The sequence below is a fragment of the Mesorhizobium sp. WSM4817 genome (assembly GCF_055811135.1).
This window is the reverse complement of sequence record NZ_JBVVQQ010000005.1, coordinates 1-56,668: the sequence shown is the minus strand read 5'-3', so window position 1 is coordinate 56,668 and position 56,668 is coordinate 1. Positions and strand designations below refer to the sequence as shown.

The 56,668-nt window shown below is 63.3% G+C and carries 53 protein-coding genes, 1 tRNA gene and 2 riboswitches (1 of these 56 cut by a window edge); of the genes, 40 read left to right on the top strand and 14 right to left on the bottom strand.

The features are described 5' to 3' along the window. The 4 genes from AC0L2K_RS09005 to AC0L2K_RS08990 all read right to left on the bottom strand — a co-directional run. Positions 1-3,662, bottom strand: partial view of a cobaltochelatase subunit CobN gene (locus AC0L2K_RS09005; protein WP_473531154.1) — the 5' portion only. Its footprint begins 67 nt before the window's first position; only the first 3,662 of its 3,729 coding nucleotides appear in the window; the start codon lies at positions 3,660-3,662; its stop codon lies beyond the left edge, outside the window. 18 nt (positions 3,663-3,680) lie between these two features. Then, entirely contained in the window at positions 3,681-4,718 is a 1,038-nt protein-coding gene (gene cobW, locus AC0L2K_RS09000) for a cobalamin biosynthesis protein CobW (RefSeq protein ID WP_128167001.1), read from the bottom strand. Then, the gene (locus AC0L2K_RS08995; RefSeq protein ID WP_287056179.1) at positions 4,715-5,149 is read right to left on the bottom strand and encodes a DUF1636 family protein; all 435 of its coding nucleotides are present in this window, start codon (positions 5,147-5,149) and stop codon (positions 4,715-4,717) included. Before AC0L2K_RS08995 ends, cobW begins: the two co-directional genes overlap by 4 nt. 38 nt (positions 5,150-5,187) lie before the next feature. After that, positions 5,188-5,390: riboswitch (cobalamin riboswitch) on the bottom strand. Between the two features lie 29 nt (positions 5,391-5,419). Beyond that, positions 5,420-6,619: a winged helix-turn-helix domain-containing protein gene (locus AC0L2K_RS08990; RefSeq protein ID WP_473531153.1), complete on the bottom strand. Its 1,200-nt coding sequence runs from the start codon at positions 6,617-6,619 to the stop codon at positions 5,420-5,422. A 336-nt stretch (positions 6,620-6,955) separates the two neighbouring features. Between AC0L2K_RS08990 and AC0L2K_RS08985 the strand changes: the two genes are divergently transcribed. The 23 genes from AC0L2K_RS08985 to AC0L2K_RS08875 all read left to right on the top strand — a co-directional run bounded on the left by AC0L2K_RS08985 (position 6,956) and on the right by AC0L2K_RS08875 (position 30,397). After that, the gene (locus AC0L2K_RS08985) at positions 6,956-7,321 is read left to right on the top strand and encodes an NADH-quinone oxidoreductase subunit A (RefSeq protein WP_128166995.1); all 366 of its coding nucleotides are present in this window, start codon (positions 6,956-6,958) and stop codon (positions 7,319-7,321) included. Continuing rightward, positions 7,312-7,893, top strand: coding sequence for a NuoB/complex I 20 kDa subunit family protein (locus AC0L2K_RS08980; RefSeq protein WP_027156092.1), 582 nt, complete (start codon positions 7,312-7,314; stop codon positions 7,891-7,893). The genes AC0L2K_RS08985 and AC0L2K_RS08980 overlap by 10 nt, the downstream gene beginning before the upstream one ends. A gap of 8 nt (positions 7,894-7,901) precedes the next feature. Further along, positions 7,902-8,501, top strand: coding sequence for an NADH-quinone oxidoreductase subunit C (locus AC0L2K_RS08975; protein ID WP_287174710.1), 600 nt, complete (start codon positions 7,902-7,904; stop codon positions 8,499-8,501). 9 nt (positions 8,502-8,510) lie between these two features. Continuing rightward, a complete protein-coding gene (locus tag AC0L2K_RS08970) occupies positions 8,511-9,701 on the top strand; it encodes an NADH-quinone oxidoreductase subunit D (protein WP_128166991.1) in 1,191 nt (396 codons plus the stop codon). Further along, the gene (locus tag AC0L2K_RS08965) at positions 9,702-11,033 is read left to right on the top strand and encodes an NADH-quinone oxidoreductase subunit E (RefSeq protein ID WP_023798855.1); all 1,332 of its coding nucleotides are present in this window, start codon (positions 9,702-9,704) and stop codon (positions 11,031-11,033) included. It abuts the gene before it with no gap. Between the two features lie 10 nt (positions 11,034-11,043). Next, positions 11,044-12,348, top strand: a complete 1,305-nt coding sequence (gene nuoF, locus AC0L2K_RS08960; protein ID WP_023798856.1) for an NADH-quinone oxidoreductase subunit NuoF — start codon at positions 11,044-11,046, stop codon at positions 12,346-12,348. 152 nt (positions 12,349-12,500) lie between these two features. After that, the gene (locus tag AC0L2K_RS08955) at positions 12,501-13,193 is read left to right on the top strand and encodes an NADH-ubiquinone dehydrogenase (RefSeq protein WP_473531152.1); all 693 of its coding nucleotides are present in this window, start codon (positions 12,501-12,503) and stop codon (positions 13,191-13,193) included. Between the two features lie 8 nt (positions 13,194-13,201). Next, complete coding sequence (locus tag AC0L2K_RS08950; protein ID WP_473531151.1) at positions 13,202-13,513, top strand: pentapeptide repeat-containing protein; 312 nt, start codon at positions 13,202-13,204, stop codon at positions 13,511-13,513. Beyond that, a complete protein-coding gene (gene nuoG, locus AC0L2K_RS08945; protein WP_473531150.1) occupies positions 13,513-15,594 on the top strand; it encodes an NADH-quinone oxidoreductase subunit NuoG in 2,082 nt (693 codons plus the stop codon). The genes AC0L2K_RS08950 and nuoG overlap by 1 nt, the downstream gene beginning before the upstream one ends. A 1-nt stretch (position 15,595) precedes the next feature. Then, positions 15,596-16,639 carry an NADH-quinone oxidoreductase subunit NuoH gene (nuoH, locus tag AC0L2K_RS08940; protein WP_023798860.1) on the top strand — a complete coding sequence of 348 codons (1,044 nt, stop codon included), beginning with the start codon at positions 15,596-15,598 and terminating at the stop codon, positions 16,637-16,639. Then, the gene (gene nuoI / locus AC0L2K_RS08935) at positions 16,639-17,130 is read left to right on the top strand and encodes an NADH-quinone oxidoreductase subunit NuoI (RefSeq protein WP_023798861.1); all 492 of its coding nucleotides are present in this window, start codon (positions 16,639-16,641) and stop codon (positions 17,128-17,130) included. The genes nuoH and nuoI overlap by 1 nt, the downstream gene beginning before the upstream one ends. Positions 17,131-17,255: 125 nt before the next feature. Beyond that, positions 17,256-17,876: an NADH-quinone oxidoreductase subunit J gene (locus AC0L2K_RS08930; protein ID WP_091594336.1), complete on the top strand. Its 621-nt coding sequence runs from the start codon at positions 17,256-17,258 to the stop codon at positions 17,874-17,876. 1 nt (position 17,877) lies between these two features. Next, a complete protein-coding gene (gene nuoK, locus AC0L2K_RS08925) occupies positions 17,878-18,186 on the top strand; it encodes an NADH-quinone oxidoreductase subunit NuoK (RefSeq protein WP_023798863.1) in 309 nt (102 codons plus the stop codon). Positions 18,187-18,197: 11 nt separating this feature from the next. Continuing rightward, complete coding sequence (nuoL, locus tag AC0L2K_RS08920) at positions 18,198-20,171, top strand: NADH-quinone oxidoreductase subunit L (RefSeq protein WP_023798864.1); 1,974 nt, start codon at positions 18,198-18,200, stop codon at positions 20,169-20,171. Continuing rightward, complete coding sequence (locus tag AC0L2K_RS08915) at positions 20,171-21,676, top strand: NADH-quinone oxidoreductase subunit M (protein ID WP_023798865.1); 1,506 nt, start codon at positions 20,171-20,173, stop codon at positions 21,674-21,676. The genes nuoL and AC0L2K_RS08915 overlap by 1 nt, the downstream gene beginning before the upstream one ends. A 19-nt stretch (positions 21,677-21,695) precedes the next feature. Then, on the top strand, positions 21,696-23,132 hold the full coding sequence (gene nuoN, locus AC0L2K_RS08910) for an NADH-quinone oxidoreductase subunit NuoN (protein WP_023798866.1): 1,437 nt from the start codon (positions 21,696-21,698) through the stop codon (positions 23,130-23,132). A gap of 4 nt (positions 23,133-23,136) precedes the next feature. After that, complete coding sequence (locus tag AC0L2K_RS08905) at positions 23,137-23,958, top strand: biotin--[acetyl-CoA-carboxylase] ligase (RefSeq protein ID WP_128173882.1); 822 nt, start codon at positions 23,137-23,139, stop codon at positions 23,956-23,958. 117 nt (positions 23,959-24,075) lie between these two features. Beyond that, complete coding sequence (locus AC0L2K_RS08900) at positions 24,076-25,746, top strand: ribonuclease J (RefSeq protein WP_473531149.1); 1,671 nt, start codon at positions 24,076-24,078, stop codon at positions 25,744-25,746. A gap of 97 nt (positions 25,747-25,843) precedes the next feature. After that, positions 25,844-26,248: a methylmalonyl-CoA epimerase gene (gene mce, locus AC0L2K_RS08895; RefSeq protein WP_023798869.1), complete on the top strand. Its 405-nt coding sequence runs from the start codon at positions 25,844-25,846 to the stop codon at positions 26,246-26,248. After that, positions 26,245-26,529, top strand: coding sequence for a DUF1467 family protein (locus AC0L2K_RS08890; protein ID WP_023798870.1), 285 nt, complete (start codon positions 26,245-26,247; stop codon positions 26,527-26,529). The genes mce and AC0L2K_RS08890 overlap by 4 nt, the downstream gene beginning before the upstream one ends. Before the next feature lie 576 nt (positions 26,530-27,105). Further along, positions 27,106-28,434, top strand: a complete 1,329-nt coding sequence (proS, locus tag AC0L2K_RS08885) for a proline--tRNA ligase (protein WP_128173880.1) — start codon at positions 27,106-27,108, stop codon at positions 28,432-28,434. Then, entirely contained in the window at positions 28,431-29,717 is a 1,287-nt protein-coding gene (locus AC0L2K_RS08880; protein WP_023798872.1) for a lipoprotein-releasing ABC transporter permease subunit, read from the top strand. Before proS ends, AC0L2K_RS08880 begins: the two co-directional genes overlap by 4 nt. Then, on the top strand, positions 29,717-30,397 hold the full coding sequence (locus AC0L2K_RS08875) for an ABC transporter ATP-binding protein (RefSeq protein ID WP_036269595.1): 681 nt from the start codon (positions 29,717-29,719) through the stop codon (positions 30,395-30,397). The genes AC0L2K_RS08880 and AC0L2K_RS08875 overlap by 1 nt, the downstream gene beginning before the upstream one ends. A gap of 569 nt (positions 30,398-30,966) precedes the next feature. Here AC0L2K_RS08875 and lipB read toward each other — a convergent pair. Beyond that, positions 30,967-31,710, bottom strand: a complete 744-nt coding sequence (gene lipB, locus AC0L2K_RS08870) for a lipoyl(octanoyl) transferase LipB (protein WP_287174678.1) — start codon at positions 31,708-31,710, stop codon at positions 30,967-30,969. 180 nt (positions 31,711-31,890) lie between these two features. On the opposite strand from lipB, the gene AC0L2K_RS08865 reads away from it, so the two are divergent. After that, a tRNA-Leu gene (locus tag AC0L2K_RS08865) sits at positions 31,891-31,975 on the top strand. Between the two features lie 280 nt (positions 31,976-32,255). Here AC0L2K_RS08865 and AC0L2K_RS08860 read toward each other — a convergent pair. Continuing rightward, positions 32,256-33,185: a dihydrodipicolinate synthase family protein gene (locus AC0L2K_RS08860; protein ID WP_287174676.1), complete on the bottom strand. Its 930-nt coding sequence runs from the start codon at positions 33,183-33,185 to the stop codon at positions 32,256-32,258. A gap of 410 nt (positions 33,186-33,595) precedes the next feature. Here AC0L2K_RS08860 and AC0L2K_RS08855 point away from each other — a divergent pair, with 410 nt between their 5' ends. Next, positions 33,596-35,308 (top strand): GH32 C-terminal domain-containing protein, encoded by a 1,713-nt coding sequence (locus AC0L2K_RS08855; protein ID WP_287237321.1) that lies wholly within the window; start codon positions 33,596-33,598, stop codon positions 35,306-35,308. Positions 35,309-35,330: 22 nt separating this feature from the next. On the opposite strand, the gene AC0L2K_RS08850 is transcribed toward AC0L2K_RS08855, so the two are convergent. Then, complete coding sequence (locus tag AC0L2K_RS08850) at positions 35,331-36,104, bottom strand: HAD-IIB family hydrolase (protein ID WP_287174672.1); 774 nt, start codon at positions 36,102-36,104, stop codon at positions 35,331-35,333. Next, positions 36,101-37,432 (bottom strand): glycosyltransferase family 4 protein, encoded by a 1,332-nt coding sequence (locus AC0L2K_RS08845; RefSeq protein ID WP_287174669.1) that lies wholly within the window; start codon positions 37,430-37,432, stop codon positions 36,101-36,103. Before AC0L2K_RS08845 ends, AC0L2K_RS08850 begins: the two co-directional genes overlap by 4 nt. 397 nt (positions 37,433-37,829) lie before the next feature. On the opposite strand from AC0L2K_RS08845, the gene mgtE reads away from it, so the two are divergent. Together mgtE and AC0L2K_RS08835 are read left to right on the top strand one after the other, a co-directional pair. After that, positions 37,830-39,242, top strand: a complete 1,413-nt coding sequence (gene mgtE, locus AC0L2K_RS08840; protein WP_473531148.1) for a magnesium transporter — start codon at positions 37,830-37,832, stop codon at positions 39,240-39,242. Positions 39,243-39,378: 136 nt separating this feature from the next. Continuing rightward, positions 39,379-39,765 carry a MerR family transcriptional regulator gene (locus AC0L2K_RS08835; RefSeq protein ID WP_023685221.1) on the top strand — a complete coding sequence of 129 codons (387 nt, stop codon included), beginning with the start codon at positions 39,379-39,381 and terminating at the stop codon, positions 39,763-39,765. Between the two features lie 98 nt (positions 39,766-39,863). On the opposite strand, the gene AC0L2K_RS08830 is transcribed toward AC0L2K_RS08835, so the two are convergent. Together AC0L2K_RS08830 and AC0L2K_RS08825 are read right to left on the bottom strand one after the other, a co-directional pair. Beyond that, positions 39,864-40,370, bottom strand: coding sequence for a methyltransferase family protein (locus tag AC0L2K_RS08830; protein ID WP_051407790.1), 507 nt, complete (start codon positions 40,368-40,370; stop codon positions 39,864-39,866). Next, a complete protein-coding gene (locus tag AC0L2K_RS08825; protein WP_473531147.1) occupies positions 40,367-41,359 on the bottom strand; it encodes a heparan-alpha-glucosaminide N-acetyltransferase in 993 nt (330 codons plus the stop codon). Before AC0L2K_RS08825 ends, AC0L2K_RS08830 begins: the two co-directional genes overlap by 4 nt. Positions 41,360-41,676: 317 nt before the next feature. Further along, positions 41,677-41,886, top strand: a riboswitch (cobalamin riboswitch). Positions 41,887-41,923: 37 nt separating this feature from the next. On the opposite strand from AC0L2K_RS08825, the gene AC0L2K_RS08820 reads away from it, so the two are divergent. From AC0L2K_RS08820 to cobO, 4 genes are read left to right on the top strand one after another with little or no spacing between them, the layout of a single operon-like run. Beyond that, entirely contained in the window at positions 41,924-42,103 is a 180-nt protein-coding gene (locus tag AC0L2K_RS08820) for a CbtB domain-containing protein (RefSeq protein WP_023798882.1), read from the top strand. Between the two features lie 15 nt (positions 42,104-42,118). Beyond that, entirely contained in the window at positions 42,119-42,883 is a 765-nt protein-coding gene (locus tag AC0L2K_RS08815) for a CbtA family protein (protein ID WP_473531146.1), read from the top strand. Between the two features lie 22 nt (positions 42,884-42,905). After that, entirely contained in the window at positions 42,906-43,403 is a 498-nt protein-coding gene (gene cobU / locus AC0L2K_RS08810; RefSeq protein ID WP_156942580.1) for a bifunctional adenosylcobinamide kinase/adenosylcobinamide-phosphate guanylyltransferase, read from the top strand. Position 43,404: 1 nt separating this feature from the next. Further along, positions 43,405-44,019, top strand: a complete 615-nt coding sequence (gene cobO, locus AC0L2K_RS08805) for a cob(I)yrinic acid a,c-diamide adenosyltransferase (RefSeq protein ID WP_023798885.1) — start codon at positions 43,405-43,407, stop codon at positions 44,017-44,019. A 191-nt stretch (positions 44,020-44,210) separates the two neighbouring features. On the opposite strand, the gene cbiB is transcribed toward cobO, so the two are convergent. Next, positions 44,211-45,179 carry an adenosylcobinamide-phosphate synthase CbiB gene (gene cbiB / locus AC0L2K_RS08800; protein WP_473531145.1) on the bottom strand — a complete coding sequence of 323 codons (969 nt, stop codon included), beginning with the start codon at positions 45,177-45,179 and terminating at the stop codon, positions 44,211-44,213. Here cbiB and cobD point away from each other — a divergent pair. Both cobD and AC0L2K_RS08790 read left to right on the top strand, forming a co-directional pair. After that, positions 45,178-46,236, top strand: a complete 1,059-nt coding sequence (gene cobD / locus AC0L2K_RS08795) for a threonine-phosphate decarboxylase CobD (protein ID WP_473531144.1) — start codon at positions 45,178-45,180, stop codon at positions 46,234-46,236. The genes cbiB and cobD overlap by 2 nt on opposite strands. Next, positions 46,233-46,742, top strand: coding sequence for a tyrosine phosphatase family protein (locus AC0L2K_RS08790; RefSeq protein ID WP_473531143.1), 510 nt, complete (start codon positions 46,233-46,235; stop codon positions 46,740-46,742). Before cobD ends, AC0L2K_RS08790 begins: the two co-directional genes overlap by 4 nt. Before the next feature lie 282 nt (positions 46,743-47,024). Here the strand turns inward: AC0L2K_RS08790 and AC0L2K_RS08785 are convergent, their stop codons facing one another. Together AC0L2K_RS08785 and AC0L2K_RS08780 are read right to left on the bottom strand one after the other, a co-directional pair. Further along, positions 47,025-47,828 carry a creatininase family protein gene (locus AC0L2K_RS08785; RefSeq protein ID WP_473531142.1) on the bottom strand — a complete coding sequence of 268 codons (804 nt, stop codon included), beginning with the start codon at positions 47,826-47,828 and terminating at the stop codon, positions 47,025-47,027. Positions 47,829-48,040: 212 nt separating this feature from the next. After that, on the bottom strand, positions 48,041-48,424 hold the full coding sequence (locus tag AC0L2K_RS08780; RefSeq protein ID WP_023798891.1) for a RidA family protein: 384 nt from the start codon (positions 48,422-48,424) through the stop codon (positions 48,041-48,043). Positions 48,425-48,679: 255 nt separating this feature from the next. On the opposite strand from AC0L2K_RS08780, the gene AC0L2K_RS08775 reads away from it, so the two are divergent. The 7 genes from AC0L2K_RS08775 to AC0L2K_RS08745 all read left to right on the top strand — a co-directional run bounded on the left by AC0L2K_RS08775 (position 48,680) and on the right by AC0L2K_RS08745 (position 55,515). Continuing rightward, positions 48,680-49,684: an ABC transporter substrate-binding protein gene (locus tag AC0L2K_RS08775; RefSeq protein ID WP_473531141.1), complete on the top strand. Its 1,005-nt coding sequence runs from the start codon at positions 48,680-48,682 to the stop codon at positions 49,682-49,684. Between the two features lie 9 nt (positions 49,685-49,693). Further along, positions 49,694-50,524 (top strand): ABC transporter ATP-binding protein, encoded by an 831-nt coding sequence (locus AC0L2K_RS08770; RefSeq protein WP_128166950.1) that lies wholly within the window; start codon positions 49,694-49,696, stop codon positions 50,522-50,524. Continuing rightward, positions 50,511-51,362 carry an ABC transporter permease gene (locus tag AC0L2K_RS08765; protein ID WP_023798894.1) on the top strand — a complete coding sequence of 284 codons (852 nt, stop codon included), beginning with the start codon at positions 50,511-50,513 and terminating at the stop codon, positions 51,360-51,362. Before AC0L2K_RS08770 ends, AC0L2K_RS08765 begins: the two co-directional genes overlap by 14 nt. A 226-nt stretch (positions 51,363-51,588) precedes the next feature. Beyond that, positions 51,589-52,902, top strand: a complete 1,314-nt coding sequence (locus tag AC0L2K_RS08760; RefSeq protein ID WP_473531140.1) for a cytosine deaminase — start codon at positions 51,589-51,591, stop codon at positions 52,900-52,902. After that, complete coding sequence (locus tag AC0L2K_RS08755) at positions 52,899-54,299, top strand: FAD-binding oxidoreductase (RefSeq protein ID WP_473478088.1); 1,401 nt, start codon at positions 52,899-52,901, stop codon at positions 54,297-54,299. Before AC0L2K_RS08760 ends, AC0L2K_RS08755 begins: the two co-directional genes overlap by 4 nt. Before the next feature lie 47 nt (positions 54,300-54,346). Then, on the top strand, positions 54,347-54,928 hold the full coding sequence (locus AC0L2K_RS08750; protein ID WP_128173865.1) for an NAD(P)H-dependent oxidoreductase: 582 nt from the start codon (positions 54,347-54,349) through the stop codon (positions 54,926-54,928). Further along, entirely contained in the window at positions 54,928-55,515 is a 588-nt protein-coding gene (locus AC0L2K_RS08745) for an NAD(P)H-dependent oxidoreductase (protein WP_023798898.1), read from the top strand. The genes AC0L2K_RS08750 and AC0L2K_RS08745 overlap by 1 nt, the downstream gene beginning before the upstream one ends. 169 nt (positions 55,516-55,684) lie before the next feature. On the opposite strand, the gene AC0L2K_RS08740 is transcribed toward AC0L2K_RS08745, so the two are convergent. Further along, a partial coding sequence (locus AC0L2K_RS08740; protein WP_473531139.1) for an aminomethyl transferase family protein occupies positions 55,685-56,668 on the bottom strand: 984 nt, incomplete at its 5' end.

Below are 56,668 nucleotides of genomic sequence, written 5' to 3'. Positions count from 1 at the left end.
CGCAGCGGATGCCAGAGACCGCGCCGCCGCGCCGACAAAAAATGCTCGGCGATGATTTTCGCGGCCGCCGCGTTTTCGCGCAGGATGAAGGCGCGCACCTCGGGATCGCCGAGATAGGCGTCGTGCACGGCCTCGATCAGCGTGCCCGGTATGGCATGGGTGGTCTCGGCGAAACCGACGAGACGGTCGACCGTCTCGGCGAATTCCGAAGCGCCGCGCGGTCCGTGCCGCATCTGGCCGGCAATGAAGCGCGGGTTGACGGCGCGGGCGCGAACCACCCGAGATACGGCTTCTCCAAGCGAGCGCGGCTTCGGCTTTTGCGGATCCGTGGTGTCGAGGACGATGACGTCGGCGTTCTTGCCAAGCGCTGCAAGCGCTGCCGAAAAACCGCCGATGAAGGCGACATCGGCGGAGCCTTCCAAAATGTCGCGGCCGGGGTCGTCTCCGGTATGGACGAGGAGGTCGGCCTCGGCGACGCGACCCTCGAACGCGCCGGGCGACGAAATCCCTTCGCCGTCAGCGCCGCCATAGGCATGCGAGGTGGCGTCGAGATAGGCGCGACCGATTTCTTCGCGCGCCGCCCAGTCGCCGCTCGACAGCAACGCCTCGATACCGGCGCCGTAGGTGCCGGGCGAGGTGCCGAAAATGCGCGGGCTGACCTTGCCATCGGCGCGGGTTTTTGCGGCGAGCGGGTTTTCCGTCGCGTCCTCGTCGCGGGCGGCGACGGCGTTGGCGGCCGCATCGATCAGGGCGATCTGGGTCGGGAACATGTCGCGGAACAGGCCTGAAATGCGCCAGGTGACATCGACGCGCGGCCGGCCAAGGGTGGCCGGCGGCAGCACCTCGATGCCGGTGACGCGGCCGGTGGCGCAATCCCATTGCGGCCGGCAGCCCATCAGCGCCAGGCCTTGCGCGATCTCTTCGCCACCGGTGCGCAGCGAGGCCGAGCCCCAGAGGTCGATGACCAGCGAGCGCGGCCAGTCGCCATGCGCCTGCATGTAGCTGCGCAAGACCTCGTCGGACGCCGCCCTGCCGAGATCGAAGGATGTCGGCGTCGGCATGGTGCGTGGATCCGATGTGAACAGGTTGCGGCCGGTCGGCAGCACATCGCGCCGGCCACGCGCCGGTGCGCCGGCAGGACCGGCAGCGACATGGCGGCCGTCGAGGGCCGCGATCAATGCTGACTTCTCGGCTGCTGCACTTTGCTGGCGCAGCGGATCGGCCTCGCCCTCGGGCGAGCGGCCGTAGATGTGCAGCCCGTCCTTGATGGCGAAGTCCTTGAGGTCGCAGAGCCAGGCGTCGATGCGGCGCAGCGCTTCGTCGGGCGCGTCGGTTCCGGCGACGCCGGCCTCGGAGGCGAGATCGGTCTTTTCAGCGGTTTCGACGATCAGCCTCGCCAGGCGGTCGCGGCGGCGGCGGTCGAGCCCGTCAGCCTGGGCATATTCGTCGACCAGCCGTTCAAGCTGGTGCTGGTTCTCGTCCAGCCCGGCGCCGGTCAGAGGCGGCGGCAGATGGCCGAGGGTGACGGCGGCAATGCGCCGCTTGGCCTGCGCTGCCTCTCCCGGGTTGGAGACGATGAAGGGATAGATGACGGGCAGGGGCCCGGTGACGATCTCGGGAAAACAGGTTTCGCTGAGCGCCACTGTCTTGCCGGGCAGCCATTCCAGCGTGCCATGGGCGCCGACATGGACGAGGGCATGGACATCGAGCGCCTTGCGCAGCCACAGGCCAAAGGCGATCAGCGCATGGCGCGGCGGCAGCGTCGGGTCGTGATAGTCGGCGCGACGGTCGACTGAACGCCCGCGGTCAGGGGCGAGCGCAACGGTGATGTTGCCGAAGGTGGCGGCGCGGAAGGGGAAATTTGCAGAAGCGGGCGCTTGAACACCCCCCTCTGTCCTGCCGGACATCTCCCCCTCAAGGGGAGAGATTGCGCTGTCGTCGCTGCTTTCGCCAATTACCGAGGATGTTAAGAAAGAGCGGTCGGCGGAACTGCCGATCTCCCCCCTTGAGGGGGAGATGTCCGGCAGGACAGAGGGGGGCGCCTCGCACCAACCTGTCTCATCTGCCGCATTCCCCCACGCGGCCTCTACCGCAGCGATGGCCGCCGGCGGCAATTCCTTCGACAAGGTCAGATAATCCTCCAACCTCAACCCTCCGCCACCACGCTCCAGCATCTCCAGCAACGCACGCGGCGTTTGCGGAATCCCTTCAACGACGTAGCCCTGTTCGCTCAGGTCGTGCAGCATCGCCAGCACGCTGGACGGCACGTCGAGGCCGACGGCGTAGCCGGTGCGGCCGGGGGCGCTCGGATAGTCGGGGATCAGGATGGCGAGCTTGCGTTTTTCGCGCGGCGTGCGCTGCAGGCGCACGAACGCCTCGACACGGTTCGCCACCTGCGCGACCCGGTCCGGCTCCGGCCGGTTGGCGAAGGCGCGGAAGGCCAATGCGGGATCGACCTCGCTTTCGCCCTTGAAGGAAACGGCGCCGGCAAGGATGCGGCCGTCGAGTTCCGGCAGGACGACATGCATGGCGAGGTCGGCGGGCGCCAGGCCGCGCTGGTTGTCTTGCCAGATGTCACGGCGTGTCGTCGCGACGATGACCTGGAAGACAGGAACGCCGGCGCGGTCAAACAGGGTTTCGACGCCGGGCTCGGCACCCGAGGCGAAGGCGGTCGCGGTGATGATGGCGGCCGGCTTCAGCGTGGCAAGCGCGGTTTCGACAAAGGCGAGCGAGGCCGGGTCCTTGAGGCTGGAGACGAAGATCGGCACGGGGGCCATGCCGCGCTGCCGCAGCGCTTCAAACAATGCGTCGATCGGCGCGACGTCGGCGGCGAGCAGCATCGAGCGGTAGAAGAGAATGGGGATGATGGGGGCGGATTCTATGGCTGCAAGGCCGCGTTCCTTCGCGCCCCCCTCTGTCCTGCCGGACATCTCCCCCCCAAGGGGGGAGATCGCCCCGTCATCGACGCTGTTGTCAACGTTAGACGTTACAGAATTCGCGATGCGGTCAGTGACGGCTAATCTCCCCCCAAGTGGGGGAGATGTCCGGCAGGACAGAGGGGGGCGCGAAGGAACGCCGGCATTTGAAAAGTCCGGTCTTTCTACGACCCCCAATCCCGGCTCATAAAATCCCGCCTTCGGCACGACAACCGGCTCCGCGACCGCCACGTCTGATCCGGCGAGACTTGCCAGCCTCTGCACCAGCGCCGTCATATTCTCCGGGCCGCCTTCGCGAAAATAGCCGAGCAGGCCGTCGAGCTCCTGGCGCGGCAGCGTCGAGCCTTCGATCAGACGCAAATCCTCGTCGCGGCATTCGCCGGGCAGCAGCGCCAGTTTTATGCCGTGCGCGCGGGCGGTCGAGGCGAGCTGATCGCAGCCGTAGCGCCACCAGTCGTAACCGCCGAGGATGCGAACCAGAACAACCCTGGCGTGCCGGGCGACGCTGTCGATCCACAGATCGACAGACATCGGATGGCGCAGATCGCCCAAGGCGGCCAACCGCATCGACGGCAGGCGATCCGCGTCCGCCTGCCACGCCGCCGCCAGCCCGGCCAGATCGCTGTCGGTGAAGGACAGCGCCACGACATCCGCAGGCGTCTGCCTGAGATCGACAGGCTCGGCAAGATCGTCGAGCGAGGCGGATGTGGTGGTGAGGATGTGCATCGCGGCTCGTGCCTGAGGTCAGCCGGCGAGGATACGCTCGATGGCCGGGCGGTTCAGCCCTTTCAGGCCGATGACGACGAGGCGGGAGCGGCGATCGTCGGCGGCGGTCCAGGCGCGGTCGTAATAGTGGTTGACGCGCGGCCCGACTGCCTGCAGCAACAGCCGCATCGGCTTGCCGCCGACCTCGACGAAGCCTTTTACGCGCAGCACGTTTTCTTCTTCCGCCGCCGTGGCGACACGCAAAGCCAGCTCTTCGGGATTGGCGATCGACGGAATGTCGATGACGAACGAGTCGAAATCGTCATGCTCGTGATCGAGCTCGTCATCGTGGTGGGTCTTGCGGTTCTCGATGTCGTCCTCGACGGCAAGGCCGAGGCCGAGCAGCACGGAGGGATCGACCTTGCCCTGCGAGGCCGGCACGATCTTCACCGCGCGGGCGGCGTGCTTGCCGATGACGGCATTGGCGCGGGCCGAGCCGGCGGCGTCCATCAGGTCGCTCTTCGACAATATGATCAGGTCGGCGCAGGCGAGCTGGTCCTCGAACACCTCCTCGACCGGATCGTCGTGGTCGAGCGTCTCGTCCTGCGCGCGCTGCGCCTGCAGGGCGTCCATGTCGTTGGCAACGCGGCCTTCGGCCAGCGCCGGTCCGTCGACCACGGCAATGACGCCGTCGACCGTCACCCGGCTCTTCACCGTCGGCCACTGGAAGGCCTGGACCAGCGGCTTGGGCAGCGCCAGCCCGGAGGTTTCGATCAGGATATGGTCGACCCTGGGCGTCAGCGACAGGATCTGGTCGAGCGCCGGGACGAAATCGTCGGCGACGGTGCAGCAGATGCAGCCATTGGCCAGCTCGACGATGTTTTCCTCAGGGCAGGTGTCGATGCCGCATCCCTTAAGAATCTCGCCATCGATGCCGATGTCGCCGAACTCGTTGACTATGATGGCCAGCCGCTTGCCGCCAGCGTTTTCGAGCAGATGGCGGATCAGCGTCGTCTTGCCGGCGCCAAGGAAGCCGGTGACGACGGTGCAGGGCACGCGCGAGACGGAAGTGGTCATATCTGGTCCTTCAAAAGGTCGAGGGGAGGGATGCGGGCAACGAGGCCGCGCTTCAGGCAATCGGGGCGGCCGCGCCATGGGATGAGGCCGTCGGTCGAGGTGGCGAAGAGTTTTGCGCCGGTGATGAGATCGGCGCCGCTGGTCGCGGTCAGGTCGCCGAAGACATAGCTCCAGCAGCCGTCGCGCAGGATAGCGGCGCTGAGGCGGCGCTTGCAGTTGCCGAGGCATTCGACGCTGCGGATACGGATGTTTTCGCCAGAGGCGGCGCGGCGCGTGTCTTCGGCCAACAATTCGCCGGCGCGAGGATGGCCGTCGGAGCCGGTCTCGTCACGGCAGGAGGCGCAGACGATCACGGTGACGTCGGCCAGAGCATCATCATCGCCGGACAATACGCCCGCTGTCTCAGCCGAAAAACTGCTGTCGCGTTCCAAATCAGGCTCCTTGCCCGGAAAACCCGCCAGGCGATCGGATTTTTATGTCCTAGACGGCAGGTCTCCTGGCTCGCGGGTCATCGCCTTGGTGCCGCCTTCCCGGGATTTTCCCAGTGGTTATCGGCCTTGGCTCGTCGCTTACAGTTGCGGGGACAGCCGCGGATTTGAAATCGGATTTCGCACCGCATTCCCTCTTGGCTCCTCCCTTTGCCGAGAGGAGACCGTCTGAACCGGATTTAGGCTTGTGGAGGCAGTCGTGTCAACGCACGTCTACGACGCCGCAATGTCGGCGAGAGCCGAACCCAGATCCCCCGCAGGCGTCACCTCGATGCATTCGAGCCCGAGCCAGCCCTGCATCAGCTTCAATTCCTCAAAAAGTTCGGCGGCGGTTTGCGGCGGCGCGCCGGGTTCGGCATAGGCGGCATGGACGCGCAGCACGCCGGCCGGGCGGTCGGCCTTAAGGTCGATGCGCGCCACGATCCTTTCGCCGAGCAGGAACGGCAGCACATAATAGCCGTATTGGCGCTTTTCGGCAGGGGTGTAGATCTCGATGCGATAGCGGAACTCGAACAGTCTTTCCGTACGTGCTCGCTCGAAGACAACCGGATCGAACGGAGCGAGCAAGGCGCGCGCCTCGATCTTGCGCGGAAAACGGGCATCCCTGTGAAGATAGGCTGGCTTGCTCCAGCCTTCGACGGTCACCGGCAAGAGGTCGCCGGCGTCGACCAGTTCCTCGATGCGGCCTTTGATGTCAGCGGGAGAGAGGCGAAAATAGTCGCGCAGGTCGCCTGCTGTCGCGACGCCGTGGGCGCGGGCGGAGATGCGCAGCAATTCGCGGTGCGCATCCTCAGGCGAGGGCACCGGCAGGGCAAGTATTTCCGGCGGCAGCACGCGCTGCGGCAGATCATAAAGCCGCTCGAAGCCACGACGTGACGCCGTGGTGATGCGGCCGGCCCAGAACAGCCATTCGAAAGCGTGCTTGGCGTCGCTCCAGCCCCACCAGCCGCCGGAGCCTTTCTGGCCTTCCAGGGCGGAAGCGGCGATCGGGCCGCGTTCGACGACCTCGCGATAAATGTCTTCAATGTAGGCGGCGCGCTCGCGGCCCCACTTGGCCAGCCCGTTATACATTTCCTCGCCACGTTCGGCCCGTTCCATGCGCCAGCGCATCAGCGGATAGGTCTCGACCGGCAGAAAGGAGGCTTCGTGCGCCCAATATTCGAAGACTTTGCGCTTGCGCGTCACGGCGGCGTTGTCGAGCAGGGCGAGCGGGTAGGGGCCAAGCCGCGAATAGAGCGGCATATAATGGGCACGCACCACCGCGCTGACGGAATCGATCTGCAGCAGACCGGTCCGGCCAAGCACACGGGCCAGATGGCGGCGATCCGGCGTGCCGTTAGGGCGAGGATCGGCAAACCCCTGTGCGGCAAGCGCGATGCGCCGGGCCATGGCGAGCGAGATTTTTTGCTTCATGCAGACGGCACTCTGTCGGCGTTCGACCAAAGGTGGGAGCGATGATTCCGCGCCATGCTAGCAGGGTTTTGGCGGCATCCATGTCAGGAGAGAAAAGTGGAGTAAACAGTGAAGGAAACTCAAACAGGAGCGGATCGGACCAGTTTTTCCGGATATGCCGTCGAGCACCGCGTTTTGAACAAGGTTTGACTTGCTTCACCGAAAGCCCTGCGCTAACCCTCGCCGCGTTGCAGCATAGAGCCCCCTAAAACGGTTCAGTGGTTAAACTGTCACGCTTCCGCAAGTGGGTCCGGTGCTGTAATCAGAGTGGATTGGCCGCCAACGGAAAGCTGCAGCATGAACGCATTGTTGAGTTCGTACCTGCCCATCGTCCTGTTCATCGGCGTGGCGCTGGTCGTCGGCCTGGCGCTGCTTGCAGCACCCTTCCTGGTGGCCTACCGCAATCCCGATCCGGAAAAGCTTTCCGCCTATGAATGCGGCTTCAACTCGTTTGACGATGCCCGCATGAAGTTCGACATCCGCTTCTACCTGGTGTCGATCCTGTTCATCATCTTCGATCTGGAAGTGGCCTTCCTGTTTCCGTGGGCAGTGTCTTTCGGCCAGATCGGCATGCTCGGCTTCTGGTCGATGATGGTGTTTCTGGCGGTGCTGACCATCGGCTTTGCCTATGAATGGAAGAAAGGAGCGCTGGAATGGGATTGAGCGACAATTCCGGCACGCTCGTCGCGCCGAAGCCAAAAGGCATTCTCGACCCCAGCACCGGAAAGCCGGTGGGGGCGAATGATCCCTTCTTCCTCGAGATCAACAACGAGCTTGCCGACAAGGGCTTTCTCGTCACCTCGACCGAGGCGCTGATCACCTGGGCGCGCAGCGGCTCGCTGATGTTCATGACTTTCGGTCTTGCCTGCTGCGCGGTCGAGATGATCCATACCTCGATGCCGCGCTATGACTCGGAGAGGTTCGGCGTTGCGCCGCGCGCTTCGCCGCGCCAGTCCGATATCATGATCGTCGCCGGCACGCTGACCAACAAGATGGCGCCGGCGCTGCGCAAGGTCTACGACCAGATGCCGGAGCCGCGCTACGTCATCTCGATGGGCTCCTGCGCCAATGGCGGCGGCTACTACCACTATTCCTATTCGGTGGTGCGCGGCTGCGATCGCGTCGTGCCGGTCGACATCTATGTGCCCGGCTGTCCGCCGAGCGCGGAAGCGCTGCTCTACGGCATCCTTCTGTTGCAAAAGAAGATCCGCCGCACCGGCACGATCGAGCGGTGAGCGGGATGATGAGCCTGAATGAACTCTCGACCTATCTCGGCGAGAAGCTGAGCGGCCGGATCGGCGATGCGGTGCTTGCCTATGGCGAACTCACCATCTCGGTCGAGCCGCAGGATCTGATCGAGGTTGTGAGCTTCCTGCGCGACGATCCAAAATGCCAGTTCATCTCGATCATCGACGTCTGCGGCGCCGATTATCCATCGCGGGCCAAGCGCTTCGATGTCGTCTATCACCTGCTGTCGCCGAAGCAGAATATTCGCATCCGCATCAAGGTCCAGGCCGACGAGGAGACGGTGGTGCCGTCGATCACCGGTGTGTTTCCGGGCGCTGACTGGTTCGAGCGCGAAACCTACGATCTCTATGGCGTGCTGTTCTCGGGCCATCCCGATCTCAGGCGAATCCTGACCGATTACGGCTTCGAAGGCCATCCGCTGCGCAAGGATTTCCCGCTGACCGGTTTCGTCGAGGTGCGCTACGACGACGAGGCCAAGCGGGTCATCTACGAGCCGGTGGAATTGAAACAGGAATTCCGCAATTTCGATTTTCTCAGCCCTTGGGAGGGGACGGATTACGTCCTTCCAGGCGACGAAAAAGCCAAGACGAATTGAGACGCCAGAATGGCTGAAACCTCCGTCCGCAATTTTAACATCAACTTTGGACCTCAACACCCTGCAGCGCATGGTGTTTTGAGGCTGGTTCTTGAGTTGGACGGCGAAGTCGTCGATCGCGTCGATCCGCATATCGGGCTGTTGCATCGCGGCACCGAGAAGCTGATCGAAGCCAAGACCTATTTGCAGGCCGTGCCCTATCTCGACCGGCTCGACTATTGCGCGCCGATGAACCAGGAGCATGCCTTTGCGCTGGCCGCCGAGCGGTTGCTCGGCATCGAGGTGCCGAAGCGCGGCCAGCTGATCCGCGTGCTCTATTGCGAGATCGGCCGCATCATGTCGCACATCCTCAATGTGACGACACAGGCAATGGATGTCGGCGCGCTGACGCCGCCGCTATGGGGTTTTGTCGAGCGCGAAAAGCTGATGGTGTTTTATGAGCGGGCCAGCGGCTCGCGCATGCATGCCGCCTATTTCCGGCCCGGCGGCGTCCACCAGGACCTGCCGCAGCAGCTGGTCGAGGATATCGGCACGTGGATCGACCCGTTCCTGAAATCGCTCGACGACCTCGACGCGTTGCTCACCGGCAACCGCATCTTCAAGCAGCGCAATGTCGACATCGGCACCGTCTCGCTGGCCGACGCCTGGGCCTGGGGCTTTTCCGGCGTCATGGTGCGCGGCTCCGGTGTCGCTTGGGATCTGCGCAAGTCGCAGCCTTACGAATGCTATGCCGAGATGGATTTCGACATTCCGATCGGCAAGAACGGCGACTGCTACGACCGTTATCTCGTGCGCATGGAAGAGATGCGCCAGTCGGCGAAAATCATGCGCCAGTGCGTCGACCTGCTGCTCGGCAAGGAGGGCACGGGACCGGTGTCGAACCTCGACGGCAAGGTGGTGCCGCCGAAGCGCGCGGCGATGAAGCGCTCGATGGAAGCGCTGATCCATCACTTCAAGCTCTACACCGAGGGCTATCGCGTGCCGGCCGGCGAGGTCTATGCGGCGGTGGAAGCGCCGAAAGGCGAGTTTGGCGTCTACCTGGTCTCGGACGGCACCAACAAGCCCTATCGCTGCAAGCTGCGCGCGCCCGGCTTCGCGCATCTGCAAGCCATGGACTTTTTGTGCCGCGGCCACATGCTGGCCGACGTCACCGCCGTTCTCGGCTCCCTCGACATCGTGTTTGGTGAGGTCGATCGATAAATGTCAGTCCGCCGTCTCGCAGAAGCCAGCCTCCAGCCAGCCTCCTTCGCCTTCAACCGGGCGAATGCGGCGGCGGCGAAGCAATGGATCAACAAATATCCGAAGGGCCGCGAGCAGTCGGCGATCATCCCGTTGCTGATGCTTGCGCAGGAGCAGGAAGGCTGGGTGACCAAGGCTGCGATCGAGACGATCTCCGACATGCTCGGCATGCCCTACATCAGAGGGCTCGAAGTCGCGACCTTCTACACGCAGTACCAGCTCAATCCGGTCGGCACCCGCGCGCATATCCAGGTCTGTGGCACCACGCCCTGCATGCTGCGCGGCTCGGAAGCGCTGATGGACGTGTGCCGTTCGAAAATCCATCACGACCAGTTCCACACCAACGACAAGGGCACGCTGTCGTGGGAAGAGGTCGAATGCCTTGGCGCCTGCGTCAACGCGCCGATGGTGATGATTTTCAAGGACACTTTCGAGGATCTGACGCCGGAGCGGCTTGCCGAGATCATCGACCTCTATGATGCCGGCAAGGGCGCCTCGGTGAAGCCGGGGCCGCAGAACGGCCGCATCACCTCCGAGCCGATCACCGGCCTGACGACGCTGAAGAGCGAAAAGGCAATCCTGAAGACCACCCGCGACAGGGAAGCCAAGGCGGCTGCCAAGGCCGCCAGGGCGGCTGCACCAGCGGCAATTGTCGCGACGCCAGCGGCTCCGGCCGTACAGGCACCGGCGGCCCCCGTTGCGCCGTCGAAAGCCAGCAAGCCGAAGACCGATGCGCCCGAAACCAGCCCGGCGCTGGAGACGCCTTCCCCGGCAAAGGTCGCACCAGAGACGGAAAAGGCGGCGAGCGTCAGAGCACCGCGGCATTCGGCGGCCAATGCCAACAAGGCCGCGCCGCAAGTCGAAAAAGTTTTGAAACAGCGCAGCGGTCCCAAGACCAAGGCTGAGCCGACGGCTGCTTTCAAGGCGCCGGAGTTGAAGGAAGCGCCGATCGGCGCTGCCGGCAAAAAACCCGTCAAGACGACCAGTGCCAAGACGGGCAATCCTTCGCTCGAGGACAAGAACCGTCCGGCCGGCATCGCCAGGCCGGCACTGGTCGACGATCTCAAGCTGATCTCGGGCGTCGGCCCGAACATCGAAGGCACCCTGCATTCACTTGGTATCTTCACCTATGTGCAAGTCGCGTCATGGACCAAGGCCGAGCGCGCGTGGGTCGACGGCTATCTCAGCCTGCGGGGCCGCATCGAGCGCGATGACTGGGTCAAGCAGGCCAAGGCGCTGGCCAAGGGCGGGGTCGCCGAATATATCCGCGTCTTCGGCAAGAAACCGGTCTGAGGGACGAACAATGCTTCAGGACAGAGACCGCATCTTCAACAACATCTACGGCCGCTTCGACAAGTCGCTGGCCGGTGCGATGGCGCGCGGCGCCTGGGACAACACGCCCGGCATCATCGCCAAGGGGCGCGACTGGATCGTCAACGAGATGAAGGCGTCAGGCCTGCGCGGCCGCGGCGGCGCCGGCTTCCCGACCGGGCTGAAATGGTCGTTCATGCCCAAGCAGAGCGACGGCCGGCCGAGCTATCTCGTCGTCAACGCCGATGAATCCGAGCCCGGCACCTGCAAGGACCGCGACATTTTGCGCCATGACCCGCACACGCTGGTCGAAGGCTGCCTGATCGCCGGCTTCGCCATGGGCGCGATCGCCGCCTACATCTATGTGCGCGGCGAGTTCGTCCGCGAGCGCGAGGCGCTGCAGCGCGCTATCGACGAGGCCTATGCGGCCAGGCTGATCGGCAAGAACAATACCTCCGGATACGATTTCGACATCTACATGCATCATGGCGCCGGCGCCTATATCTGCGGCGAGGAAACGGCGCTGCTCGAAAGCCTCGAAGGCAAGAAGGGCCAGCCGCGGCTGAAGCCGCCGTTTCCGGCCAATGTCGGCCTCTATGGCTGCCCGACGACGGTCAACAATGTCGAGTCGATCGCGGTGGCGCCGACCATTTTGCGCCGCGGCGCGGCGTGGTTCTCGTCGTTCGGCCGGCCCAACAACGTCGGCACCAAGCTGTTCTGCGTTTCGGGCCACGTCAATACGCCGTGCACCGTCGAAGAGGCGATGTCGATCCCGTTCCGCGAGCTGATCGAGACGCATTGCGGCGGCATTCGCGGCGGCTGGGACAATCTGCTGGCGGTCATTCCGGGCGGCGCTTCGGTGCCGCTGGTGCCGGCGGAGCAGATCATCGATGCACCGATGGATTTCGATGCGTTGCGCGACCTGAAATCGGGTCTCGGCACGGCGGCTGTCATCGTCATGGACAAATCGACAGATATCGTGAAGGCGATCGCCCGGCTTTCCTACTTCTACAAGCACGAGAGCTGCGGCCAGTGCACACCGTGCCGCGAAGGCACCGGCTGGATGTGGCGGGTGATGGAGCGGCTGGTGCGCGGCGAGGCGCAGAAGCGCGAGATCGACATGCTGCTCGACGTGACCAAACAGGTCGAAGGCCACACGATCTGCGCGCTGGGCGATGCGGCGGCGTGGCCGATCCAGGGCCTGATGCGGCATTTCCGCGGCGAGGTGGAGCGGCGTATCGACGAGTTTTCGCGCAATGCGCACCGGGCAGAGCCGGTGATGGTGGCGGCGGAATAGACGAGAGTTGAAAGACGGGCGAATGCCCGATTTGAGATACGGGCAAGAGCCCGATCTGAAATACGGGCGAATGCCCGATCTGAAATACGGGCAAGTGCCCGATTTGAGGAAACAGGCCGGGGCATACGGAAGAAACGACCAGGAGACTACCTATGTCGCTGAATTCGAGACCCGAACATTTGATGCCAGATTTGGACCCGGTCGAGAAGATGAACCAGGACCTGACCAGGATGATGCCGAAGGAGATGGCCAGCGCCGTCAATCTCCTGGCGCACCCTGTCGCGGGTGCGGCAGCGATGTCGGCGCTCTGCATCGGGCTTGCCAATCATGCCTTTGGGTTGTGGATGGGCGTGCTCTCGGGAGCCGCCGAGGCCTCGCAGCGGCTCTTCCAGCCGATCGTCGACGATTTCGATGCCAGGGTAGAACGCTTTTCGCAGACAGGGACAAGCTCCTCGACCAAGGCGCGCGCGGCGACGAAAACCTTGATCGCCGAGGCGCAGTCCTTCGCCAGGAACGTGAATGACATAGCCGCGAACAGCATGGATGATGCACGCAGCGTGGTGGATGCGGCTGCCGCACCGGCCGGGTTGATGCCGGAGGATTTCAAGCAGCCCAAGGCAATGGATCGTCCGGAAAACCCGGCAGACCTCAAGGCAATATCGGGCATCGGGCCGAAGCTGGAACAGGTGCTGAACGGCTTGGGCATCTGGACCTACGGCCAGATCGCGACATGGACGCCGGAAGAGATCGCCTGGGTCGACGATTATCTGTCGTTCAAGGGCCGCATCGGTCGCGACAACTGGCTTGGCCAGGCGGCGGCGCTGGCCGCCAAGGCCGAGAGGTAGACGACGCGATGGAGGTCCACGACAGGCGCGATGTTCTCGACGTGCGCAACGCCATCGTCAGCAATTCCAGTTTCGATGACGTCAACATGTCGAACACCGGGTTTCACGACGTCAACCTGTCGGCGGCCAGGATCCACCGCACCAACCTGAGCAACACCAAGGTGGAAGACGCCAATCTTTCGAACGCGTATTTCACCAACGTGAACATGAGCAACGTGAAGATAGAAAACGCGCAGGTTGCGGGCATGATGATCAACAGCATCAGCCTTGAAGACCTGTTCCAGGCATATGAGACGGCGAAGACCGCCGGGGGCAATTGATGGCAAAGCTCAAGGTCGACGGGAAAGAGATTACTGTACCCGACCACTACACGCTGCTGCAGGCAGCCGAGGACGCCGGCGCCGAAGTGCCGCGCTTCTGCTTCCATGAGCGGCTGTCGATCGCCGGCAATTGCCGCATGTGCCTGATCGAGGTGAAGGGCGGGCCGCCCAAGCCGCAGGCGTCCTGCGCCATGGGCGTGCGCGATCTGCGTCCGGGACCAAATGGCGAAACGCCGGAAATTTTCACCAACACGCCGATGGTCAAGAAGGCCCGGGAAGGCGTGATGGAATTCCTGCTGATCAACCATCCGCTCGATTGCCCGATCTGCGACCAGGGCGGCGAGTGCGACCTGCAGGACCAGGCGATGGCGTTCGGCGTCGATTCCTCGCGCTATCACGAGAACAAGCGGGCGGTCGAAGACAAATATATCGGGCCGCTGGTCAAGACGATCATGAACCGCTGCATCCATTGCACGCGCTGCGTCCGCTTCACCACCGAAATTGCCGGCATTTCCGAACTCGGCCTGATCGGCCGCGGTGAGGACGCCGAAATTACCACCTATCTCGAAAGCGCGATGACATCGGAACTGCAGGGCAACGTCATCGATCTTTGCCCGGTCGGCGCGCTAACCTCCAAGCCCTACGCCTTCCAGGCGCGGCCGTGGGAACTGACCAAGACCGAATCCATCGATGTGATGGACGCCGTCGGCTCGGCGATCCGCGTCGATTCCAGAGGCCGCGAGGTGATGCGCATCCTGCCGCGCACCAACGAGGCGGTGAACGAGGAGTGGATTTCCGACAAGACCCGCTTCATCTGGGACGGTCTGCGCACCCAGCGCCTCGACCGGCCATATGTCCGCAAGAACGGCAAGCTGGCTCCGGCAAGCTGGGCCGAGGCTTTTTCCGCGATCAAGGAAGCGGTGTCGCGAACCGCGCCCGACAAGATCGGCGCCATATCAGGCGATCTCGCCGCCGTCGAGGAGATCTATGCGCTGAAGCTGCTGATGGCCTCGCTCGGCTCGAAGAACACCGACTGCCGCCAGGATGGCGCCGCGCTCGATCCGTCGCTCGGCCGGGCAAGCTATCTCTTCAACCCGACCATCGAGGGCATCGAGCAGGCCGACGCGGTGCTGATCATCGGCGCCAATCCGCGCTTCGAGGCGTCCTTGCTCAACGCCCGCATCCGCAAGCGCTGGCGGGTCGGCAACCTGCCGGTCGCCGTCATCGGCGATGTCGGCGATACGCGCTACGACTATGAGCAGCTCGGCGCCGGACCGGAATCGCTGAAGGATCTGGCCGACGGCAACGACAAATTCTTCCAGGTGCTGAAGCAGGCGACGCATCCGCTTGTTATCGTCGGTCAGGGCGCACTGTCGCGCTCGGACGGCGCGGCCGTGCTCGGCCAGGCGGCGAAGCTCAGCCTGGCCGTCAATGCCGCGAGAGCCGACTGGAACGGCTTTGCCGTGCTGCACACTGCGGCGGCGCGTGTCGGCGGTCTCGATGTCGGCTTCGTGCCGGGCGAGGGCGGCAAGAACGTCGCCGGTATGCTGGGCGAGATGGACGTTTTGTTCCTGCTCGGCGCCGACGAGATCGACATGGCCAGCACCGGCGGCGCCTTCGTCGTCTATATCGGCACGCATGGCGACCACGGCGCGCACCGCGCCGACGTCATCCTGCCGGGCGCCGCCTATACCGAAAAATCGGGCACCTACGTCAACACCGAGGGCCGGGTGCAACAGACCAACCGCGCCGGCTTCGCGCCGGGCGATGCGCGCGAGGACTGGGCGATCCTGCGGGCGCTGTCGGATGTGCTGGGCAAGAGATTGTCGTTCGATTCGCTGCCGCAGCTGCGCGCAAAACTCTATGGCGAATACCCGAATCTTGCCCGCATCGACCAGGTCGCGGCCGGCAATGCTGACGATATCGCCAAGGTGGCGAAGCTTGGCGGGCGGCTTGGCAAGGGCGCCTTCACCTCGCCGGTCAAGGATTTCTACCTGACCAACCCGATCGCGCGGGCTTCCGCAGTGATGGCGGAGTGCTCGGCGCTGGCGAAAAACGGTTTTAGGCAGGCGGCGGAATAGCATGGACACCTTCTTCTCCTTCTACGTGCTGCCGGCGCTTCTCATCCTGCTGAAGTCGGTCGTGCTGATCGTCGTGCTGTTGATCTTCGTCGCCTACATCCTGTACGCGGACCGCAAGATCTGGGCGGCGGTGCAGCTGCGCCGCGGCCCGAACGTCGTCGGCCCATGGGGCACGCTGCAGGCTTTCGCCGACCTTCTGAAGTTCGTGTTCAAGGAGCCGGTGATTCCGTCCGGCGCCAACAAGGGCGTTTTTCTGCTGGCGCCCTTGGTTTCGGCGGTGCTGGCGATCTCGGCCTGGGCGGTGATCCCGGTCAATGAGGGCTGGGCGATCGCCAACGTCAATGTCGGCATCCTCTATGTCTTCGCCATCTCCTCGCTCGAGGTCTATGGCGTGATCATGGGCGGCTGGGCGTCCAACTCGAAATATCCGTTCCTCGGCGCGCTGCGCTCGGCCGCGCAGATGGTGTCCTACGAGGTCTCGATCGGTTTCGTCATAGTCACGGTGCTGCTTTGCGTCGGCTCGCTCAACCTGTCCGACATCGTGCTGTCGCAGCAGGACGGCCTTGGCACAAGGGTTGGCCTGCCCAACACCTTCCTCGACTGGCATTGGCTGTCGCTGTTCCCGATGTTCGTCATCTTCTTCATCTCTGCGCTGGCCGAGACCAACCGCCCGCCCTTCGACCTGGTGGAAGCCGAATCGGAACTCGTCGCCGGCCATATGGTCGAATATTCGTCGACGCCGTTCCTGCTGTTCTTCCTCGGCGAGTATGTCGCCATCGTCTTGATGTGCGCGCTGGCCACCATCCTGTTCCTCGGCGGCTGGCTGCCGCCCTTCGATTTCGCTCCCTTCACCTGGGTGCCGGGGCTGATCTGGTTCGTGCTCAAGGTCTGCCTGGTGTTCTTCATGATCTCGATGGTGAAGGCCTTCGTGCCGCGCTACCGCTACGACCAGCTGATGCGGCTCGGCTGGAAGGTCTTCCTGCCGATCTCGCTGGCGATGGTGGTGATTGTCGCCGCGTTCCTCAAGATCACGGGGTTTGCGTGATGTCTGCTCTAGCCCAAGCCGCAAAATCCCTGCTGCTGCAGGATTTCGTCAGCGCTTTCTTCCTGTCGATGCGCCAGTTCTTCGCGCCGAAGGAGACGATCAACTATCCGCACGAGAAGGGGCCGACCAGCCCGCGCTTCCGCGGCGAGCATGCGCTGCGCCGCTATCCGAACGGCGAGGAACGCTGCATCGCCTGCAAATTGTGCGAGGCGATCTGTCCGGCGCAAGCGATCACCATCGAGGCCGGCCCGCGCCGCAACGACGGCACCCGCCGCACCGTGCGCTACGACATCGATATGGTGAAGTGCATCTATTGCGGCTTCTGCCAGGAGGCCTGCCCGGTCGACGCCATCGTCGAAGGGCCGAATTTCGAATTCGCGACCGAGACGCGCGAGGAACTTTATTACGACAAGGACAAGCTCCTGGCCAATGGCGACCGCTGGGAGCGCGAACTGGCGCGCAACATCTCGCTGGACGCGCCGTACCGCTGACATTTGACGCATGGACGGGGCGAGAGGCCTCGTCTAAGGAACACGCGGCTTCGGCACCGGAGGCGGAACGAAGCACACATCGAACAGGACGAACGTCCTGTTCGGACAGGAACCCGGGGGAACCCATGCTGAATGGACTAGAGGCGGCCTTTTTCTACCTCTTCGCCTTTGTCGCGGTGGCATCGGCGTTCATGGTCATTTCGGCGCGCAATCCCGTGCATTCGGTGCTGTTCCTGATCCTGACCTTCTTCAATGCCGCGGGCCTCTTCATGCTGACCGGCGCCGAGTTCCTGGCGATGATCCTGCTCGTCGTCTATGTCGGCGCGGTCATGGTGCTGTTCCTGTTCGTCGTCATGATGCTCGACGTCGATTTCGCCGAGATGAAAGAAGGCGCCCTGCAATACGCGCCGATCGGCGCGCTGGTCGGGCTGATCCTGGCGGCTGAGCTGATCGTCGTGCTCGGCGGCTATACATTCGCGCCGCAACTGGCGGCGACGGTTGCAAAACCCATTCCGGACCTTGCCGCGCGCTCGAACACGGCAGCGCTCGGCGACATCCTCTACACCGACTACCTCTACTACTTCCAGATTGCCGGCCTTGTGCTGCTGGTCGCCATGATCGGCGCCATCGTGCTGACGCTGCGCCACAAGCCGGGCATCAAGCGGCAGTCGATCGCCGCCCAGGTCGGCCGCACGCCGGCAACGGGAATGGAAATCCGCAAGGTCAAGACGGGCGAAGGAATCTGAGATGGTCGTCGGCATCGCACATTATCTGACCGTATCGGCGATCCTGTTCACGCTCGGCGTGTTCGGCATTTTTCTCAACCGCAGGAACATCATCGTCATCCTGATGTCGATCGAGCTGATCCTGCTTGCGGTCAACATCAATTTCGTCGCCTTCTCGGCAGCGCTAGGCGATCTCGTCGGACAGGTGTTCGCGCTGTTCGTGCTGACGGTCGCAGCGGCTGAAGCGGCGATCGGCCTCGCCATTCTCGTCGTCTTCTTCCGCAACCGCGGCTCGATCGCGGTCGAAGACGTGAACATGATGAAGGGTTGACGGAAACCACCATGTATCAGGCCATCGTCTTCCTTCCTCTGCTCGGCTTCCTGATCGTCGGCCTGTTCGGCACGTCGCTCGGCGCCAAGGCGTCCGAATACATCACCTCCGGCTTCCTGGTGATATCAGCCGTGCTGTCGTGGGTCGCCTTCTTCGCCGTCGGCTTCGGCGAGGGCGAGGTGTTCACCGTGCCGGTGCTGCGCTGGATCCAGTCGGGCGGGTTGGAAGCCGCATGGGCACTGCGCATCGACACGCTGACGGTGGTGATGCTGGTCGTCGTCAACACGGTGTCGGCGCTGGTCCACATCTACTCCATCGGCTACATGCATCACGACCCGAACCGGCCGCGCTTCTTCGCCTATCTGTCGCTGTTCACCTTCGCCATGCTGATGCTGGTGACGGCCGACAACCTCGTGCAGATGTTCTTCGGCTGGGAAGGCGTCGGCCTCGCCTCCTATCTGCTGATCGGCTTCTGGTACAAGAAGCCGTCGGCCAATGCCGCCGCGATCAAGGCCTTCGTCGTCAACCGCGTCGGCGATTTCGGTTTCGCGCTCGGCATCTTCGGCGTGTTCGTGCTGTTCGGCTCGGTCAATCTCGGCACCATCTTCGCCAATGCGGCGACGTTCATTCCGGCCGAAGGCGCGCCGGAGGGCGCTGCCGTGCTGACCTTCCTCGGCTATGCCCTCGACAAGCAGGCTGCGATGACCGTCGTCTGCCTCTTGCTGTTCATGGGCGCCATGGGCAAGTCGGCGCAGGTGCCGCTGCACACCTGGCTGCCGGACGCCATGGAAGGCCCGACGCCGGTCTCGGCGCTCATCCATGCCGCCACGATGGTGACGGCCGGCGTGTTCATGCTGGCGCGGCTGTCGCCGCTGTTCGAACTGTCGCATTCGGCGCTGATCGTGGTCACCTTCATCGGCGCCTTCACCGCCTTCTTCGCGGCGACCGTCGGCCTCGTCCAGAACGACATCAAGCGCGTCATCGCCTATTCGACCTGCTCGCAGCTCGGCTACATGTTCGTGGCGCTCGGCGTCGGCGCCTATGGCGCGGCGATCTTCCATCTGTTCACGCATGCCTTCTTCAAGGCGCTGCTGTTCCTCGGCTCGGGCTCGGTGATCCACGCCGTCTCTGATGAGCAGGACATGCGCAGGATGGGCGGCCTCAGAACGCTCATTCCGAAGACCTACTGGATGATGGTGATCGGCACGCTGGCGCTGACCGGCGTCGGCATTCCGGTGACGGTCATCGGCACCGCCGGCTTCTTCTCCAAGGACGCGATCATCGAAAGCGCCTTTGCCGCGCACAATCCGGTCGCCGGCCTTGCCTTCGTGCTGCTGGTCGTCGCCGCCTGCTTCACCAGCTTCTATTCCTGGCGGCTGATCTTCATGACCTTCCACGGCCAGCCGCGGGCGAGCCACGAGGTCATGCACCACGTCCATGAATCGCCGCCGGTCATGCTGGTGCCGCTGTACATCCTGGCGGCCGGCGCGCTGTTGGCCGGCGTGATCTTCCATGGCGCCTTCATCGGCGAGGGCTATGCCGAGTTCTGGAAGGCGTCTCTGTTCACGCTGCCGGACAACCACATCCTGCACGATATCCACGAAGTGCCGTTTTGGGTGAAGCTGGCGCCGTTCGTCGCCATGCTGATCGGCTTTGCGATTGCCTGGCAATTCTACATCCGCGCGCCGGAGATGCCGAAGAACCTCGCGGCGCAGCATCGCGGGCTCTACGCCTTCCTGCTCAACAAGTGGTATTTCGACGAGCTTTTCGACTTCCTGTTCGTGCGGCCGGCAAAACGCCTCGGCCATTTTCTGTGGAAGACCGGCGACGGCACCGTGATCGACGGACTTGGTCCTGACGGGGTTTCGGCGCGCGTCGTCGACGTCACCAACCGGGTCGTCAAGCTGCAGACCGGCTACCTTTATCACTATGCCTTCGCCATGCTGATCGGCGTTGCCGCATTCGTCACCTGGATGATGCTCTGATGACCGCCTGGCCGATCCTCTCGCTGGTCACCTTCCTGCCGCTGGTTGGTGTGCTGTTCATTCTGCTGATCAATGACGACAGCGAGAATGCCCGCCGCAACATCCGCGCCATTGCCTTGTGGACGACTGGTATCACCTTCATCATCTCGCTGTTCATCTGGACCGGCTTCGACAATGCGGAGCCCGGCTTCCAGTTCGTCGAGAAGTTTGCCTGGCTGGATTCCGGCATCTCCTACCATATGGGCGTCGACGGCATCTCCATGCTGTTCGTCATCCTGACCACCTTCCTGATGCCGCTCTGCATCCTGGCTTCGTGGGAATCGATCGAGAAGCGCGTCAAGGCCTACATGATCGCTTTCCTGCTGCTGGAGACGCTGATGATCGGCGTGTTCTGCGCGCTCGACATCGTCTTGTTCTATGTTTTCTTCGAGGCCGGCCTGATCCCGATGTTCATCATCATCGGCGTGTGGGGCGGCAAGCGGCGCGTCTACGCCTCGTTCAAGTTCTTCCTCTACACGCTGGCCGGCTCGGTGCTGATGCTGCTTGCCATCATGGCGATGTTCTTCCAGTCCGGCACCACCGACATCCCGACGCTCCTGACGCACAACTTCCCGGCCTCCATGCAGACCTGGCTATGGCTCGCCTTCTTCGCGTCTTTCGCCGTGAAGATGCCGATGTGGCCGGTGCACACCTGGCTGCCGGACGCGCATGTCGAGGCGCCGACGGCCGGTTCGGTGATCCTGGCCGCCATCCTGCTTAAGATGGGCGGATATGGCTTCCTGCGCTTCTCCCTGCCGATGTTTCCGATCGCCTCGGAGATGTTTGCGCCGCTGGTCTTCGCGCTGTCCGTCGTCGCCATCATCTACACCTCGCTGGTGGCGCTGATGCAGGAGGACATGAAGAAGCTGATCGCCTATTCGTCGGTCGCCCATATGGGCTTCGTCACCATGGGCATCTTCGCGATGAACCAGGAAGGCGTCCAGGGGGCGATCTTCCAGATGCTGTCGCACGGCCTGGTCTCCGGCGCGCTGTTCCTGTGCGTCGGCGTCATCTACGACCGCATGCACACGCGCGACATCGACGCCTATGGCGGGCTGGTCAACAACATGCCGAAATACGCCACCGTGTTCATGATCTTCACCATGGCCAATGTCGGCCTGCCCGGCACCAGCGGCTTCGTCGGCGAGTTCCTGACCATGCTCGGCGTGTTCCGGGTCAACACCTGGGTGGCGTTCTTCGCCGCCACCGGCGTCATCCTGTCGGCGGCCTATGCGCTGTGGCTGTATCGCCGGGTGATCTTCGGCGCGCTGACCAAGGACAGCCTGAAAGGCCTGCTCGACCTGTCGACGCGCGAGAAGGTGATCATCTACCCGCTGGCCGTGCTGGTCATCTTCTTCGGCGTCTACCCGGCGCCGGTCTTCGACGCGACCGCCGCATCGGTCAAGGCGCTCGTCACCAATGTCACCGCATCCATCGACACCGCGCAGACCGCGGCGGCGAACTGACCCGAGAGGTTTGCGAACCATGACGCCGGACCTTCTCTCCAGCCTGTCGCTGTCGACGCCAGAGCTGATCCTCGCCGTCGGCGCCCTGGCGCTGCTGATGCTCGGCGCCTATTCGCGCGCCAACACCACCACCACGGTCAGCGGCCTTGCCGTCGCCGTCCTGGTGGTTGCCGGCCTCTGGACGATCCTTTCCACCGGGCAGGGCAACGCTTACGGCGAAGCCTTCGTCCAGGATCCCTTCGCCCGCTTCATGAAGGTGCTGGCGCTGATCGGGTCGGCGGTGACGCTGGTCATGTCGATGCGCTTCGCCAAGGCGGAGCATTTCGACAAGTTCGAGTATCCGGTGCTGATCCTGCTGTGCACGCTCGGCATGATGCTGATGATCTCGGCCAACGGCATGATCGGGCTTTATCTCGGCCTCGAACTGCAGTCGCTGGCGATCTACGTGCTGGCGGCGATCAACCGGGACAATCTGCGCTCGACCGAGGCGGGGTTGAAATATTTCGTTCTCGGCGCGCTGTCGTCGGGCATGCTGCTCTACGGCATCAGCCTCGTCTACGGCTACACCGGCAACACCGGCTTCCAGGAGATCGCCGCAGCACTTGGCGGCGGCGAGCGGCAGCTTGGCCTGGTCTTCGGCCTGGTCTTCGTGCTGGCCGGCCTTGCCTTCAAGATATCGGCGGTGCCGTTCCACATGTGGACGCCCGACGTCTATGAAGGCGCGCCGACGCCGGTGACGGCCTTCCTCGCTGCGGCGCCGAAGATGGCGGCGATGGCGCTGATCGTGCGCGTCACCATGGACGCCTTCCAGCCGATCGCCGCCGACTGGCAGCAGATCATCGTCTTCATCTCGATCGCCTCGATGCTGCTCGGCGCCTTTGCGGCTATCGGCCAGACCAACATCAAGCGGCTGATGGCCTATTCCTCGATCGGCCATATGGGCTACGCCCTGGTCGGCCTCGCCGCCAACAGCCAGGCCGGCGTGCGCGGCGTCGCCATCTACATGCTGATCTATCTGGTGATGACGCTCGGCACCTTCGCCTTCATCCTCGCCATGCGGCGCAAGGAAGGCAATGTCGAACAGATCGGCGATCTCGCCGGGCTGTCATCGACCAATCCGATCATGGCGACGATCCTGACCATCCTGATGTTCTCGCTGGCCGGCATTCCGCCGCTCGCCGGCTTCTGGGGGAAATGGTACGTGTTCCTTGCCGCCATCAACGCCAACCTCTACGCGCTGGCGATCATCGGCGTGCTGGCCTCGGTGGTGGGCGCTTATTATTATCTGCGGATCATCAAGATCATGTGGTTCGACGAACCGGTCGGCGGCTTCGTGCCGATGGCGACCGAGCTTCGCATCGTGCTTGGCGTCTGCGGCGCCTTCGTGCTGTTCTATGTGCTGATCGGCGGGCCGATCGGCACCTATGCCGAAGCCGCCGCCAAGACATTCTTCTGACGGGATGGCGTTTCGGCTGGCTCCAACAGCGGCCTCGGAAGGGTTCCGGCTCGAGGCACATGACACGGTCGGTTCGACCAATGCGCTGGCGCTCGACCGTGCGCGGGCGGGAGATCCGGGCAAGCTCTGGGTCGTTTCGAAAAAACAGGAAAGCGGGCGTGGCCGGCGCGGCCGGGTCTGGGCGACGCCCGAGGGCAATCTGGCGGCGACCCTGCTGGTGGTCACCAATGCCGAGCTTCGCTTGGCCGCGACGCTCGGCTTCGTCGCCGGGCTGGCGCTGGCCGATGCGCTCGACGCCGTCGTGCCGAAGGGCAGGATCGCAATCGGCCTCGACGGCGGCAGCGATGGAAAAAACCGTTTCGAGCTGAAATGGCCGAACGATGTGCTTGCCTCCGGCGCCAAGCTTGCCGGCATCCTGCTGGAATCGGCGATACTCGAAGGCGATCGCTTTGCGGTGGCGGTCGGCATCGGTGTCAATGTGGTGGCATACCCCAAGGATTTGCCTTATCCCGCGACATCGCTTGGCGCGCTGGGCGCTGCTTGCGATGCCGAGACATTGTTTCTGGCGCTGTCGGATGCCTGGAGCGAGAATGCGCGGCTGTGGAACGATGGGCGCGGGCTGGCCGCCGTCAGGCGGCGCTGGCTGGCGCGTGCGGCAGGGCTTGGCGGGCAGGTTGCTGTCAGAATTGACGGTAATGTGGTGCGCGGCACGTTCGAGACCATTGACGAGGACTGCCGTTTCGTGATCCGCGACGATGAGGGTTCGGTTCTGACGATCGCCGCCGGCGACGTGCATTTCGGTGCGGTCGCGTCGGCCCAGGTTTGACAGGCCCCCCAGGTTTGGCAGGCCAAGGTTTTGACAGGCCAAGTTTTTTACGGGCTCAGGTTTGACTGGCCCCAGAGTTTGACGGGCTTGGGTTGACCGGCCAGGAAAGGAATGATCATGGCGACAGCGGAAAACGCCGAACTCGTCTTCGTGCCGCTTGGCGGCGTCGGCGAGATCGGCATGAACTTCGCCCTCTATGGCTACGGGCCGGCCAATGCGCGCGACTGGATCGTCGTCGATGTCGGCGTGACCTTTCCCGATGCCAGCCTGCCTGGCGTCGACCTGGTGCTGCCTGACACGCGCTTCATCGAGGAGAACATCGCCAATCTGCGTGGCATCGTCATCACGCACGCGCATGAGGACCACTACGGCGCGCTGCTCGACACATGGCCGAAGCTCAAGGCGCCGGTCTGGATGACGCCGTTCGGCGCTGGATTGCTGGAAGCCAAGCGGCAGGGCGAGCAGGGCGCACCAAAGATCCCGGTGACGATCTACCGCGCCGGTGAAAAGTTCAGCGTCGGCCCGTTCGAGATCGAGGCCATCCCGGTCGCGCATTCGATCCCCGAGCCGATGTCGCTGGCGATCACCTCGCCGGCCGGCACCGTCATCCACACCGGTGATTGGAAGATCGATCCGGCGCCGACGATCGGTCCGCTGACCGACGAGGCGCGCTTTCGCGCCTATGGCGACAAGGGCGTGCTGGCGTTGATCTGCGATTCCACCAATGCGCTGCGGGAAGGGGTGTCGCCGTCGGAAGTCGCGGTTGGCGAGGGCCTCAAGGGCGTCATCCTGAGCGCCAAGGGCCGCGTTGCGGTCACCACCTTTTCCTCCAATGTCGGACGCATCGTCTCCATTGCCAAGGCGGCACGCGATGCCGGCCGGCAGTGCCTGGTGCTCGGCCGCTCGCTGAAGCGGGTCATCGATGTTGCCGGCGAACTCGGCTACATGGATGGGCTGCCCGAATTCATCGCCGAGGAGGACTTTGGCTTCATCCCGCGCGAAAACCTCGTCATCATCTGCACCGGCAGCCAGGGCGAGCCGCTTGCGGCGCTGGCGAAACTGTCGCGCGAGGAGATGAAATCGGTGTCGCTGACGGCAGGCGATACGGTGGTGTTTTCCTCGCGTACCATTCCCGGCAACGAGAAGGGTATCCTTGAGATCAAGAACCGCCTGATCGATCTCGGTATCAAGATCATCGAGGACGGTGATGCGCTGGTGCATGTCTCGGGCCATCCGCGCCGCAGCGAGCTGCGCAAGATGTATGAATGGGTGCGGCCGCAGATCGGCGTTCCCGTGCATGGCGAGGCGGCGCATCTGGTGGCGCAGGGATCGCTGATGTCGGTGTCCGGCATCGGCCAGGTGGCGCAGGTGCGCAACGGCGACATGCTGCGGCTCTATCCCGGTGCGGCGGCGATCATCGACCAGGTGCCGTTCGGCCGCATCTACAAGGACGGCAGGCTGATCGGCACCGACCAGGCGATGGGCATTCGCGACCGGCGCAAGCTGTCTTTCGCCGGCCATGTCGCGGTCAATGTCGTGCTCGACGACAAATATGAGCTCGCCGGCGATCCCGATCTGGTCGCCATCGGCGTCGCCGAGGCCGATGGCCGCGGCGAGAGCCTGGAGGACCTGATGATCGATGCGGCAGTCGGCGCCGTGGACTCCATCCCCCGTCAGCGCCGAAGAGATCTCGACCTCGTGCAGGAGGCAGTGCGCCGCGCCGTCCGTGGCGCCGCCAATGAAGCCTGGGGCAAGAAGCCGCTGGTGACGGTGTTCGTCACAAGGTAAGGGAAGAGGGGAGTAGGGCAGTACGGCAGTAGGGGGAGAAAGTCGTTTTTCCCTACTCCCATACTGCCCTGTTGCCTTACTGCCCTGAGGAAAACCAATGCTTGGACGCCTGAACCATGTCGCGCTTGCCGTGCCGGATCTGGCTGCGGCGACAGCGGCCTATCGCGACACGCTCGGCGCTCGGGTGACGGCGCCGCAGGCGTTGCCGGAGCATGGCGTGACGGTGGTGTTCGTCGATGTCGGCAATACCAAGATCGAATTGCTGGAGCCGCTTGGTGAGGGTTCGCCGATCGCGGCATTCCTCGAGAAGAACCCCTCGGGCGGCATGCATCATCTGTGCTATGAGGTCGACGACATTCTTGCCGCGCGAGATCACCTCAAGGCCAGCGGCGCCCGCGTCCTTGGCGACGGCAACCCGAAGACCGGCGCGCACGGCAAGCCGGTGCTTTTCCTGCATCCCAAGGATTTCTTCGGCACGCTGGTCGAACTGGAGCAAGCATGAGCTGGGTTTCATTTCTCGCCCTGTTCTTCATCACATGGTGGGTGGTGCTGTTCGCCATCCTGCCGTTCAGCCTGAGGACGCAGGACGAGGATGAGGACGTGACGCTGGGCACGGTATCCAGCGCGCCGCGCGGACCGCATATGCTGCGCGCGGTGCTGCGGACGACGATCGTCACGCTGGTTCTACTTGGCATCTTTTATGGCATGACGCGGGGGCTCGGCCTCGGCATCGACGACATCCCGCACATCGTGCCGGATTTCAGCCGGAGTCCCGAAAACTAGACCGCCGGGTACGGCTGGCCACATCTTGCATGCGAGCACCAATCCGGGCTGGAAGCCGATGCAGGTTCCGAACCGGCTGTGCTGGCGCCAGGTAAAGCGGTTTAGCAATTTGTCGTGCTAACCAAATGATTGCACAAAAAAAATGCAAGGCACGAGGCCTTGCAATTAAACGCGTCCGATCTGTTTCCGGTATCCGGCGGCAGCGAGTAACCGCGCCTAGATCGCATCCTCCCAAGACTTTGACCGCGTAGGAGAGCAGATTTCTTTCCGCCCTCTCGTTTATCGGCGCACATTAGCCCAAGCCGGGTGAAAATGTCACGCAGAATTTTGCCCGGAAATAAGCAATCTCGTGCTGCACTGCACAATAGTATGGCAGGCGTTGCTTGCGAAACGACCAGCAAGGCGAACGCGGCACTGCGGCGCCTTTGCGACGCCCCATCGGGCGCCCAGTTGGCTGCCAGTTGGCTTGGGGGAGGCGGGTTTCCATTCCGTCATGAAATGGCTATGAAGCCGGGGCAAGCAAGCCTGCGCTGCGCCGATTCCGGTGCGGCAATCCTCTCTCTCACGGACCGGTCCATGCGTTTGTCGCGCTATTTCCTGCCTATCCTTAAAGAAAATCCGCGCGAGGCCGAAATCGTCTCGCACCGGCTGATGCTGCGCGCCGGCATGATCCGCCAGCAGGGGCAAGGCAGTTTTTCCTGGCTGCCGCTCGGCAAGAGGGTGCTGGACAAGGTCTGCCGGATCGTTCGCGAGGAGCAGGACCGGGCCGGCGCGCTTGAGATCCTGATGCCGACCATCCAGTCGGCCGAGCTGTGGCGCGAAAGCGGCCGCTATGACGACTATGGCAAGGAGATGCTGCGCATCAAGGACCGGCAGGATCGGGACATGCTCTATGGGCCGACCAACGAGGAGGTGGTCACCGAGATTTTCCGCGCCTATGTTAAGTCCTACAAGGATCTGCCGCTCAATCTCTATCACATCCAGTGGAAATTCCGCGACGAGGTGCGGCCGCGCTTCGGCGTCATGCGCAGCAGAGAGTTCCTGATGAAGGACGCCTATTCCTTCGATCTCGACTTCGAAAGCGCCAGGGCGGCCTATAACAGGATGTTCGTGTCCTATCTCAGGACGTTCACGCGCATGGGGCTGCAGGCAATCCCGATGCGTGCCGACACCGGGCCGATCGGCGGCGACCTCAGCCACGAATTCATCATCCTGGCCGACACCGGCGAGAGCCAGGTCTATTGCCATCGCGACTATCTCGCACTTGATGTGCCGGGGGCGGACACGGACTTCTCCAACGATGCCGAGATCGGCGACATCGTCAAGAAATGGACGACGCCCTATGCGGCGACCGACGAGATGCACGACGAGGCGGCGTGGGAGAAGGTCGCGACAAGCGACCGGGTCTCGGCGCGCGGCATCGAGGTCGGCCACATCTTCCATTTCGGCGACAAATATTCGAAGCCGATGGGCGCCAAGGTGACCGGGCCCGACGGCAAGGATCATTTTGCTTCCGGAGGTTCCTACGGCATCGGCCCGACGCGGCTGGTGGCGGCGATCATCGAGGCCAGCCACGACGACAACGGCATCATCTGGCCGGAGGCGGTGGCGCCTTTCGACATCGGCCTGATCAATATGAAAGCCGGCGACGCCGACTGCGACCGCATCTGCGATGAACTCTATGCAGCGTTTGTCGCCGTCGGCAAGGACGTGCTCTACGACGACACCGATCAGCGGCCGGGCGGCAAGTTCGCCACAGCCGACCTGATCGGGCTGCCGTGGCAGGTGATCGTCGGGCCGCGCGGCGTGGCGGCCGGCGAGGTCGAGATCAAGAACCGCAGGAACGGCGAGCGTGAGACGCTGCCGATCGAAGACGTGAAGAAACGCTTCGGTTTTGCCGGATGAGTGGAGCGGCAGCAGCTAAACCCATGGCCGCCGGAGCTTTTTCCGTGTTTGAACGCATGGTCGCGTGGCGCTATCTGCGCTCGCGCCGCAAGGAGACGGTGATCTCCGTCATTGCCTCGATCTCGTTCCTCGGCATCATGCTGGGCGTCGCCACGCTGATCGTCGTGATGGCTGTCATGAACGGCTTTCGCGCCGAGCTTCTGACGCGCATCCTCGGCGTCAACGGCCATCTGATCGTGCAGCCGCTCGACATGCCGCTGGAGGACTATGCGCAGATCGCCGGCCGCATCAACGGCGTGCCCGGCGTCCAATACGCCATTCCGCTGATTGACGGCCAGGTGCTGGCGCAAGGCAATGTCGGCGGCGGGTCGGGGGCGCTGGTGCGCGGCATACGCGGCGAGGACCTGGGCAAGATTTCAATCGTCGCCAACAATATCCAGCAGGGCTCGATCGCCGGCTTCGACACAGGCGAGGGCGTCGCCATCGGCAGCCGCATGGCCGACAATCTTGGTCTTGTGCTCGGCGACACCATCACGCTTATCGCCCCCGACGGCGATGTCACGCCGCTCGGCACGACACCGCGCATGAAGGGTTACCCGATCACGGCGATCTTCGAGGTCGGCATGTCGGAATATGACAGCTCCATCGTCTACATGCCGTTTTCGGAAGCGCAGCTCTATTTCAACATGGATGGCCGGGCCCAGGCGATCGAGATCTATGTCGACAATCCCGACAATGTCGACGCGCTGAAGCCGAAGGTCGAGGAGGCATCGCAGCGGCCGATAACCATGGTCGACTGGCGAGAACGAAACCGGACATTCTTCGATGCGCTGCAAGTGGAGCGCAACGTCATGTTCATGATCCTGACGCTGATCGTGCTGGTTGCCGCGCTCAACATCATTTCGGGGCTGATCATGCTGGTCAAGGACAAGGGCCACGATATCGCCATCCTGCGCACCATGGGCGCCACGCGCGGCGCGATCCTGCGCATCTTCCTGATGACGGGGGCGGCGATCGGCGTGGTGGGCACCCTCGCCGGCGTCCTGCTCGGCGTCGTCATCTGCCTGAACGTCGAGCGCATTCGCCAGTTCTTCTCCTGGCTGGCCGGCGAAAGGCTGTTCAATCCCGAGCTCTATTTCCTGAGCCAGTTGCCTGCCCGCATGGACGCCAGCGAGACGATCTCGGTGGTGCTGATGGCGCTGGTGCTGTCGTTCCTGGCGACGCTGTTTCCGGCATGGCGCGCGGCCAGGCTCGATCCGGTCGAAGCGCTGAGGTACGAATGATGGCCGATGCCATTATCGAGCTGAAGAGCGTCGAGCGGCATTATGTCCAGGGGCCGCGCAAGCTGACCATCCTCAACGGCGCCGATTTTTCGTTGAAGCGCGGGGAGATCGTGGCGCTGGTGGCGCCTTCGGGCACCGGCAAATCGACGCTGTTGCACACCGCCGGACTGCTGGAGCGGCCGGACGCCGGCGATGTCATTCTGGCCGGCCGCGCCTGCGGGCGGCTTTCCGACGACGAGCGAACGGCGATCCGCCGCAACGATGTCGGCTTCGTCTATCAGTTCCATCACCTGCTGCCCGAGTTCACGGCGCTGGAAAACATCATGATGCCGCAACTGATAAAAGGGCTGACGCGCAAGGAGGCTGCCGAGCGGTCGGCGCAACTGCTCGACTACATGCAGATCGGCAAACGCGCGCAGCACCGGCCGTCCGAACTGTCCGGCGGCGAGCAACAGCGCGTCGCCATCGCCCGCGCCGTCGCCAATGCGCCGCTGGTGCTGCTGGCCGACGAGCCGACAGGCAACCTCGACCCGGTCACCGCCTCCTATGTGTTCGAGGCACTGGGGGCGCTGGTCCGGCAGTCGGGCCTGGCGGCGCTGATCGCCACCCACAATCACGAGCTTGCCTCGCGCATGGACCGTCGCGTCACGCTCGCCGACGGCAAGGTTGTTCCGCTTTAGGTGTATCGATATTCAGCCGGCCTGCGAACGGCGGTTTCCTGCGCTTCCCTACAGCGCCGCGCGCCCTCTTGGGCGCGCAAAGGACGCTGTAGAACTTTGATTTCGCGCATGACCGAAATCGATCTTGATTTCGGGGTCATGTGGGCTCACGTACTGAAGTACGCTCCGCTCCGGTTCTCGGAAGCTACCATTGTCGGCGCGGCCTGACCTGAATCCCGACACACCTAACGGGCTGATCACCAGCGACCGTGTTTCCCCGCACGCAGCCAGCGCGGAAACAGAGAAACCCGCTCTCAACCTTTCCTTAACCGTGCCGAACTGATCGCCCGAAATCCGTGCCACGCTCGGATTGCCGCCGTTGACATCCGAACAAATTCAGAACAAAATACGAACATACTGAAAACAGGAGAGCGTTATGACCGGTCTTGTTCAGGATGTCGTGTCTCTGGTGTGCATGAGCACGTTTCTCATTTCCATGGCGATCTGGATCGGAGCGATGTGAGGCAGCGCGCCTCGTTCTTCGCGGGGTGAGGGGCGGCATCGGAGCTCGGTGGTTCAGCGCCGCTTCGTCAGCCGGCCTTGCGGGCCGTTTCGACAAGCAGAGCTGCGGTGGGTCCGAAGACATCCTCGAAGGCGGATTTCAGCGCGACATCGAGATCGGCCATTGCCAGGGGGAGGCCGAGGTCGACGAGGCTGGTGACGCCGTGGTCCTGCACACCGCACGGCACGATGCCGCTGAAGTGGCTGAGATCCGGCTCGACATTGATGGCGATGCCGTGAAAGCTCACCCAGCGCCTCAGCCTGATGCCGATGGCGGCGATCTTGTCCTCGGCGAGCGATCCGTCGGGCAGGGCGGGGCGATCCGGCCGCACCACCCAGACGCCGACACGGTTCTCGCGCCGTTCGCCGCGCACGTTGAAGGCGGCCAGCGTGCCGATGATCCATTGTTCAAGTGCCGCGACGAAGGCGCGGACATCCTCGCGGCGCCGCTTCAGGTCGAGCATCACATAAGCGACCCGCTGGCCCGGCCCATGATAGGTATATTCGCCGCCGCGTCCCGCCGCGAACACCGGAAAACGTTCGGGCTCGATCAGGTCCTCGATGCGGGCGCTGGTGCCGGCGGTGTAGAGCGGCGGGTGCTCGACCAGCCAGACCATCTCGCCGGCGGCGCCGCCTCGGATCGCTTCGGCACGCGCCTCCATCACGGCAAGCGCATCCGGATAGGCGGTGAGGCCGGGTTCGATCCGCCATTCGACCGGCGCCGAACCGGGCAGGGGCAGGAACGACGTGGCGATCTGGCTGCGTTCTGTCATGGTGTGTCTCGTGTCGCCTCACATATGGCGGCAATCGGGTGAAACGTCCAGTTGCGAGCGCGTTTCAGCTCTTTGGAGGGTTATGCCGAAGCCCGGGCAATTATTGCGCGACGCGCCCTTGTTTCGCTGGAAACGATTTGCTACACGCCGCGAGCCGGTTCGTTCCGGCTCCTACCACGTGCGGTCGTGGCGGAATTGGTAGACGCGCAGCGTTGAGGTCGCTGTGGGGCAACCCGTGGAAGTTCGAGTCTTCTCGACCGCACCAGCTTTATCCAGTAAGCGGTTATTTTTATGTGCGTTTTTTTGTTTCCCTGCAGTCCTTCCAAGACTGTTTGTGCAAACTGAACACTGCGCGAACCCGTTGCTGGTTGGATGCGGAATGCCGCGCCCTCACCGCGTGGTTTGACCCGCCGTTACATGCCAGCTGCTTCAAAGACCGAACCGTGCCGCGAAACGGACACTTGGCAATGCGCGGCGAAAAATGCGCTTTCCAGGCAAGCGGCTATATATTGATGTGATTGCGCGGCAAATCGCCCGCTAGTGCGTTATCTCAAGGCTTGTTTGCGGACGCGATTTTCCAGCCGCATGAGCAAATAGTCGACCTCTTGTCTGGCCGCCGCCGACAATGCACTGCCCGGCTTGCGCTGGGCGTCCGACGCGATGGCGCCGCGCTTCATCATCACATATTTTCGTACCGCAAGTCCCACACCGGGTTGCTGTTCATAGCGCAAATAGGGCAGGTGGGCGTCGAAAAGATTGTGTGCCTTGTCGCGCTCGCCGGCGGCAGACCGTTTCACCATTTCGACCAGCATATCGGGGAAGGCATAGCCGGTCATCGCGCCGTCGGCACCGCGCTCCATCTCGAAGTCGAGAAAGAGGCCGCCATTACCGGTAAGGATCGACAGCGGCCGCAGCGAGCCGTCCTTCTGGAAGCCGCGCAGCGCGCTGATCTTCTCCAGGCCCGGCCAGTCCTCGTGCTTGAGCATGAAACAGGCCGGGTTGTCGGTGACGATGCGGCGGATGACGGCCGGCGTCATGATCACCGAGAGGGTCAGCGGATAATCCTGCAGGACGAAAGGAACATCCTCGCCGACCGCTTCGGATGCGTTGCGGAAGTAGGTGACGATCTGGTCGTCGGTGCGCAGCGCCGGCGGCGGCGCGATCATCACGCCCTGCGCGCCAAGCTCCATCGCGGCGCGCGCAAGGCTGCGCATGGCGGCGAAGCCGGGGGCGGAGACGCCGACGATGACCGGCAGCCTGGTGCGCGCCACGACACGTTTGACGATCTCGATCGATTCGCCGGCGTCGAGCTTCGGGGCCTCACCCATGATGCCGAGGATTGTCATCCCATCGACGCCGCAGCGCTCGTAGAAATCGACTATCGAATCAAGCGATTCCCAGTCGATCTTGCCATCCGCCTCGAACGGCGTCGGGGCAATGGTGTAGACGGTTTTGGTGTCAGGGCCGATGGCCATGAGCTCCTCCTAAATCCAGCTTTCAATCATAGCGCAGGACCGACAGTCCGATCCAACCCGGCTGTCGGTCCGGACGGGCGGGGTCCCGTTCGTCGTTCCATCGTATGCGGACAACTGGTTGGCCGATCTGGACAATGGCTGCACGGGCTTGCGCCGCGGGTCGAAACCCGCGGAAAAGAGAAGGTGTTGCGCCGTCGGACAATGCAATCATGCTCTGCGAGCCGTCAACCTTCTTACGCCGCGAGTTCAGCAGTTGCAGGCGGCGATCCGTGCCGCGATTGCCCTCAAGAACTGTCGATCCTGGGGAATGACTTTGCCAAAGTCAAAATCCAGCCTTAACCTTCTGCAATGCATTCCAGGTCGAGCATCCGGTTTTACCTGGGAAAGCCGCACGCAACGGAGCCCTATTTATGAGTGACAGCCAGGTAAGGATTGCGGCCGGGAACACCATTCGAAGCCTGCATGCCGATCTGCCGGTCAACGCCACCTTCCATATCTGGCTCAAGGCGACCAGGCCGGACGTTCCAGGCTCGCTGTCGTTTTCCAACGTTCGCGGCAAGTTCGGCGAGGTGAGCGTCGCGAACGCCGAAGAGCATGAATTCAGAATTTTTCACGTCTTCGGCGGCGGCAGTGTCGAACTGGATTACGATGCGGATCAGACCTCGGTTTCGGTTGCCTACTGGTTCGCATTGGCCGACGTGCTGGAGACAGGCATTACAGTTCTACACACCAATCCGGGAAATGCCCCACCGAACATCCCCGACAGCTATCATTTTCGTCCGCCGTTCGGCTGGATGAACGATCCGAACGGATTTGGCCGGTTTGGAGGCCGCCCACATCTGTTCTATCAGCATTATTCGCATGGGCTTCGCTGGAACACGATGCATTGGGGGCACGCCGTCTCTTCGGATTATTTGCGGTGGCGTCACATGCCAATCTTCCTGTTTCCGTCGGAAGATCTCACCGCCAGGCCCGACAAACGGGGCGGCGCCTATTCCGGCTCGGCCATCCCGCTTGCCGATGGCCCGGGCATTCGCGTCTTTTTCACCGAGCAGGTACAGGACCGTATCCCGGAACAGCAGATCCAACTCACGGCCACTTCCAGCGACCTCATCATGGCGGGAGATGCGCACGTCATCCTGCCATACCGCCCGCTTGACCAGGGATTGACAGCGGATTTTCGTGACCCATACGTCTTCAGGGGACCTGATGGCCTTTGGAAAATGCTGCTGGGCAGCCAGAGCGATGAAGGCGGCGTTGTCCTGCTCTACGAAACCCGTGATCATACGGCCGCCACCGGATGGACGTATGTCGGCAAGCTTCTGGTCGAGAAACACTATCGGACGACGGCGATCGAATGTCCCTGTCTGCTGCCGCTCGACGGGCCTGCGACCGATCCAGCGACGCGCTGGGTTCTGATTGTCGGGCTGATGAACAGTGAGGACCGGTCGACCCGGCGCAAGAACCTGACAATGGCCATTGTCGGCTGGTTCGATGGTCGGACCTTTGCCAAGGAATTCGAACAGGAACTGGACTTCGGGACGGATAATTACGCCTTCCAGGCCTTCGCCGACGGTGATGCCATTGTCGGCATAGGCTGGCTTGCCAACTGGGCCGACACCGGGCCGGCAATCGATTTCCCCACAGCCATGACGTTGCCTCGCAATATCCATCTGTCTGCAGGCGAGTTGCACACCCCGCCCATCGGCGCTGCCGAGAGCCTGCGGAGCCATATTCTGGACCGGACACGCCTCGCAGCCGGAGAGCAGGTAAGCTTTATCAACGGCGCCGTCGAAATCCTGTTCGAGCTCGAAAAGCCGGGTGCCCATTTCCACTTGAAGCTGCAACATCCAACCGTCCGGCTCGAGGTTGTCGTCGACGACGAGGGACTTGCCATTCGTCATGGAGACGCCGCAGCGGCATCCCCTCACTATATTGCCAAGGGAGCCCGTCCAAAACGGCTGCGGATATTCCTCGACTACGGATCGATCGAGGTTTTTGCGGATCGCGGTCGTTGGGCCGGCACGAAGCGGATCAGCGGTTTTGAGCCGGTGCAATCGGCACGTCTCATCGCCGAAACGGGCGCCGTACTACACGCGACGGTATGGGCGCTCAAACCGTGAGAAGGAGATAAATATTTCCAGTTCAGGATCGGGCGTCCGCAAACACCGACCAATGAACGAGGCCTTCGACGACGCCAAGGGCGAACTGTTGCTTGGCGCTGTAGATCAGCGGGTTGTCCCGCGCCATGTCAAGCAGTTCGGGAAGGGCATTGGCGACGACAATTCCACGCGCCGCCGGCAGCTCGAACATGCTGCGATCATTGTTGGTATCGCCGGCGACGACCACCTCATCGAGGCCGATGCCGAGTTCATTGCAGAGCCAGGCCAGCGCCTGGCCCTTGTCTGCTGAACGCGGCAGGATGTCGAGATCGCGTCCGCTCGAATAAACCATCGTCACCGACAGGCCGGCCTCGGCCAAAGCGCGCTCGATGCTGGCAAGGGCTTCCGGACTGGCGTCGAGCAGGTACCAGCTCGATTTGAAGGCGTGCTGATAGCCGTCGGGCTGGCGGACGGTGTCTTTGAGCGGCCCGAGCACCGCATCGACCTTTTCAAGCGACCAGCCTTCCGAAAATCTTTGGGTAAAATGCCCCAAATCAGTAAAGTGTGTGGGGCGCGAGGTGTGCCGCGGACCGGCGAGCATCGTGCCGACACCGCCGATCACATAGTCCGGCGCCGGCAGGCCGACTTCGTCGACGAAGTTCAAGATGTCGTCGGCCAGGCGACCGCTGTTGTAGACGAGAACCGGCCGGTGCTCGGGATCGAGCGCTTGCCATTTCAACCGAAAGCGTGACGTCGCCGGCGCATCGCCCGCCAGGGTCCCGTCGAGATCACTCGACAAAAGCGCGATCGGTTTCAATCGCCGTCGTTCCACGGCTCGTCCCAGTCATGATCGTCGACCGCCTTCAGCACCGGACGGCCTTCGACAAGGCTGACCAGCTGCTGGGCGATGCCTGTCCAGGTGAACAGGCTACGCGCCTTGTGCGCACCCATGCGGCCCAGGCGGCCGTAGAGGCGCTGGTGCTTCATCGGCTTGACGATGGTGATGCCGAGATCTTCCTTGTCGAACGGATCGCCAAAAAGCGCATGCCGGCCATAGCTGATCCCGCGATAGAGGCCGCCATGGATCGTAACTACGGTCGGCGTACCGCAGGCCATTGCCTCGATCGCGGTCATGCCGAACGGCTCGTAGCGGCTCGACAGGACGAACATGTCCGCCGCCCGATAGGTATCGGCCAGGTCCTCGTCGGCAACATAGCCGGAGAAGACGACACGATCCTGCAAGCCTAGCCGTTCGACCTGTTGCTTGAGCTGGTTGAGGATCTTCTGCTCCTGCTCGTCCATGTTCTCGCCGCCGACAGCGAGCCTCAGGACCGCATCCGGCACACGTGGCGCCACCACGGAAAACGCATCGATCAGCAGGTCGTAGCCTTTGTTGGTGGCGAGCCGGCCGAGCGCCAGGACCGTCCGCCCTTCGAAGCCGAGCCGATGGCGGATCAACCGGCGAGACGCCTCGCTGACGGGGAAGAACCGGTTGTCGTCGTAACCGGGCGGGATCATGTGCACGCGGTCGCGCTCGAGGCTGTAGTCCTCGACCAGCATGTCGACCTGCGGCGGCGTTGTTGCGATCACCATGGCGCAGCTTCGATAGATGATCGTCTCGTGCTTTATGCGCTCGCTGAAATTGAACTCGGCCTCGAACGTATCAGCCTTGTCAGGGTAGTCGGTCTTCATCTGGCGCTGCTTCCATATGCCAAGCGAATGCGGCGTATGGATGTGCGGGATATTGAGCGCTTCGGACAGCCGCTGCCCCGCCACGCCCGCATCCCAGTAGTGACTGTTGATGAAGTCGTAGGAGAGATTTTCCCGGCGAATCAGGCGCAGCGCGTTTTCACACCACTCGAGAAGGTGGCGGTGGAGATATTCCTTCGGAATAAAATCGGGTCCGCCACAGGCGACACGCAGGACGCGAACCCCGTCGGCCACTTCATCGACAGGAGGCTGGTCTTCAAATCGTCGCGTCCAGATATCGACGGCATAACCCAACTGGGCCAGCTTTTTGGCAAGTTCCAGGACATAGACCACCTGTCCGCCGGTATCGGCCGCGCCCAGTGGCGGGTTGGCTGCTACGTAGCCGTGGGTTGAAATGAGAGCAATTCGAGGTATCGCCGCATCCGAGTCCGGCATCTGTATCCTTCTCTACGATTGATCTGCGCACGCCGCAGCATGCACAAGTTGGGTTATATAAGGTTTCCAGCCGCCATCCGCAAATGTCGAAAGCGCCAGGCGGCCGCCAGGCTGGTGGCACGTCGGTGAGAATATTGACTCCGCCCGCAATGGTAGCCCCCAGAGACGCCGATAGGGAACATACCGAGGAGCCTCGGCGCGACGCTTATGGGAGAGCCGAAGGCGTTGTGCGATTGGTGGATGATTGCGCCGGCTGACATCGACTTCGAAATCTGACAGACGCTGTAGCAATTTGACGCTGCTCATGATCCTTTCTGGAAATCGATTCCGATTTTCATAGTCATGCGCTAGACCTGACACGCAGCTTTTCCGGAATTCTGAATGGCGGGAGGCGCTTGTGGAAGGCCAGGACGAACAGACGACCGGCGCCAGGACCGCTGACGACAGCGCCGACATCTATGGCGAGGACGGCGCCATTCTATCGTCGTTCCTTGCCCAGATCGGTGCCGCGATCGCCGATCGCGACACGCTGACGCTAAAGCGTGAAGTCGACGACCTGCACCAATCGGAACTCGGCGACCTGATCGAGGCGCTTCATCCAGAACAGCGCCGCGCGCTGGTCGAATTGTTGGGCGCCGATTTCGATTTTTCCGCGCTGACCGAGGTCGACGAGGCTATCCGCCGCGACATCGTCGACAGCCTGCCCAACGCCCAGATTGCCCAGGGGGTCCAGGACCTCGATTCCGACGACGCGGTCTACATTCTCGAGGATCTCGAAAAGGAAGACCAGGACGAGATCCTGTCGCAACTGCCGTTCACCGAGCGGATCAGGCTGCGCCGCTCGCTCGACTATCCCGAAGAGACTGCCGGTCGCCGCATGCAGACCGAGTTCGTCGCGGTGCCGCCATTCTGGACGATCGGCCAGACCATCGACTACATGCGCGAGGACAACAACCTTCCCGACCGCTTCAGCCAGATTTTCGTCATCGATCCGAGCTTCAAGCTGCTCGGCGCCATCGACCTCGACCAGATCCTGCGCACCAAGCGCTCGATCAAGGTCGAAGAGGTCATGCATGAGACCAGGCACGCCATTCCGGCGACGATGGACCAGGAGGAGGCGGCGCGCGAATTCGAACAATACGACCTTCTCTCCGCTGCCGTCGTCGACGAGAACGAGCGGCTGGTCGGCGTGCTGACCATCGACGACGTGGTCGACGTCATCCAGCAGGAAGCCGAGGAGGATCTGCTGCGCATGGGCGGTGTCGGCGACGAAGAATTGTCGGACAGCATCCTTTCGACCTCGCGCTCGCGCGTTCCGTGGCTGCTCGTCAACCTTTTGACGGCGTTCCTGGCGGCCTCGGTGATCGGCCTGTTCGACCGCACGATCGAGCACATCGTGGCGCTGGCCGTGCTGATGCCGATCGTGGCGGGCATGGGCGGCAATGCCGGCTCGCAGACCATGACGGTCACGGTGCGGGCGCTGGCGACCAGGGACCTCGACATCTACAATGCCGGCCGCATCATTCGCCGCGAGATGGGGGTGGGCTTCATCAACGGCATCATCTTCGCCATCCTGATCGGCATCGTCGCCGCCGCCTGGTTCCGCGACCCCAACCTGGGCGGCATCATCGCCGCGGCGATGATCATCAACATGTTCGTGGCCGCACTTGCCGGCATCCTGATCCCGCTGCTGCTCGACCGGTTCAAGATCGACCCGGCCGTGGCTTCGGCGGTTTTCGTCACGACGGTCACCGACGTCGTCGGCTTCTTTGCCTTTCTCGGCCTCGCCACATGGTGGTTCGGCGTGTGAGCGACGCCCGCTCAATTGACTTTTACGTAAATGCCATGCGAGATTTTGGAACAGCCTCTGGCCGATTCTGACACGCGTGCGGATAGCGAGGCCGCATGGTTGGAACTCGCAGCGCGGCCGGACATTTGGAGTGATGATGCGGGAATATTATTCGATAACCGAACTGACCCGCGAATTCGATGTTTCGACGCGGACGCTGCGCTTCTACGAGGACGAGGGGCTGGTGCAGCCGGTGCGGCGCGGCCGCACGCGGCTGTTTCGCCCGTCGGACCGGCATCTCATCCGCCAGATCATGCGCGGCAAGAGGCTCGGCTTTTCGATCAACGAGATCCGCGAAATCATCCAGATGTACAAGGAGCCGCCCGGCGAGGTCGGTCAGCTCAATCTGATGATCAAGCGCATCGAGGAAAAGCGCGAGGATCTGCGCCAGAAGCGCCGCGATCTCGAAGAGACCCTGGCCGAGCTCGACCAGGCCGAGGAGTCGTGCGTCGAGCGGCTGGTGGAGCTCGGCGTCAACACCTGATCGGCCTTTTTGATAATTCTACTCTGGCGGCCAGCCAGCGTTGTTCTGCGCTTCCGGTGCTCACCTACTCAAATGTACGCTCCGCTCCGGCTGCCGCCTCAAATCCAGCGGCGCACCCTTTTTGCGTAATCCCGGTATTTCTTGCCGAATTTCGTTGCCAGAACTTTTTCCTCGCCCTCGATCGCCATTTTCTGCGTTGCGAAGGCGGCGATGATCGCCAGCGGCAGGAACCACACGTTCCCCGAGATAAGGGCAACGCCGATCATCAGCAGCGTGTTGGCCAGATAGATCGGATTGCGGCTGACGGCGAAGGGGCCCGATGTCACCAGATGGTCCGGCACGGCGTTCGGGTGGAGCGTCGTCTTTGCCCGGATCATGATGCGGATCGCCGTGAACCAGAGTGCGACGACGCCGAACAATGCCACCCAGCCGGCCGCGAACAGGATGTCGCCCAAAAGGCCGCCGATCCATGGCAGCGGATAAAGCAAGCCAAGCGCGATGCTGACGGCGATGGCCGCGACATAGATCAGCGGCGGCCACGGTATAAACCCCGGTTTCTGCTGTCCCGGTTTCTGTTGGCCCGGTTTCTGCTGATGGTCGGTCATTGTGCTCCTCCCTCCATCAAAGTGCCGTTGGCCTTGGCAGTGCAGGCGCCGGCGAGATCGCCGAGATGCGCCTTCCATTCCGCAGCCTGGTCGTTGCGGTAGAGCCGATCCAGCGTGGCCTCGCCCTCGAGCGTATCGAGCATGCAGACACAATAGCTGCTGCAGAACTCCGTGTCGCGCGATTGCTCGCACGATGCCTGGCACTCTTTGAGGAAAGTGACCGGCCTGGTTTCGACGGCTGCCGGCATGACTTGCGAAAACAGCCAGAGCGAGCCGATCAGCACCGGCTGGTGGATCAGATAGAAGGCGAGGCTGTGCCGGCCGATAAAAACCAGCGGATTAGTCCAGCGGCCGGGCGCCAGGCCCGCCAGCCGCGTCAGCACGCCGGAGGCGAAGGCAAGTTTTGCCGCTGCGATGCCGACAAGCACAGCGCCAAACCATGGAAACAGCGGGACATAATCGTTGGAGCGCGGGTTGGTTGCCGACAGGCCGACCCACCACAGGGCCGGATGATCGAAGATCTCGGACCTGAGGTAGAGCGGCGCGGTGATGACGAAAGCTGCGACAACCAGCGTCACCAGCGCCGGCAGCCGCAGAAACGCCAGGCCGAGCAGGCTGGCGAGCGCGATCTCGTGCAGGATGCCGAAGAAGATGAAACTGTCGGGTGTGGCAAGCCTAGTGGCGGCCGATATGGCGAGCGCCGCCCCGCCGACCATGGCGAAGCGTTTCCAGAAGCCGTTCCAGCGGATTTGCTTGCCATGGGCGAGGAACAGGCTGACGCCGACCAGGAACAGGAAGGTCGACGCGATGCAGCGCGCGTAGAATTTCCACCAGCCAAAGGCAGTCAGGCCGGGATCGGTGTAGCCGAAGAATTCGAGATCCCAGGTGAAATGGTAGCTCGCCATGGCAAGCAAAGCGATGCCGCGGGCGACGTCGATAGCGATGATGCGCCTGGATCGGTCCTGAACGGCCGGCGTAGGAATGGTCATGGTCTCGCAATTCTGATTCAGTGCTGCAAGACGACTATCATGGTTGCCCCGGACAAAAGAAGACAGGCGCCGCCCTTCTTCCTTCTCCCCTTCTTGTGGGAGAAGGTGGATTGGCGCGCAGCGCCAAGACGGTTGAAGGGGTGCTGGCCGGAGCGCTGTTGGTGCCAAGCTGGAACACCCCTAATCCGACCTCGCTTCCCGAGGCCACCTTCTCCCACAAGGGGAGAAGGAAGAGCCCACGAGAAACGATTACCTTGACGGCGCGTTCGCGCTGCTAGCTGGCGGAATTTGGTTTGCCGGGCGCGGCGATTCTGCCTATAGTCGCAGCCGTCGTCGGTTCCGTTTTGGAACCAAAGAGGGAATGCGGTAAGGGCAAAATCGCCCAATGCCGTGGCTGCCCCCGCAACTGTGTGCGGTAGTCCTCTCCATATGCCACTGAAGATTTTCTTCGGGAAGAGCTTCTTCGGGAAGGTGGGGAAGGGCGCTGATCCGCGAGCCAGGAGACCTGCCGGCGACAGGAGAACTGACTTCTATGCCCTCGGGTGGAGGGCGAAAGGACAAGACATGAATACCGCTTCCGTCTCGCTCGGCGCTTCCGTCTCCTCGCAGTCGCGCTTCGTGCAGTTGGCGCTTGCTGCATTTCTCGGCGTTTTCGTCATGGGTTTTGTCGGCTTCTCGCATATCGATGCGGTCCACAATGCCGCTCACGACTATCGCCATTCGATGGGCTTTCCCTGCCACTGACGAGGGGCTGTCACCATGACACTGTTTCGCAACGTCGTGTTCATCGCGGCGATCGCAGGGCTTGTGGCCGGCGTCGTTCTCGCCTGCATGCAGGCCTACGCCACGGTGCCACTCATTCTAAAGGCAGAAGTCTACGAACAGGCCGGCGGTGGTCACACGCATGACCATGGTCTGGCGCCGGCCGCAGCAGGCAGCAATGCCATGAGCAGCGCCGTTCCGGCTGAAGCAGCCACCCCGGAAGAGGAAGGCTGGGCGCCGGCCGATGGCTTCGAGCGCTTCGCCTTCAACGTCGTTGCCAACGTCGTCACCGGCATCGGCTTTGCGCTGATCCTGGTCGCCGCTTCGGAGTTCGCCGGCGGCATCGGCAAGTGGCGTCAGGGTATGTTCTGGGGCCTTGCCGGCTTTGCCGTGTTCACGCTGGCCCCGAACCTTGGCCTGCCGCCCGAACTGCCGGCGATGCCGGCGGCCGATTTCGCCCAGCGCCAGATCTGGTGGACGGCAACCGTAGTGGCGACCGCGGCCGGTCTCGGGCTGCTCGCCTTTCGCAAATCGCTGCCGCTGGCCATTCTTGCCGTGGCGTTGATCGTGGCGCCGCATATTGTCGGCGCGCCGCAGCCCGACAGTTTCGAATCGCCCATCCCGGAAGGCCTGCACCACCAGTTCGTGGTGGCGGTGACGCTGACCAATCTGGTGTTCTGGCTGGTGCTCGGCGCTGTCGTCGGCTTGGTGCGCGGCCGCTTGACCGGCGCCGCAACCGGCCTGCGCGATAGCCTTGCCTGATCGCGCTGCTCCAGGCAGCAAGCTGACCCTGGTCGTCGGCGGTGCACGCTCGGGAAAGAGCGCGCATGCCGAAAGCCTGGTGACGGCCTGTCCAGCGCCGTGGACCTACATCGCCACGGCGCAAGCCTATGACGACGAGATGCACGAACGCATCGCGCTGCACCGGGCGCGGCGTTGCGACGGCTGGACGACGATCGATGCGCCGCTCGATCTCGTCGGCGCGATCGGGGCGCTGCCTGACGGCCGGCCTGTCCTGATCGACTGCCTGACGCTGTGGCTGTCCAACCATATGCTGGCCGAACGCGACATTGAGGCCGAATGCCGAGGGCTGGCGGATGTGCTGTCGCGGCCGCGCGGCCCGTGGTTCGTGGTTTCCAACGAGGTCGGCCAGGGCATCGTGCCTGACAATGCGCTTGCCCGCCGGTTTCGCGATGCCGCCGGCCGGCTCAACCAGCAGGTCGCCGCCGTCGCCGGCACGGTGCTGCTGATGGTGGCGGGACTGCCGCTCAAGGTGAAGTGATATGACCGATATCGATGACAGGGACGAGCAACGCCACCGGGCCAAGATGGCCAAGCGCAAGGCGGTGCAGGACGCCGAGGTCGCGGCCAAGACGGTCGAGAAGGGACTGCTGATCGTCAACACCGGGCCCGGCAAGGGCAAGACCACTGCCGCCTTCGGGCTGGCGCTGAGGATGCTCGGCTACGGCAGGCGCGTCGGCGTCGTCCAGTTCATCAAGGGCAAATGGCATACCGGCGAGAAGGACGCCTTTGCCGCTTTCGGCGACCGGGTCGTCTGGCACACGATGGGCGAGGGTTTTACCTGGGAAACGCAGGATTTGAAGCGCGACATCGCCGCCGCCGAGGCTGCCTGGGCCAAGGTGCTCGAGCTGATGGCCGATCCATCGATCAGCCTTCTGGTGCTCGACGAGTTGAACATCGCGCTGCGCTACGACTATCTCGATCTCGACACGGTGGTGGCGGCGCTGAAGGGCCGGCGCGAAAACCTGCATATCGTCGTCACCGGCCGCAACGCCAAGCCGGCGCTGGTCGAGGCGGCCGATCTGGTCACCGAGATGGGAGTTACGAAGCATCACTTTTCCGCCGGCGTGAAAGCGCAGCAAGGCATAGAGTTTTGAGGTTTCGTTCGCCTCTTCTTCCTTCTTCCCTTGTGGGAGAAGGTGGATTGGCGCGTAGCGCCAAGACGGTTGAGGGGTGCTGGACGGAGCGCCGTCGGTACCAAGCTGGAACACCCCTCATCCGGCCGCTTCGCGGCCACCTTCTCCCACAAGGGGAGAAGGGAAGGCCGCTACCGGCGCGGGTCTGGACATCACGCAATAATGACGATCACCGACAGCAAGCCGAACAGTCCCATCAGCAGAAAGTCGGCAACCTGATAGAGTCTTAGCGCTCGTCTGATGTCCACGCTCTCGACATCGCGGCGGCCGCCTTCGCCCATGAACGCGTCGTCGACCATGACGCCGTCGTAGGAGCGCGGCCCGGCCAGCGCCAGGCCGAGCGCGCCGGCCATCGCTGCTTCAGGCCAGCCGGCATTGGGCGAGCGGTGCTTTTTCGCGTCGCGCCGCACGGTGCGCCAGGCGTTGCCGGCATCGGCGTCTTTGACGAGGAAGGCGGCCAGCACGATGAGCAGCGCGGTCAGCCGCGACGCCGGCAGGTTGATCAGATCGTCGAACCGCGCCGCCGCCCTGCCGAAGGCCTCGTGGCGCGGCGTGCGGTGGCCGATCATCGAATCGGCGGTATTGGCGGCCTTGTAGGCGACGCCGCCGGCCAGCCCGCCGACGCCGATCCAGAAGACCGGCGCGACGACGCCGTCGGAAAAATTCTCAGCCAGGCTTTCGATCGCCGCGCGGCAGACACCGGCTCTGTCGAGCTTTTCCGGATCGCGGCCGACGATCTGCGAGACGGCAACACGACCGATGTCGAGTCCGCCATTGTCGAGCCCGTCGGCCACCGCCTCGACATGCTCGGCCAGGCTCTTCTGCGACAGCAGCGATGTCGCCAGGAGCGCGGTGAGGATCAATCCGGCTGGAATGCCCGCAAGCATGGTTTCCACAGCGAAAGCGATGGTGGCCGGCACCAGCACGATGATCAGCAGCGCATGAACACCGCGCCGGCGACGCAGGGCGTCGGAATCAGTATCGCGGTTGAGCCTGCGGTCGAGAAAGGATATCAGCCTGCCGAACCAGGTGACGGGGTGGCCGATCGCGCCGAGCAGCCAGCTGGGATAGCCGACAGCGAATTCAACAAGCAGTGACAGGAAAGCGATCAGGATCGACATGAAGTCTCTTGATAGAGCGGCGGCAGTGGTGGATCACGGCGGAAGCCTTGGCCGGGCGACGGCGCTTTTTCCGCATGCGCCGCAGCCCTTCGTCGACCTCTCGACCGGTATCAATCCGCACTCCTATCCGTTTTTCGAGCTGCCCGCCACCACCCTGTCGAGATTGCCGGAAGCTGCGCGGGTCCGTGATCTGGCCGATGTCGCGGCGAGCGCCTATGGCGCACCATCGGCGGCCAATGTGGTGGCAGCGCCGGGCACGCAGATCCTGTTGCCGCGCGTCGCTTCGCTGGTCAGCCCCGGCAAGGCGCTGGTGCTCGGGCCGACCTATGCCGAGCATCAGCGGGCAGCGGCCATCGCCGGCCATGCGGCGATGGAGGTCGACGATTTCGATGCCCTGGCCGGAGCCGACCTTGCCATCGTCGTCAACCCCAACAATCCGGACGGTCGCATCGTCGAGCGCAAGAAACTGCTTGCGCTTGCCGAAAGATTGCGCGCCAGAGGCGGGTTGCTGGTCGTCGACGAGGCGTTCATGGATGTCGGCCCGCTTGGCGAAAGCCTGGCCGGCGATGTCGAGCATGGCGGCATCGTCGTGCTGCGCTCCTTCGGCAAGTTTTTTGGCCTTGCCGGCCTGCGGCTCGGCTTTGCATTGGCCGACGCGCTGACGGTCGAACGGCTGGAGGCGCAGTTCGGGCCGTGGGCGGTTGCCGGTCCTGCGCTCGAATATGGCATCCGCGCGCTTGCCGACAGCGGCTGGCAGGCCGAGATGCGGCGCCATCTGGCCAGGGATGCAGCACGGCTCGATGCGCTGTTCGGCCGCTTCGGCGTTGCTGTTGCCGGCGGCACCACGCTGTTCCGCTATATCAGGCTGGCGGACGCCGCCGGTTTGTTTTCGGCGCTTGGCGAGCGCGGCATCCTGCTCCGCCATTTCTCCGGCCGGCCGCATGTGCTGCGCGCCGGGCTGCCCGGCGAGGACGAGGAATGGCAGCGGCTCGAATCGGCTCTTGCAGATTGGGCGCAACAGCATGACGATGGGGTCAGGGAGGAGGTCGAACAATGATCCATGTCTGTTCGCTGTCGAAGGTCGAGGAAACCGTCGGGAAGACCGGGGCCGAGCGGCTGCTTTCCCTGCTGGCTGCCGGCACCGAGGTGACGCGCCCGGCCTCGATCTCCCGGGAAAACCATCTGCATCTGGTCATGCACGACATTGCCGTGGCTCAAGAGGGCATGACCATGCCGGGCGAGGCGCATGTCCGCAACCTGCTCGATTTCGCGCGCCGATGGGATCGGGCGCGGCCGCTGGTCGTGCATTGCTATGCCGGTATCAGCCGGTCGACGGCCTCGGCCTACATCATCGCGGCGGCATTGGCGCCGCAGCGCTGCGAGGTCGAGTTGGCTGAGACGCTGCGTGCACTGTCGCCCACGGCGACACCCAACCCGCGGCTGATCGCGGTCGCCGACGCGCTGCTCGATCGCAACGGCCGCATGACCCGTGCGATCCAGGCGATCGGGCGCGGCGCCGAGGCCTTCGAAGGCACACCTTTCGAGCTGAAGATCGACGGCTGATTCCTAGTCTTGAGGACAGTTGTTTGAGCCATCAAGCCACCAAGCAACCTACTCGTGCTTTGATCGCTGCAGGTATTGGCGACGTCGGCGCTGCCCCTCATCTGCCTGCCGGCATCTTCTCCCCGTATAGTGACGGGGAGAAGGGGCTGGCCGCAGCGCTGGCGCCTTTTTTGCAATGCCGGCGATTGGCGAAAACATTGATGAGGGCGCCCCTCGCCCCGGTTACGGGGAGAGGATGCCGGCAGGCAGGTGAGGGGCGGCGCGGCGCTGGCGAAAAGCCTCCTAGGCCAGCCAATCTGCAAGCTTGGCCTTGCGCACGTCCTTCAACAGGCTGATGAAACCGTCGGCTTGATGGTTGGCGGTCAGCCGGCCCTTTTCGGCCGTTGCAATGCTGGCGTCGCCGACCACGCCGTTCGGGTTGAGATCGGTGGCGATCCAGGCGAAGGCGTGCGTTCCGGTGTGGCGCAGCAGCGAAAATTGCTTTTCGGCGCGGGCGACGTTGGACACGAAATTGTCGGCCTTTGCCATGTCGACGAGATCCGGCCGGAAATGCAGCATCAGCGAGGTCTCGACATCGCCGCCATGGATGCCGTGGCTATCCTCAAGCTCGGTGTACAAGCCGGCCGGCCGGCCAAAGCGCTGCCAGCTCGTCTTCACCGCCAGCATCTTTGCCCGCACGCGCAATTCTCGCGTCATGATGCCCATGATCTCCTCGTTGCCGCCATGCGAGTTGACGACGATCAGCTTCCTTAACCCGGCCCGTGCGACCGACAGGCCAAGCTCGGTCCAGGCCTCGATCAAGGTCGCCGCCGGCAATGTAAGGGTTCCCGGCGCATGCAGGTGCTCGTTCGACTTGCCCACCGCCTGGACCGGCAGGATGCGGATGTCGAGATCGCCAGGCAGGCGCGCGATCACCGTTTCGAGCATGCCGTTCATGATCGAGGTGTCAGTCGAAACCGGCAGATGCGGCCCGTGCTGTTCGATCGCCGCCACCGGCAGAACTGCGATTGTCGCCTCCGGGTCGATGGTGGCGTATTCTGCGGTCCGATAGTCGCCCCACCACACGCGTTTCGTTGCAACGGTCATTTTGAAACCTCGAGCAAACTGGCGGCGTTGGCGCTGCCCCTCACCCGTACCCTCTCCCCGTATAGAGACGGGGAGAGGGGGGCGCCAGCGTTGGAGCGCTTCCCTTCTCCCCGTCATTATACGCGGAGAAGGTGCCGGCAGGCGGATGAGGGGCAGCACCAGCCTTTGTCGTGTAACTGGAGATCAACGGTCTGTCGATTCCAGCCGGCTCCTCACCCTGCCGCGACGACCTCGATCTCGACCTTGAATTCCGGCCGCGCGAAGCCGGACACTATCATTAGCGTCGATGCCGGCGCCGGGCTGGTGAACAGGCGATCGCGAACGTTCATATAGGGTTTCAGAAAGACGCGGTCGGTGACATAGGCGTTGATGCGGACGATGTCGGAAAGTCCAAGCCCGGCGTCGCCGAGAATCGCCGCGATGTTTTGAAAACAGAGTTCGGCCTGCGCGCCGGCATCCTCCGGGATCTGATCGTCCACAGTGATGGCGACCTGGCCAGAACACAGCACCAGCCGCTTGCCGGGCGGCACCTCGACGCCATGGCTGTAGCGGGCAAAGGGCGGCTTGATCGACTTCGGCGTCAGGAATTTGAACATGAAAATCTCCGGTCTGACTGCCAGCGTAAAGCCGGATTAGGCGAGCCTTCAAGATGCGGTGCATGCTATCAGGGCGATTATGGACAGGCGTTCAAAAAATAGGCACGATGCCTCCGGTACAGCATGATCCGTCCGGCCTTCGCGCACCACCGTTGCGCAGGCGGGCGGTCCGGGCGATGGCATGTGTCTTGCTTCTCGAACCGATGGTGTCGAGCCCGGCGCGCGGCGCGCCGGAGCCAACTGAGGGTGGTGTGGATGGACGGAAAACTCAAGATTTCGGCTGGCGCGATCGTGCTGCTTGCCGCAAGCACGCTAAGCGCGGCAGCAAACGAGAAGATCACCTTCGGCACCAACTGGCTCGCCCAGGCCGAGCACGGCGGCTATTATCAGGCGGTCGCTGATGGCACCTATGCCGCTTGCGGGCTCGACGTAACGATCATGCAAGGTGGCCCTCAGGTCAGCGGCCGGCCGCTGCTGCTTGCCGGCAAGATCGACTTCTACATGGGCGGCAACATGCTGCAGGCCTTCGACGCCGTGCAGCAGGAGATTCCGCTGCGCGTCGTCGCCGCCTCGTTCCAGAAAGAGCCGCAGGTGATCATGAGCCATCCGGGTCAGGGGCTCGACAGGTGGGAGGATTTGAAGAACGCGGACCAGTACATCATCGCTGACGAAGGTGCACAGAGCTTCTTCCAATGGATGGTAACGGAATTCGGCTTCGATCCGGCCAAGCGCGTGCCCTACACCTTCAACCCCGCACCTTTCATCGCCAATCCGAAGTCGATCCAGCAAGGCTACGTGACCTCGGAGCCCTATGCCGTCGCCAAGGAAGGCGGCTTCCAGCCCAATCTGTTCCTGCTCGCCGACTACGGCTTCGACACCTATGCGACGACGATCGAGACCATGCAGGCGACGATCGACAAGCGGCCGGAGGTGGTTCAGTGCTTCGTCGATGGCTCGGCCAAGGGCTGGTACAACTATCTCTACGGCGACAACGCTGCCGCCAACGCGGCGATCAAGAAGGACAACCCCGACATCAGCGACGAGCAGATCGCGTTCTCGATCGAGCAGATGAAGAAATTCGGCATCGTCGATTCCGGCGATACGGAAAAACTCGGCATCGGCGCGATGACCGACGCGCGCATCCAGAGCTTCTACGACAAGATGGTCAAGGCCAAGGTCGTGCCGGCCGACGTCGACATCAAAAAGTCCTACACACTGGCCTTCGTCAACAAGGGCGTCGGGATCGAGCTGAAGAAATAGCACCCGGGCATGATGCAGGAGAAAGTGGCGCAAGCGCCGGCAAGCGCATCGGGCAAAGGTCCGATGCTGCTGGCGCTGCGCGGCGTCGGCAAAGTCTTTTCCAACGGCGTGACAGCGCTCAGCGACGTCGACCTGACGATCCGGGAAGGCGACTTCCTCAGCCTTCTCGGCCCGTCCGGCTGTGGCAAGTCAACGGCCTTGCGCCTCATCGCCGGTCTTGCAACGCCGACCTCCGGCCTGCTCGACTGGCGCGGCAGCAGCGCTGCCGATCGCTCTGACATCGGCTTCGTCTTCCAGGAACCGACGCTGCTGCCGTGGGCCGACGTCTTCGACAATGTCTGGCTGCCGCTCAGGCTGAAGGGCATGTCGCGGGCCAAGGCTGCGCCTGTCGTGATGGAGATGCTGGCGCGGGTTCATCTGACCGGCTTCGAGAAAGCCGTGCCGCGCGAATTGTCCGGCGGCATGAAGATGCGCGTCTCGATCGCCCGCGCCATGGTGACCAAGCCGCGCGTGCTTTTGATGGACGAGCCATTTGCGGCATTGGACGAGATCACCCGCTTCAAGCTCAACAACGATCTTCTGGAACTGTGGCAGGACGAGCGTTTTACCGTCGTCTTCGTCACCCACAGCGTCTTCGAAAGCGTTTTCCTCTCCAGCCGCGTCGTCGTCATGGCGGCGCGGCCGGGCAGGGTCTTCAAAGAACTCGCCATCGATGCGTCCTATCCGCGCAACGAAGCCTTCCGCACCTCGCCCGCCTATGCCGCGCTCTGCCGCCAGGCGTCCGATGTGCTGATCGGCGCCATCAACTCAACCGCCGGACCGCATCATGACGGCCATTGATCATACTGCCGTAACCCTGGATCCAGAGGAGGCGCGTCGCGTGCGCCAGGAGCGGCTCGAGCGGATCGGCCGATGGCTGCTGCCGCTGGCGATCATGGTCCTGGCGATCTGGCTGTGGGACCGCATCTGCGTCTGGAACGACATCCCGAAATATATCCTGCCGCGCCCCGCTGTGGTGCTGCAAACGCTGTTCGACGATGCCGGGCTGCTGTTCTCCTCGCTGCTGGTGACGCTCAGGATCACCTTTCTCAGCCTGCTTCTGGCCGTCATCGGCGGTGTCGGGCTGGCGGTGCTGTTTACGCAATCGAAATGGGTCGAGATGTCGTTCTTCCCGTTTGCGATCGTGCTGCAGGTGACGCCGATCGTCGCGATCTTCCCGCTGATCAACATCTATGTCGACAACCAGACGACGAAGCTTCTGCTGTGTGCCTGGATCGTCGCCTTCTTCCCGATTCTGTCCAACACGACGCTCGGCCTCAACTCCGTCGACCGCAACCTGCGCGACATGTTCAAGCTCAACGGCGCAACCCGCTGGCAGCAATTGCGCTATCTGCGCCTGCCGGCGGCGATGCCGTATTTCCTCGGCGGGCTGAAGATCGCCGGCGGCCTGTCGCTGATCGGCGCGGTGGTGGCGGAGTTCGTCGCCGGGGCCCAGGGACAGTCGTCGGGGCTGGCTTCGCGCATCATCGAGGCCGGTTACCGGCTCAACGCACCGCGGCTGTTTGCGGCGCTGATCCTGATCTCGTTCACCGGCATTTTGATCTTCCTGGTGCTGTCGCTGATCTCGCACCTGATCCTGCGACGCTGGCACGAGAGTGCGCTGAAGCAGGAGCGATGATGATGTTGTGTGTTCAAGGCAAAAACTGCCTGGCGTCCTTTTCGTCGTTGGCGCTGCCCCTTATCGCCCTGCCGGGCACTTCTCCCCGTATAGAGACGGGGAGAAGGGCGCTTCCATCGGCGGTTTCGCCAACCACCAGCGTCGCAGAACGAGCGTCAAGGCTGCCGTCAGCCCCCTTCTCCCCGTTCACGGGGAGAAGATGCCGGCAGGCAGATGAGGGGCAGCGATGACCTCAGAAATTATTCCCGAAACCGGCCAATTCGTACTTTCCAACGTCCGGCTTCATTCATCTTTGACGCCGGACCTTGCCGCTGCCTATGACAGCGACGGCTTTGCACTCGCCGACATCGCCGTCGCCGACGGCAGGATTGCCAGCATCGTCGCGAATCGCCGGTCCAATACACCCGCAGGCGCCGTCGACCTCGGCGGCCGTATCGTCATGCCGTGCTTCGTCGACTGCCACACCCATATCGACAAAGGCCATATCTGGCCTCGAAAACCCAATCCTGACGGCACCTTCATGGGTGCGCTGAACGCCACCGGCGCCGACCGTGCTGTCCGCTGGAGCCCCGAGGACGTCGCTCGCCGCATGGATTTTTCGCTGCGCTGCGCCTACGCGCACGGCACCAGGGCTTTGCGCACCCATCTCGACAGCGTCGCACCGCAGGAGGAGATCTCCTGGCCGGTGTTCGAGACGGTACGGGAGAAATGGCGTGGCCGCATCGAGCTGCAGGCCGCCTGCCTGCTCGGCATCGAAGGCGTACGCGACAAGAAATGGTTCGAGAGCCTGGCCAAACGCGTCGCTGCGGCCAACGGCGTGCTTGGCGTCGTCACCTATATGCTGCCGGACCTGGAAGAGCTTCTCGATCGGGTTTTCGCGCAGGCGATCAAGCATGGCCTCGACCTCGATTTCCATGCCGACGAGACCGACGACATCTCGGCGATCTCGCTGAAGAAGATCGCCGAGGCGGCGCTGTGGAACGGGTTTGAGGGAAACATCCTCGTCGGCCACTGCTGCTCGCTGGCACGCCAGCCCGATCTCGACGTGCTCGACACGCTGGACAAGATGGCGAAGGCGGGGCTCGCCGTGGTGTCGCTGCCGATGTGCAATCTCTATCTGCAGGACCGGCGCGGCGACAACACCACGCCGCGCTGGCGCGGCGTGACGCTGCTGCACGAGATGAAAGCGCGCGGCATTCCCGTCGCCGTCGCCTCCGACAACACCCGCGATCCGTTCTACGCCTATGGCGATCTCGACGTGCTGGAGGTCTATCGCATGGCGACGCGTATCCTGCATTTCGATCACCCGGTCGGCGACTGGCCGCAAGTGGTGACTTCGACGCCGGCCAGGGTGATGCGGCTCGACGGTTTCGGCACCCTTGCCGCCGGCGGTGGTGCCGACTTCGTCGTCTTCAGGGGGCGGAACTGGACGGAACTGCTGTCGCGACCCGAATCGGATCGCATCGTGGTGCGGGATGGTCGCGCCATCGAGCGCCAATTGCCCGACTATGCCGAACTCGACGATCTGATGGAGAAATGATGGACATTTCGGCACTGAAGCGCGACCTCGACGGTCTGAAGATCGACGACCATCCGGCGATCATCCAGCAGAAGAGCCGCGATTTCTACTGGTACAGCCCGGTGCTGAAGCAACAGCTCGACCATGTCACCGGCGACCTGATCGTGACGCCAAAGACCGAAGTCGAGGTGATCCGCGTGCTTGCCGCGTGCCACCGGCATGGCATTCCGGTGACGCCGCGCGGCAGCGGCACCGGCAATTACGGTCAGGCGATGCCCTTGTCCGGCGGCGTAGTGCTCAATCTCGCCGAGATGAACGCAATCAAGGCGATCGCGCCCGGCCGCGTCGTGACCGGTCCCGGTGCCGTCCTCGCCGACATCGACAGGGCGACGCGCGCCCATTCCGGCCAGGAGCTTCGGATGTCGCCGTCGACCTATAACACCGCTTCGATCGGCGGCTTCGTCGCCGGCGGCTCGGGCGGCATCGGCTCGATCCGCTGGGGCGGGCTGCGCGACCTCGGCAACGTCATCCGGCTCAGGACCGTGACCATGGAGGCGGAGCCTCGCATCATGGATCTTGCCGGGGAGGAGGTGCTGAAGGTGATGCATGCCTACGGCACCAACGGCATCATCACCGAGGTCGAGATGCCGCTGACCGCTGCTTATGACTGGATCGACGTCATCGTCGGCTTCGACGATTTCATGGATGCGGCCGGCTTCGGCAACGATCTCGCCATCCAGGACGGCATCCTGGCGAAGCTGATCACGCCGATCGCCGCGCCGATCCCTTACGACTATTTCAAGCGGCACCAGCGGTTTTTCAGGCGCGAGCAAAGCATCGTCGTCTGCATGATCGTACCGCAGGCGATGGACGCCTTTGTCGCCCTCACGGCGCGCAGCAAGGGCGAGATCGTCTTCCGCGCCGACAAGGAGGCCGATCTCAAGGGCTTGCCGCCGGCCTATGAGCTGACCTGGAACCACACGACGCTGCGCGCCATCAGGGTCGACCCTGATATTACCTATCTGCAGACCCGCTATCCCTCGCCGGATCACCTCGCTTACGTCAAGGCGATGATCGACCGCTTCGGCGACGAGGTGCCGGTTCATCTCGAATTCATTCGCTTCGACGGCGCGATCGGCGTCGCCGGACTGCCGTTGGTCCGCTTCACCACGGCCGAGCGGCTCGATGAGATCATCCGCATCCACGAGGACAATGGCTGCTGGGTCTTCAATCCGCACCGCTACACGCTGGAAGAGGGCGGCATGAAGCAGACGGACGAGGTGCAGCTCGCCTTCAAGCGCGAAACCGATCCGCAAGGGCTGCTCAACCCCGGCAAGATGATCGCCTGGGAAAACCCGGACTATGACTATCGCTCGGGCAAGTCGTTCCTGTTCAAGGGGTTGCAGAAGGCGGGGTGAATGATGACGAGCGTGTGGCGCTGTCGCGCTGACCTGCGAGGTCTTCGGTGAAAATCCTCGTGCTCTATGCCCACCCGGTCGAAACCAGCTTCAACGCCGGTCTGCACCGGACGATCGTCGAGCGGCTGACGGCCGCTGGTCACGCCGTCGACGACTGCGATCTCTATACCGAGGATTTCGACCCGCGGCTGACACGGGCCGAGCGGCTCGGTTATCACGACGAGCGCGGCGCCGGTGATCCGGCAGCGCCCTATGTCGAGCGCCTGCTGCGGGCAGAGGCGCTGGTGCTGTCGTTTCCGGTGTGGAACTACGGCTATCCGGCGATCCTGAAAGGCTTTTTCGACCGCGTCTTCCTGCCCGGCGTCTCCTTCAAGCTGGCCAATGGCAAGGTGCAGCCGTCGCTGCACAACATCCGCAAGCTGGCGGCGGTCACCACCTATGGTGGCAGCCGGCTCCACGCCATGCTGATGGGCGACCCGCCGCGTAAGCTGGTCAAGCGTGTGTTGCGCGCGACGGTCAAGCCAGGCGCCTCGGTGTCGTATCTCGCGCATTATTCGATGAACCTGTCGACCGATGAAACGCGGAAGGGATTTACGGCGAAGGTCGCCGCCAGCATGGATGCCTTCTGATGCGGGTCCTGGTGGTTTATTGCCATCCGGTTCCGGAAAGCTTTTGCGCCGCGATCCGGGATAGTGCCATCGAGGTGCTGAAGGCGAGAGGCTGGGAGGTGCGGCTGCTCGACCTCTATGCGGAAAATTTCGATCCGGTCATGGGCTGCGACGAGCGACGCTTCTATAACGAGCACGCCCCGCAGGATCCGGCGCTCAAGCCGCATTTCGAAAATCTCAACTGGGCCCAGGCAATCCTCTTCATCTATCCGACATGGTGGTACGGGTTGCCGGCAATGCTGAAGGGCTGGCTCGACCGGGTGTGGGCGACCGACGTCGCCTTCCGACTGCCGGCCGGCAAGGGACGGATCCATTCGCTGGTGAGGCATGTGACGAAGATCGGGGTGATCACGACCTGCGGCGCACCGACCTGGTGGAGCGTCGTCGTCGGCCAGCCGGGACGCAAGACAATCCTGCGCGGCATGCGGGCGCTCTGCGCCACCCGCTGCAGGACATTCTTTCTGGCGCACTACCTGATGGATGCGTCGACACCCCGGAGCCGGGCTGCTTTCCTTGCGAAAGTGCGGGCGAAACTGGAGCGGTTTTGAGCTGGCGGAGATCTCCTTCTCCCCCTGTGGGAGAAGGTGGATCGGCGCGCAGCGCCGAGACGGATGAGGGGTGCTCGACGGAGTGCGGGGGTGCCAAGCTGGAACACCCCTCATCCGACCGAGCTTCGCTCGGCCACCTTCTCCCACAAGGGGAGAAGGGAAGGGCGCCCTAGATCCGCACCCGTTCCGCCTTCGGATCATACATCGGCTTCAGCGACGCTTCCGCGGCGAAGCGCTCGCCGGCGATCTCGATCTCATAGGAAGACGACAGCACATCCGCCTCGCTCTCGCCCTGGCACGGCACGTAGCCGAGGCCGATAGCGCCGCCGAGATGATGGCCGTAATTGCCCGAGGTGACCGGGCCGACAATCTTGCCGTCGCGCAGGATCGCTTCGTTGTGGAAGAGCAAGGGTTGCGTGTCTTTCAGGCGGAATTGCACCAGCCGCCGGTTCAATCCGGTTTCCTTCTTCCTCAGCACGGCATCGCGGCCAAGAAAATCGCCCTTGGCAGTCTTCACTGCGAATCCAAGGCCTGCCTCCAGCACATTGTCCTCGTCGGTGATGTCGTGGCCGAAATGCCGGAAGGCCTTTTCGATGCGGCAGGAATCCAGCGTGTGCAGGCCGCAAAGCTTCAGGCCGACATCGGCGCCGGCCGCCTCGATCGCCTCGAACACGTGTGCGGCCTGGTCGGTCGAGACATAAAGCTCCCAGCCCAGTTCGCCGACATAGGTCACCCGATGGGCGCGGGCCAGCCCCATGCCGATTTCTATCTCCTGAAACGTTCCGAACGGATTGGTTTCGTTGGAGAAATCGTTCGGGCTCAGCTTTTGAATCAGCTTCCTCGAATCCGGGCCCATCAGGCAGAGCACGGCATCGGCCGCGGTGACATCGGTGATGACGACGAATTCATCGGCGAGATGTTTTTTCAACCAGGCGAGATCACGCTGTAGCGTGGCGCCCGGCACGACGAGGAAGTAAGCCGTTTCCGATAGCCGCGAGACGGTAAGGTCGCTCTCGATGCCGCCGCGCTTGTTGAGCAGCTGGGAGTAGACGATCTTGCCCGGCGCCACGTCGATGTCGTTGGCGCAAAGCCTCTGCAGGAAGGCGCAGGCATCGCGGCCCTCGACACGGATCTTGCCGAACGAGGTCATGTC

Bases quoted from the DNA above. Each gene is read 5' to 3' on its own strand.
- nuoN (WP_023798866.1), top strand. From the start codon at position 21,696: ATGACGCCGGACCTTCTCTCCAGCCTGTCGCTGTCGACGCCAGAGCTG.
- AC0L2K_RS08845 (WP_287174669.1), bottom strand. From the start codon at position 37,432: ATGCCGGACTCGGATGCGGCGATACCTCGAATTGCTCTCATTTCAACC.
- AC0L2K_RS08950 (WP_473531151.1), top strand. From the start codon at position 13,202: ATGGAGGTCCACGACAGGCGCGATGTTCTCGACGTGCGCAACGCCATC.
- nuoI (WP_023798861.1), top strand. From the start codon at position 16,639: ATGTCTGCTCTAGCCCAAGCCGCAAAATCCCTGCTGCTGCAGGATTTC.
- cobO (WP_023798885.1), top strand. From the start codon at position 43,405: ATGACCGATATCGATGACAGGGACGAGCAACGCCACCGGGCCAAGATG.
- cbiB (WP_473531145.1), bottom strand. From the start codon at position 45,179: ATGTCGATCCTGATCGCTTTCCTGTCACTGCTTGTTGAATTCGCTGTC.
- AC0L2K_RS08780 (WP_023798891.1), bottom strand. From the start codon at position 48,424: ATGTTCAAATTCCTGACGCCGAAGTCGATCAAGCCGCCCTTTGCCCGC.
- nuoL (WP_023798864.1), top strand. From the start codon at position 18,198: ATGTATCAGGCCATCGTCTTCCTTCCTCTGCTCGGCTTCCTGATCGTC.
- AC0L2K_RS08820 (WP_023798882.1), top strand. From the start codon at position 41,924: ATGAATACCGCTTCCGTCTCGCTCGGCGCTTCCGTCTCCTCGCAGTCG.
- AC0L2K_RS08905 (WP_128173882.1), top strand. From the start codon at position 23,137: ATGGCGTTTCGGCTGGCTCCAACAGCGGCCTCGGAAGGGTTCCGGCTC.
- lipB (WP_287174678.1), bottom strand. From the start codon at position 31,710: ATGACAGAACGCAGCCAGATCGCCACGTCGTTCCTGCCCCTGCCCGGT.
- AC0L2K_RS08785 (WP_473531142.1), bottom strand. From the start codon at position 47,828: ATGACCGTTGCAACGAAACGCGTGTGGTGGGGCGACTATCGGACCGCA.
- AC0L2K_RS08915 (WP_023798865.1), top strand. From the start codon at position 20,171: ATGACCGCCTGGCCGATCCTCTCGCTGGTCACCTTCCTGCCGCTGGTT.
- nuoG (WP_473531150.1), top strand. From the start codon at position 13,513: ATGGCAAAGCTCAAGGTCGACGGGAAAGAGATTACTGTACCCGACCAC.
- cobW (WP_128167001.1), bottom strand. From the start codon at position 4,718: ATGACCACTTCCGTCTCGCGCGTGCCCTGCACCGTCGTCACCGGCTTC.
- AC0L2K_RS08765 (WP_023798894.1), top strand. From the start codon at position 50,511: ATGACGGCCATTGATCATACTGCCGTAACCCTGGATCCAGAGGAGGCG.
- AC0L2K_RS08755 (WP_473478088.1), top strand. From the start codon at position 52,899: ATGATGGACATTTCGGCACTGAAGCGCGACCTCGACGGTCTGAAGATC.
- AC0L2K_RS08815 (WP_473531146.1), top strand. From the start codon at position 42,119: ATGACACTGTTTCGCAACGTCGTGTTCATCGCGGCGATCGCAGGGCTT.
- AC0L2K_RS08985 (WP_128166995.1), top strand. From the start codon at position 6,956: ATGAACGCATTGTTGAGTTCGTACCTGCCCATCGTCCTGTTCATCGGC.
- AC0L2K_RS08760 (WP_473531140.1), top strand. From the start codon at position 51,589: ATGACCTCAGAAATTATTCCCGAAACCGGCCAATTCGTACTTTCCAAC.
- AC0L2K_RS08790 (WP_473531143.1), top strand. From the start codon at position 46,233: ATGATCCATGTCTGTTCGCTGTCGAAGGTCGAGGAAACCGTCGGGAAG.
- nuoF (WP_023798856.1), top strand. From the start codon at position 11,044: ATGCTTCAGGACAGAGACCGCATCTTCAACAACATCTACGGCCGCTTC.
- AC0L2K_RS08835 (WP_023685221.1), top strand. From the start codon at position 39,379: ATGCGGGAATATTATTCGATAACCGAACTGACCCGCGAATTCGATGTT.
- cobD (WP_473531144.1), top strand. From the start codon at position 45,178: ATGAAGTCTCTTGATAGAGCGGCGGCAGTGGTGGATCACGGCGGAAGC.
- AC0L2K_RS08980 (WP_027156092.1), top strand. From the start codon at position 7,312: ATGGGATTGAGCGACAATTCCGGCACGCTCGTCGCGCCGAAGCCAAAA.
- AC0L2K_RS08930 (WP_091594336.1), top strand. From the start codon at position 17,256: ATGCTGAATGGACTAGAGGCGGCCTTTTTCTACCTCTTCGCCTTTGTC.
- AC0L2K_RS08745 (WP_023798898.1), top strand. From the start codon at position 54,928: ATGCGGGTCCTGGTGGTTTATTGCCATCCGGTTCCGGAAAGCTTTTGC.
- AC0L2K_RS08890 (WP_023798870.1), top strand. From the start codon at position 26,245: ATGAGCTGGGTTTCATTTCTCGCCCTGTTCTTCATCACATGGTGGGTG.
- nuoH (WP_023798860.1), top strand. From the start codon at position 15,596: ATGGACACCTTCTTCTCCTTCTACGTGCTGCCGGCGCTTCTCATCCTG.
- AC0L2K_RS08875 (WP_036269595.1), top strand. From the start codon at position 29,717: ATGGCCGATGCCATTATCGAGCTGAAGAGCGTCGAGCGGCATTATGTC.
- mce (WP_023798869.1), top strand. From the start codon at position 25,844: ATGCTTGGACGCCTGAACCATGTCGCGCTTGCCGTGCCGGATCTGGCT.
- AC0L2K_RS08830 (WP_051407790.1), bottom strand. From the start codon at position 40,370: ATGACCGACCATCAGCAGAAACCGGGCCAACAGAAACCGGGACAGCAG.
- nuoK (WP_023798863.1), top strand. From the start codon at position 17,878: ATGGTCGTCGGCATCGCACATTATCTGACCGTATCGGCGATCCTGTTC.
- AC0L2K_RS08990 (WP_473531153.1), bottom strand. From the start codon at position 6,619: ATGAAGCAAAAAATCTCGCTCGCCATGGCCCGGCGCATCGCGCTTGCC.
- AC0L2K_RS08880 (WP_023798872.1), top strand. From the start codon at position 28,431: ATGAGTGGAGCGGCAGCAGCTAAACCCATGGCCGCCGGAGCTTTTTCC.
- AC0L2K_RS08965 (WP_023798855.1), top strand. From the start codon at position 9,702: ATGTCAGTCCGCCGTCTCGCAGAAGCCAGCCTCCAGCCAGCCTCCTTC.
- AC0L2K_RS08860 (WP_287174676.1), bottom strand. From the start codon at position 33,185: ATGGCCATCGGCCCTGACACCAAAACCGTCTACACCATTGCCCCGACG.
- AC0L2K_RS08825 (WP_473531147.1), bottom strand. From the start codon at position 41,359: ATGACCATTCCTACGCCGGCCGTTCAGGACCGATCCAGGCGCATCATC.
- AC0L2K_RS08975 (WP_287174710.1), top strand. From the start codon at position 7,902: ATGAGCCTGAATGAACTCTCGACCTATCTCGGCGAGAAGCTGAGCGGC.
- proS (WP_128173880.1), top strand. From the start codon at position 27,106: ATGCGTTTGTCGCGCTATTTCCTGCCTATCCTTAAAGAAAATCCGCGC.
- AC0L2K_RS08900 (WP_473531149.1), top strand. From the start codon at position 24,076: ATGGCGACAGCGGAAAACGCCGAACTCGTCTTCGTGCCGCTTGGCGGC.
- AC0L2K_RS08855 (WP_287237321.1), top strand. From the start codon at position 33,596: ATGAGTGACAGCCAGGTAAGGATTGCGGCCGGGAACACCATTCGAAGC.
- AC0L2K_RS08775 (WP_473531141.1), top strand. From the start codon at position 48,680: ATGGACGGAAAACTCAAGATTTCGGCTGGCGCGATCGTGCTGCTTGCC.
- AC0L2K_RS08955 (WP_473531152.1), top strand. From the start codon at position 12,501: ATGTCGCTGAATTCGAGACCCGAACATTTGATGCCAGATTTGGACCCG.
- AC0L2K_RS08770 (WP_128166950.1), top strand. From the start codon at position 49,694: ATGATGCAGGAGAAAGTGGCGCAAGCGCCGGCAAGCGCATCGGGCAAA.
- AC0L2K_RS08970 (WP_128166991.1), top strand. From the start codon at position 8,511: ATGGCTGAAACCTCCGTCCGCAATTTTAACATCAACTTTGGACCTCAA.